General features: G+C 73.6%; 50 protein-coding genes. 31 read left to right on the top strand and 19 right to left on the bottom strand.

What is annotated here, in order from left to right:
* The first annotated feature begins 712 nt into the window (after positions 1-712).
* On the top strand, positions 713-1,663 hold the full coding sequence (locus GTY84_RS28650) for a phytanoyl-CoA dioxygenase family protein (RefSeq protein WP_161229314.1): 951 nt from the start codon (positions 713-715) through the stop codon (positions 1,661-1,663).
* A 222-nt stretch (positions 1,664-1,885) separates the two neighbouring features.
* On the opposite strand, the gene GTY84_RS28645 is transcribed toward GTY84_RS28650, so the two are convergent.
* The gene (locus tag GTY84_RS28645) at positions 1,886-2,296 is read right to left on the bottom strand and encodes a type II toxin-antitoxin system VapC family toxin (protein ID WP_161229313.1); all 411 of its coding nucleotides are present in this window, start codon (positions 2,294-2,296) and stop codon (positions 1,886-1,888) included.
* Positions 2,293-2,565, bottom strand: a complete 273-nt coding sequence (locus GTY84_RS28640) for a hypothetical protein (RefSeq protein ID WP_161229312.1) — start codon at positions 2,563-2,565, stop codon at positions 2,293-2,295. The genes GTY84_RS28645 and GTY84_RS28640 overlap by 4 nt, the downstream gene beginning before the upstream one ends.
* Before the next feature lie 350 nt (positions 2,566-2,915).
* Between GTY84_RS28640 and GTY84_RS28635 the strand changes: the two genes are divergently transcribed.
* The 3 genes from GTY84_RS28635 (at position 2,916) to GTY84_RS28625 (ending at position 7,473) form a co-directional block, all read left to right on the top strand.
* The gene (locus GTY84_RS28635) at positions 2,916-4,964 is read left to right on the top strand and encodes an N-6 DNA methylase (RefSeq protein WP_161229311.1); all 2,049 of its coding nucleotides are present in this window, start codon (positions 2,916-2,918) and stop codon (positions 4,962-4,964) included.
* A gap of 144 nt (positions 4,965-5,108) precedes the next feature.
* Entirely contained in the window at positions 5,109-5,378 is a 270-nt protein-coding gene (locus GTY84_RS28630; protein WP_161229310.1) for a hypothetical protein, read from the top strand.
* Between the two features lie 67 nt (positions 5,379-5,445).
* Positions 5,446-7,473, top strand: coding sequence for a thioredoxin domain-containing protein (locus GTY84_RS28625; RefSeq protein ID WP_161229309.1), 2,028 nt, complete (start codon positions 5,446-5,448; stop codon positions 7,471-7,473).
* On the opposite strand, the gene GTY84_RS34255 is transcribed toward GTY84_RS28625, so the two are convergent.
* The gene (locus tag GTY84_RS34255; RefSeq protein ID WP_345943552.1) at positions 7,470-8,159 is read right to left on the bottom strand and encodes an isochorismatase family protein; all 690 of its coding nucleotides are present in this window, start codon (positions 8,157-8,159) and stop codon (positions 7,470-7,472) included. The genes GTY84_RS28625 and GTY84_RS34255 overlap by 4 nt on opposite strands.
* Before the next feature lie 464 nt (positions 8,160-8,623).
* Here GTY84_RS34255 and GTY84_RS28615 point away from each other — a divergent pair, with 464 nt between their 5' ends.
* From GTY84_RS28615 to GTY84_RS28605, 3 genes are all read left to right on the top strand, one after another.
* Positions 8,624-9,886 (top strand): glycosyltransferase, encoded by a 1,263-nt coding sequence (locus tag GTY84_RS28615; RefSeq protein WP_161229308.1) that lies wholly within the window; start codon positions 8,624-8,626, stop codon positions 9,884-9,886.
* Positions 9,883-11,544, top strand: coding sequence for a phospholipid carrier-dependent glycosyltransferase (locus GTY84_RS28610; protein WP_161229307.1), 1,662 nt, complete (start codon positions 9,883-9,885; stop codon positions 11,542-11,544). Before GTY84_RS28615 ends, GTY84_RS28610 begins: the two co-directional genes overlap by 4 nt.
* 202 nt (positions 11,545-11,746) lie before the next feature.
* A complete protein-coding gene (locus GTY84_RS28605) occupies positions 11,747-14,188 on the top strand; it encodes a galactose oxidase-like domain-containing protein (protein WP_161229306.1) in 2,442 nt (813 codons plus the stop codon).
* Positions 14,189-14,292: 104 nt separating this feature from the next.
* On the opposite strand, the gene GTY84_RS28600 is transcribed toward GTY84_RS28605, so the two are convergent.
* The 3 genes from GTY84_RS28600 to GTY84_RS28590 all read right to left on the bottom strand — a co-directional run bounded on the left by GTY84_RS28600 (position 14,293) and on the right by GTY84_RS28590 (position 16,613).
* Positions 14,293-15,033, bottom strand: a complete 741-nt coding sequence (locus GTY84_RS28600; protein WP_161229305.1) for a Mut7-C RNAse domain-containing protein — start codon at positions 15,031-15,033, stop codon at positions 14,293-14,295.
* 85 nt (positions 15,034-15,118) lie between these two features.
* The gene (locus GTY84_RS28595; RefSeq protein ID WP_161229304.1) at positions 15,119-15,760 is read right to left on the bottom strand and encodes a TetR family transcriptional regulator; all 642 of its coding nucleotides are present in this window, start codon (positions 15,758-15,760) and stop codon (positions 15,119-15,121) included.
* A gap of 148 nt (positions 15,761-15,908) precedes the next feature.
* Complete coding sequence (locus GTY84_RS28590) at positions 15,909-16,613, bottom strand: hemolysin III family protein (RefSeq protein ID WP_161229303.1); 705 nt, start codon at positions 16,611-16,613, stop codon at positions 15,909-15,911.
* Between the two features lie 385 nt (positions 16,614-16,998).
* Here GTY84_RS28590 and GTY84_RS28585 point away from each other — a divergent pair, with 385 nt between their 5' ends.
* Positions 16,999-18,822, top strand: a complete 1,824-nt coding sequence (locus GTY84_RS28585; RefSeq protein ID WP_161229302.1) for a phosphoenolpyruvate carboxykinase (GTP) — start codon at positions 16,999-17,001, stop codon at positions 18,820-18,822.
* A 210-nt stretch (positions 18,823-19,032) separates the two neighbouring features.
* On the opposite strand, the gene GTY84_RS28580 is transcribed toward GTY84_RS28585, so the two are convergent.
* Both GTY84_RS28580 and GTY84_RS28575 read right to left on the bottom strand, forming a co-directional pair.
* Positions 19,033-19,449 carry a hypothetical protein gene (locus tag GTY84_RS28580; protein ID WP_161229301.1) on the bottom strand — a complete coding sequence of 139 codons (417 nt, stop codon included), beginning with the start codon at positions 19,447-19,449 and terminating at the stop codon, positions 19,033-19,035.
* A gap of 182 nt (positions 19,450-19,631) precedes the next feature.
* Positions 19,632-20,843 carry a pyridoxal phosphate-dependent aminotransferase gene (locus GTY84_RS28575; RefSeq protein WP_161229300.1) on the bottom strand — a complete coding sequence of 404 codons (1,212 nt, stop codon included), beginning with the start codon at positions 20,841-20,843 and terminating at the stop codon, positions 19,632-19,634.
* Positions 20,844-21,079: 236 nt separating this feature from the next.
* On the opposite strand from GTY84_RS28575, the gene GTY84_RS28570 reads away from it, so the two are divergent.
* Positions 21,080-21,988, top strand: coding sequence for a serine protease (locus GTY84_RS28570; RefSeq protein WP_161229299.1), 909 nt, complete (start codon positions 21,080-21,082; stop codon positions 21,986-21,988).
* A 185-nt stretch (positions 21,989-22,173) separates the two neighbouring features.
* Here the strand turns inward: GTY84_RS28570 and GTY84_RS28565 are convergent, their stop codons facing one another.
* Together GTY84_RS28565 and GTY84_RS28560 are read right to left on the bottom strand one after the other, a co-directional pair.
* Positions 22,174-23,784: a D-aminoacylase gene (locus GTY84_RS28565; protein ID WP_161229298.1), complete on the bottom strand. Its 1,611-nt coding sequence runs from the start codon at positions 23,782-23,784 to the stop codon at positions 22,174-22,176.
* A 17-nt stretch (positions 23,785-23,801) separates the two neighbouring features.
* Positions 23,802-25,277 carry an alanine racemase gene (locus tag GTY84_RS28560; protein WP_237532742.1) on the bottom strand — a complete coding sequence of 492 codons (1,476 nt, stop codon included), beginning with the start codon at positions 25,275-25,277 and terminating at the stop codon, positions 23,802-23,804.
* A 140-nt stretch (positions 25,278-25,417) separates the two neighbouring features.
* On the opposite strand from GTY84_RS28560, the gene GTY84_RS28555 reads away from it, so the two are divergent.
* The 4 genes from GTY84_RS28555 to GTY84_RS28540 all read left to right on the top strand — a co-directional run bounded on the left by GTY84_RS28555 (position 25,418) and on the right by GTY84_RS28540 (position 28,449).
* A complete protein-coding gene (locus tag GTY84_RS28555) occupies positions 25,418-26,467 on the top strand; it encodes a sugar kinase (RefSeq protein ID WP_161229297.1) in 1,050 nt (349 codons plus the stop codon).
* Complete coding sequence (locus GTY84_RS28550) at positions 26,464-27,249, top strand: IclR family transcriptional regulator (protein ID WP_161229296.1); 786 nt, start codon at positions 26,464-26,466, stop codon at positions 27,247-27,249. The genes GTY84_RS28555 and GTY84_RS28550 overlap by 4 nt, the downstream gene beginning before the upstream one ends.
* Positions 27,246-27,656 (top strand): RidA family protein, encoded by a 411-nt coding sequence (locus GTY84_RS28545; protein WP_161229295.1) that lies wholly within the window; start codon positions 27,246-27,248, stop codon positions 27,654-27,656. Before GTY84_RS28550 ends, GTY84_RS28545 begins: the two co-directional genes overlap by 4 nt.
* Positions 27,657-27,747: 91 nt before the next feature.
* Positions 27,748-28,449: a hypothetical protein gene (locus GTY84_RS28540; protein ID WP_161229294.1), complete on the top strand. Its 702-nt coding sequence runs from the start codon at positions 27,748-27,750 to the stop codon at positions 28,447-28,449.
* 191 nt (positions 28,450-28,640) lie between these two features.
* Here GTY84_RS28540 and GTY84_RS28535 read toward each other — a convergent pair whose 3' ends face one another.
* The 3 genes from GTY84_RS28535 to GTY84_RS28525 all read right to left on the bottom strand — a co-directional run bounded on the left by GTY84_RS28535 (position 28,641) and on the right by GTY84_RS28525 (position 32,590).
* Positions 28,641-29,885, bottom strand: coding sequence for a hypothetical protein (locus GTY84_RS28535; RefSeq protein ID WP_161229293.1), 1,245 nt, complete (start codon positions 29,883-29,885; stop codon positions 28,641-28,643).
* Between the two features lie 172 nt (positions 29,886-30,057).
* Entirely contained in the window at positions 30,058-30,567 is a 510-nt protein-coding gene (locus GTY84_RS28530; RefSeq protein WP_161229292.1) for a SigE family RNA polymerase sigma factor, read from the bottom strand.
* A 301-nt stretch (positions 30,568-30,868) separates the two neighbouring features.
* Entirely contained in the window at positions 30,869-32,590 is a 1,722-nt protein-coding gene (locus GTY84_RS28525; RefSeq protein ID WP_161229291.1) for a glycoside hydrolase family 18 protein, read from the bottom strand.
* Positions 32,591-33,005: 415 nt separating this feature from the next.
* Between GTY84_RS28525 and GTY84_RS28520 the strand changes: the two genes are divergently transcribed.
* The 14 genes from GTY84_RS28520 to GTY84_RS28455 all read left to right on the top strand — a co-directional run bounded on the left by GTY84_RS28520 (position 33,006) and on the right by GTY84_RS28455 (position 45,384).
* Complete coding sequence (locus GTY84_RS28520) at positions 33,006-33,890, top strand: hypothetical protein (RefSeq protein ID WP_345943551.1); 885 nt, start codon at positions 33,006-33,008, stop codon at positions 33,888-33,890.
* A 74-nt stretch (positions 33,891-33,964) separates the two neighbouring features.
* Entirely contained in the window at positions 33,965-34,672 is a 708-nt protein-coding gene (gene cpaB, locus GTY84_RS28515; protein ID WP_161229290.1) for a Flp pilus assembly protein CpaB, read from the top strand.
* Positions 34,673-34,680: 8 nt separating this feature from the next.
* On the top strand, positions 34,681-35,952 hold the full coding sequence (locus tag GTY84_RS28510; protein WP_161229289.1) for a P-loop NTPase: 1,272 nt from the start codon (positions 34,681-34,683) through the stop codon (positions 35,950-35,952).
* A gap of 308 nt (positions 35,953-36,260) precedes the next feature.
* Complete coding sequence (locus GTY84_RS34250; protein WP_237532741.1) at positions 36,261-36,587, top strand: pilus assembly protein; 327 nt, start codon at positions 36,261-36,263, stop codon at positions 36,585-36,587.
* A gap of 1 nt (position 36,588) precedes the next feature.
* Positions 36,589-36,981, top strand: a complete 393-nt coding sequence (locus tag GTY84_RS28500) for a TadE/TadG family type IV pilus assembly protein (protein WP_161229287.1) — start codon at positions 36,589-36,591, stop codon at positions 36,979-36,981.
* A 39-nt stretch (positions 36,982-37,020) separates the two neighbouring features.
* Positions 37,021-38,358 carry a CpaF family protein gene (locus GTY84_RS28495; RefSeq protein WP_161229286.1) on the top strand — a complete coding sequence of 446 codons (1,338 nt, stop codon included), beginning with the start codon at positions 37,021-37,023 and terminating at the stop codon, positions 38,356-38,358.
* A 9-nt stretch (positions 38,359-38,367) separates the two neighbouring features.
* Positions 38,368-39,312, top strand: coding sequence for a type II secretion system F family protein (locus tag GTY84_RS28490; protein ID WP_161229285.1), 945 nt, complete (start codon positions 38,368-38,370; stop codon positions 39,310-39,312).
* A gap of 11 nt (positions 39,313-39,323) precedes the next feature.
* Entirely contained in the window at positions 39,324-40,211 is an 888-nt protein-coding gene (locus GTY84_RS28485; RefSeq protein ID WP_161229284.1) for a DUF5936 domain-containing protein, read from the top strand.
* 729 nt (positions 40,212-40,940) lie between these two features.
* Complete coding sequence (locus tag GTY84_RS28480) at positions 40,941-42,290, top strand: histidine kinase (protein ID WP_161229283.1); 1,350 nt, start codon at positions 40,941-40,943, stop codon at positions 42,288-42,290.
* A 26-nt stretch (positions 42,291-42,316) separates the two neighbouring features.
* Entirely contained in the window at positions 42,317-43,183 is an 867-nt protein-coding gene (locus tag GTY84_RS28475) for a response regulator transcription factor (RefSeq protein WP_345943550.1), read from the top strand.
* A 101-nt stretch (positions 43,184-43,284) separates the two neighbouring features.
* Complete coding sequence (locus GTY84_RS28470; RefSeq protein ID WP_161229281.1) at positions 43,285-43,482, top strand: hypothetical protein; 198 nt, start codon at positions 43,285-43,287, stop codon at positions 43,480-43,482.
* Positions 43,482-44,135, top strand: coding sequence for a pilus assembly protein TadG-related protein (locus GTY84_RS28465; RefSeq protein WP_161229363.1), 654 nt, complete (start codon positions 43,482-43,484; stop codon positions 44,133-44,135). Before GTY84_RS28470 ends, GTY84_RS28465 begins: the two co-directional genes overlap by 1 nt.
* Positions 44,136-44,167: 32 nt before the next feature.
* Positions 44,168-44,749, top strand: coding sequence for a hypothetical protein (locus tag GTY84_RS28460; protein ID WP_161229280.1), 582 nt, complete (start codon positions 44,168-44,170; stop codon positions 44,747-44,749).
* 8 nt (positions 44,750-44,757) lie between these two features.
* The gene (locus GTY84_RS28455) at positions 44,758-45,384 is read left to right on the top strand and encodes an OmpA family protein (RefSeq protein WP_161229279.1); all 627 of its coding nucleotides are present in this window, start codon (positions 44,758-44,760) and stop codon (positions 45,382-45,384) included.
* Positions 45,385-45,483: 99 nt separating this feature from the next.
* Here GTY84_RS28455 and GTY84_RS28450 read toward each other — a convergent pair whose 3' ends face one another.
* Complete coding sequence (locus tag GTY84_RS28450; protein ID WP_161229278.1) at positions 45,484-45,933, bottom strand: DUF192 domain-containing protein; 450 nt, start codon at positions 45,931-45,933, stop codon at positions 45,484-45,486.
* A gap of 1,316 nt (positions 45,934-47,249) precedes the next feature.
* Between GTY84_RS28450 and GTY84_RS28445 the strand changes: the two genes are divergently transcribed.
* The 3 genes from GTY84_RS28445 (at position 47,250) to GTY84_RS28435 (ending at position 51,307) form a co-directional block, all read left to right on the top strand.
* A complete protein-coding gene (locus GTY84_RS28445) occupies positions 47,250-48,575 on the top strand; it encodes a PhoH family protein (protein ID WP_161229277.1) in 1,326 nt (441 codons plus the stop codon).
* Between the two features lie 460 nt (positions 48,576-49,035).
* Entirely contained in the window at positions 49,036-49,758 is a 723-nt protein-coding gene (locus tag GTY84_RS28440) for a transglycosylase SLT domain-containing protein (protein WP_161229276.1), read from the top strand.
* Between the two features lie 157 nt (positions 49,759-49,915).
* The gene (locus GTY84_RS28435) at positions 49,916-51,307 is read left to right on the top strand and encodes an AI-2E family transporter (protein ID WP_161229275.1); all 1,392 of its coding nucleotides are present in this window, start codon (positions 49,916-49,918) and stop codon (positions 51,305-51,307) included.
* Positions 51,308-51,488: 181 nt separating this feature from the next.
* On the opposite strand, the gene GTY84_RS28430 is transcribed toward GTY84_RS28435, so the two are convergent.
* On the bottom strand, positions 51,489-52,025 hold the full coding sequence (locus GTY84_RS28430) for an alkyl hydroperoxide reductase (RefSeq protein WP_161229274.1): 537 nt from the start codon (positions 52,023-52,025) through the stop codon (positions 51,489-51,491).
* 6 nt (positions 52,026-52,031) lie between these two features.
* Positions 52,032-52,586 carry a peroxiredoxin gene (locus GTY84_RS28425; RefSeq protein WP_161229273.1) on the bottom strand — a complete coding sequence of 185 codons (555 nt, stop codon included), beginning with the start codon at positions 52,584-52,586 and terminating at the stop codon, positions 52,032-52,034.
* 132 nt (positions 52,587-52,718) lie between these two features.
* Between GTY84_RS28425 and GTY84_RS28420 the strand changes: the two genes are divergently transcribed.
* A complete protein-coding gene (locus GTY84_RS28420; protein ID WP_161229272.1) occupies positions 52,719-53,657 on the top strand; it encodes a LysR substrate-binding domain-containing protein in 939 nt (312 codons plus the stop codon).
* A gap of 71 nt (positions 53,658-53,728) precedes the next feature.
* On the opposite strand, the gene GTY84_RS28415 is transcribed toward GTY84_RS28420, so the two are convergent.
* From GTY84_RS28415 to GTY84_RS28405, 3 genes are read right to left on the bottom strand one after another with little or no spacing between them, the layout of a single operon-like run.
* Positions 53,729-56,071 carry an ABC transporter permease gene (locus tag GTY84_RS28415; protein ID WP_161229271.1) on the bottom strand — a complete coding sequence of 781 codons (2,343 nt, stop codon included), beginning with the start codon at positions 56,069-56,071 and terminating at the stop codon, positions 53,729-53,731.
* Entirely contained in the window at positions 56,068-56,757 is a 690-nt protein-coding gene (locus GTY84_RS28410; protein WP_161229270.1) for an ABC transporter ATP-binding protein, read from the bottom strand. Before GTY84_RS28410 ends, GTY84_RS28415 begins: the two co-directional genes overlap by 4 nt.
* A complete protein-coding gene (locus tag GTY84_RS28405; RefSeq protein WP_161229269.1) occupies positions 56,754-57,278 on the bottom strand; it encodes a PadR family transcriptional regulator in 525 nt (174 codons plus the stop codon). The genes GTY84_RS28410 and GTY84_RS28405 overlap by 4 nt, the downstream gene beginning before the upstream one ends.
* Positions 57,279-57,671 lie beyond the last annotated feature (393 nt).

Here is a 57,671-nt window from a genome sequence, read left to right as displayed (position 1 = left end):
TCGGCGCCCCCACGTCCACCGGCCCCGGCTCGCTCCCCAAGGGCCCACGCCCCCATGGCGCGGGTGTCCGGGGAGTCGGCCCGGTGGGCGTCCATCAATCTTTTGTTGACGGGCGGCGACTAGCTTGGGCCCGGTGAGCAGGCCCGCCGGGCCCGGCGGCGCGGGAGCCCCCTGTGCCGCCCGGACCGGGGGAAGGGACGAGGGCGTCCGGGCCGGGGAGGGGACGACGGCGTCCCGCGCGGCCGATGCCCGCGACCGGCGTCGGAGGGGCGGGTGCCACCGCCCCGGGACGGCGCCCGGCCGCCGGGCGAGACGAAAGGAACCCAGCAGCGTGCCGCAGTACGCCGAGGACACCCGCGCGACCCACGGGACGGTGACGGTCCGCCGGCCCGGCCGGACGGCCCCCCGGGCCGGGAGCACGGTACCGGCCGGGCGTGCGGTAGCCGGGCGGCGGGGACGGTCCCGTTCCGCCCCGGAACATGCACCCGCACCGGCGCCCGCGCCCGAGTGCCCTTCCCTTCCGGCCCGGCGGACACCCGCCGCCGGGCGGTCCGGAGGCCGGGCCCCGCGCCCGCCGGCCCCCTCCCCGGGGGAACCCGTGCTGCGGACCGGGGCGCTGTTCGCCGTCGGCACGGAGGAGGCGGGCGGGGACGCGGTCCCCCGTGCCTCCCACCAACCGGCGGCGGCCGAACGCGACTGATGGAGGTCCGACATGCACGAGTTCGAGGATGCGTCACCGCTGGCGTCCGACCGGACGGCCCTGCGCAGAAGGCTCCACCGGGACGGATACCTGTTCTTCCGCGGTCTCCTGGACCCCGGGGCCGTCCGCGGCCTGGCGGACCGGACCGTCTCGGCCCTCGGTGAGCACGGCTGGTTCGTCCCCGGCACCCGGCGGCCCGCCCTGCCCCCGCGCGAGGGACCGGCGGGCAGGCCGCCCCACGGCGACCCGGGATACGAGGCGGCGCTGGCGTCGGACGCCTTCCAGGGGCTGGGGTACGGCGCGGAACTGAGGCGGCTGATGAGGACCCTGATCGGCGACGACGCCTTCCCGCTGCCGTCATGGGCCCCGCACACCCGCCGCGGCGGCCACCCGGCCCGGGGAGGCCAACTCCGCGCCGTGTACCCGCGCTCGATCGTGCCGGTCCACGAGGGCATGTACGAGCAGCAGGACTACCGGGTCTTCGGCGTGGTGGACATGTTCACCGCCTGGGTGCCGCTGGTCCCGGTGGACCGGAGCATGGGCGGGCTCGCCGTGCGGGTGGGCGCGCACGCCAACGGGCTGCTGACCGACCGCCGTCTGCTGGACCACGGCAGCGGGTGGGCCACGACCGACTACGAGGTCGGCGACGTGCTGGTGTTCCACGCGCTGACGCCGCACGCGGCACTGCCCAACGAAAGCGACCGCCTCCGCCTCTCGGCCGACCTCCGCTTCCAGTCGACGAGGGCGCCGCTGGCCGGGGCCTTCGCCTACGGCATGCGCGGCAGCCCGGAGTTCGTCGACGCCCCGTTCATGCGCCACGCCTGGTGGGAGCCGGTCCCCGACACGGTGCGGCTGGTCGACCGGGACCTCTTCGACTTCGAACCGCCGCTGACGCCCTCCGACTTCGTCCCGGTGCCGGGATACCCGGACGCCGCGCCCCTCGACCGGGTCCCCGCGCTCTGACCACCACGGCCCACGGGCCCCGCCGTCCCGGCCCCGGTTCCCACCTCGCCCCCCGGTTCCCGCCCCGGCCTCGGCTCCCGCCTCGGCCCGGTTCCCGCCCCGTGCCCGGGACGGCTCCGGGGTGGGTCCCGGGGGACCCGGGACGTGTCCGGGGCGGGGACGCGGCCACCGCGCGGCCTCTCGGCCCGGGGAGGCGCGAACTCGTCACCCCAGTAGTCGGCGCTACTGCACCTCTCTGATGATCACGCGCTTCCCGCAAAGCTTCGACCAGTCGTCCCGGTCGGAGGTCAGAACGATCACGGGGGCCGGAACGCGGAGCGCGAGCGCGGCAACGAGGGCATCGATCGCGTACTTGTGCCCGTGCAGCCCTCCTGCGTCCTGAAGCAACGCCACTGCGGTCAGGGAGTCCTCCTGGCTGACCGATTCCACCCGCAGCCGGGAGAGCACCCACTTCAAGCGCGCCAGATCGGTCTTCCCGTGTACGGCTTCGACGATGGTCAGGGCGGACACGAGGACGGGAACCCCGGCCTGCCGAGATGCCTCAATGCGAGCCGCCATACCGCGGTCGTTGCGCAGGAGCAGAGAGAGCGCCTCGGAGTCGAGTACCAGCGAGCGGGCCGGCTGCTCCTTCACGCGGCGCCCCGCTCGACGCCCTCGGCGTGCACGTCTCCGAACAGCTCGCGGCGAGCGGCTTCGATCTCCTGCTCCGTGAGCGCGCCGTGCTCCTCCTCATGGGCCGCGACGATCTCGGCGAGCCCGTCCATGGCGAGCTGGTGCCTGACAGCCTCGGTGATGTAGCTGGACAGCCCGCGACGGCCGGTGCGAGAGCGGAGCTCGCTGACCAGCTCGGCGGGCATGGACACGGAGATGTTCTCGGTGGTTCCAGCGCGGGGCGGCTTCATGAGCACAGTGTAAGACGAGTTCTATTACATGGAGGGCGGCCTCCGTCGTCGCCGGCTTGATGTGATGTGCGTCATGCGTTGACCGCCCGTCGGCGCGGCGCTGCCGGGACATGCCGAGGGTGTCGGCGCCCGGAGCTGCGGTGCGCTCTGAGGATTGACGCGCAGCAATGCTGCGCACTACCTCCTCGGCCTCCCATGAGGTGTGCCGCACCCACCGTTCTGTAGGGCCGCCTGCCGATATGTTGGGGTCAACATCCACCAGTCGACCACCACAGGCTTGTGGCTGACTGGGTCAGGGGCAAGCGCAGCATTGCTGCGCACTCGGAAGAGTTTTGAAGGAGAGGGACTCGATGATCACAGCGGCAGACCGGGCGGCAGAGCTCGCCGAGCGGTTGTGGCAGGCGTATGTGCCGTACCGTCGCGGCCGTGGTACCGCCGGTGACCTCGAAGCGATGCTGGAGATTCTGGTGCTGGCCACTTTCGCGCGGGCGGAAGGCCGGTCCGAGGACGATTTCGCGAAGTGGTGGAGGCGCGCCTCGGTGGAGGCCGCCTATGGCTACTCCGGCTTCTCCCTGGTGGCCGACCTGCGGAGGGCTCTGCAGGATGCGGCCCGGCATCCTGGCTTCCCGCTGGCCTGGTCCGCTGATCTCGACATCGGAAGTGCGCGGGATGATGCCTCTTGGATGCCGGCCTTCGTAGCGGCGCTTGACCGGGGCCCCGGCCTTGCAGGAGTTTCGGTGGCCGATGTCTGCGAGCTGCTGCTCCAGCGGCATGCGGCAGAAGGGGCGCTGCCGGGAGGGGAGTTCTACACGCCGCGCGGAGTCGCTGATCTACTCGTGGATCTGGTCGACCCTCGTCCGGGGGACAGGATCATGGATCCGGCCTGTGGCGCCGGCAGTGTGCTCGCGGCTGCTGCTCGGTATCTGGCCGAGCGGGGGCCGGTCGGCGACAACTCGTTCGAGGCGTACGCGGTGGACCGGAGCAACGTGAGCCTGGCGATGTTGGACCTGGCCCTGCACGGAGTGAGCGCGCCGCGGGTGGAGGTGGCCAATCCGGCGATGCTGTTGCAGGACCGGAACCTGGGCCGTGCCGACCGGGTGGTGAGCAACCCGCCGTTCAATCAGCGGATCGATGGGTGGGAGCGGGGCCGGTTCATCGTGCCACCGGAGTCGAGTGCCAACTTCGCTTGGTTGCAGCTCGTGTGGTCCCAGCTCAGGGAGGGCGGGATCGCGGCGGTCGTCATGCCGGCCCGGGCGGCTTGGGCCGGAGGATCGGAGGCGCTGGTTCGCCGTCAGATGGTTGCCGAAGGTGCTGTCCTCGGGGTGATCGCCCTGCCGGCGCACCTCTTCGTCGGTACCAACATCGCCGTGCACGTCTGGGTGCTCGGCCGAGGCCGACAGTCCCGTCCGGCGCACCGAAGCGACTCCGTGATCCTCATTGATGCGCGTAGCGCGGGCAGCCGATCGTCGGATCGACCTCGTGTGCTGTCGGGCGAGGACGTCGGCCGAATCGCCGAGCGCTTCCGACGCTGGTCCGTAACATCGGAGGAGGTCGACGAGCCGGGTTTCTCCCGGTCGGTCGCCTTCGCCGAACTCATCGAGAACGCCGGGAGCCTGGATCCGCGGACCTACGTCCAGGTGAAGAGCGTGGTGGGCGGGGCTGCGGATCTGAACGCCGCGCTGGGCGATTTCGAGGTGTGCAACCGCGAGACTTCGGAACTCGGAGTGGAACTGGCACAGGTCGTCAGCGCGCAGGATCAGCTCGCGCGGGACGGCGTCCAATGCCGGGACCTGCTGCTGAAGGACGTGGTGAGCACCGGGGCGAGGGCCGACGGTCGTCCCGTGAGGCTGCTCGCAGGGCCCTCGGGAAGCCTGGTCCGGGCACAGGACTACGTGGGGGCCGACGGGGTTCCGGTCGTGATGCCGAAGGACATCTCGGACGCCGGCTTCAACGTGGACGACATCAGGTACATCTCCGAGCAGCACGCCGAACGGCTTGGCCGTTTTCGGTTGAACCGGGGCGACGTGGTGATCGCCCGCCGGGGCGACCTCGGGCGATGCGCGGTGGTGGGTGAGGAACAACTGGGCTGGGTCTGCGGCACCGGCTGTTTCGTGGTGAGTCCTCCCGATAGTGTCGACTCCCACTATCTGGCGGCGTTCCTGCGCAGCCCTGGAGCCAGGGAGTGGCTCGCCACCCACTCCACCGGAAGTCTGGCGCTGCAGACCATCTCGCTCAAAGCGCTCGGCGCTCTGCCTGTCGCCCTTCCCGATCTCGACATCCAGCAGTCCATCGGCGAAGCCATGGCCGGCTTCGACACCTATGAGCGGCGGTTGCGCGACCAACTGGCAACGGTGCGGGACATCCGCAGCAAGGCGCTGAACAGCTTTCTGGCGCGATGAGGCGGCCGGCCCCGTCCGCAGACCCCGGCGGTCGGCGAATCCTGACCGAGGAAATGTCGCATCCGCTCGTGAGCGAGACCGTTGGCCCGCATGTGCCGTTGAGGCGTCCCGCTTCGATGGCCGGCTCCGAATCCGAGGGACCTCTTGTACATCACCTATGACCTGACCACTGCCCTTGTCGTCGCCGGCGCTCTCGCGATCGGCGTGCTGGTCTACCGCCGGACCGAACCTTCCGAAGGTGCGAGCGCGCTGTCGCGAGGTGAACGTCTGGTGCTCGCCCTCGGCGCGGCAGCGACCGTTGTTGCGATCGGGGGCTACCTTGGGAACGGGCTCCGGGGGATCGAGCGAAGCGCGGACCCGAAGTCGGCGGTGACTGTGGGAGTGCTGGGCCCCGGGACCGGGGTCGGCCAGTAGGAGGCGCATCGGAGCATCAGGCCGTTTCGGCACCTGCCCCTCCACCCACCCTGAGTAGGGTGGCGTCGTGAATCGTCTCGCCGGCGCGACGTCGCCCTATCTGCAGCAGCACGCGGACAACCCCGTGGACTGGTGGCCCTGGGGACCCGAGGCGTTCGAGGAAGCGAAGCGGCGCGATGTACCCGTCCTGCTGTCCGTCGGATACTCGGCGTGCCACTGGTGCCACGTCATGGCGCACGAGTCGTTCGAGGACGGGCCCACCGCCGAGTTCCTCAACGCGCACTTCGTCAGTGTCAAGGTGGACCGCGAGGAGCGGCCCGATGTGGACGCCGTCTACATGGAGGCCGTGCAGGCGGCCACCGGGCAGGGCGGCTGGCCCATGACGGTGTTCCTCACGCCGGACGCCGAGCCCTTCTACTTCGGTACCTACTTCCCGCCCGAGCCCCGGCACGGCATGCCCTCCTTCCGGCAGGTGCTCCAGGGCGTCCGGCAGGCGTGGGCCGACCGGCGCGGCGAGGTCGCCGAGGTCGCCGGGAGGATCGTGCGCGACCTGGCCGGGCGGGAGATCGCCCACGGCGGCGGCGGGGTCCCCGGGCCGGCCGAGCTGGGCCAGGCGCTGCTCGGGCTGACCCGCGAGTACGACCCGCAGCGCGGCGGGTTCGGCGGGGCGCCCAAGTTCCCGCCGTCCATGGCGCTGGAGTTCCTGCTCCGCCACCACGCCCGCACCGGTGCCGAGGGCGCGCTGCAGATGGCCCGGGACACCTGCGAGCGGATGGCCCGCGGCGGGATCTACGACCAGCTCGGCGGCGGCTTCGCCCGGTATTCCGTGGACCGGGACTGGGTGGTGCCGCACTTCGAGAAGATGCTCTACGACAACGCCCTGCTCTGCCGGGTCTACGCCCATCTGTGGCGCTCCACGGGCTCCGAGCGGGCCCGCCGCGTGGCGCTGGAGACCGCCGACTTCATGGTCCGCGAACTGCGCACCGCCGAGGGTGGGTTCGCCTCCGCCCTGGACGCGGACAGCGACGACGGCATGGGCCGGCACACCGAGGGCGCCTACTACGTGTGGACGCCCGTGCAACTGGCCGAGGTGCTCGGTCCCGAGGACGCCGGACTGGCCGCCCGCTACTTCGGCGTCACCGAGGAGGGCACCTTCGAGCACGGCGCATCCGTCCTCCAACTGCCCCAGCGGGAAGAGGTGTTCGACGCCGAGCGGATCGCCTCCGTGAAGGAGCGGCTGCTGGCCGCCCGCGCCGGACGCCCCGCGCCCGGCCGGGACGACAAGGTCGTCGCCGCCTGGAACGGCCTGGCCGTCGCCGCGCTCGCCGAGACCGGCGCCTACTTCGAGCGGCCCGACCTGGTGGAGGCCGCCGTGGCCGCGGCGGACCTGCTGGTCCGGCTGCACCTCGACGAGCAGGCCCGGCTCACCCGCACCAGCCGGGACGGCAGGGCCGGTGCCAACGCCGGGGTGCTGGAGGACTACGCCGATGTCGCCGAGGGGTTCCTCGCGCTGGCCTCGGTCACCGGCGAGGGCGTCTGGCTGGACTTCGCCGGGCTGCTCCTCGACCACGTCCTCACCCGCTTCGCCGACGCCTCCGGCGCGCTGTACGACACCGCCGCCGACGCCGAGCGGCTGATCCGCCGCCCCCAGGACCCGACCGACAACGCGGCGCCCTCCGGCTGGACGGCCGCCGCGGGCGCCCTGCTCTCCTACGCGGCCCACACCGGCTCCGAGGCCCACCACACCGCCGCCGAACGGGCGCTCGGCGTGGTCAAGGCGCTGGGGCCGAGGGTGCCGCGCTTCATCGGCTGGGGGCTCGCCTCGGCGGAGGCGCTGCTCGACGGGCCGCGCGAGGTGGCCGTGGTGGGGCCCGCGCTGGACGACCCCGCCACCCGGGGGCTGCACCGCACGGCCCTGCTGGGCACCGCGCCGGGCGCGGTGGTGGCCGCCGGTGCCGTCGGCGGGGACGAGTTCCCGCTGCTGGCCGACCGCCCGCTGGTGGGCGGGGCGGCGACGGCCTACGTCTGCCGGAACTTCACCTGCGACGCCCCGACCACCGACCCGGAGCGGCTGCGGGCCGCGCTGGGAGGCTAGGGGGCGACCGGTCCGGGCGTCCGGGGTTCCCCGGGCGCCCGGCTACCGCCGTCGGCGGGAGCCCGGGGCCGTGAAGTCGATCTCCGCGGCGGGCAGGACCCGGACGGCCCGTCCGAGGAGTCGATGTGCCGGTAGATCCCGTTGTGGTGGGCGAGCGCGACCCCGGGCGGGGCGAAGCCCGTCGGACCGGAGCGGACGGAGGTGGTGTGCCCGTCGGCGACCAGCACCAGGTCGTGGCCCAGGCCGAGGGCCCGGCGGGCGGTCGTCTCCGCGCAGTTCTCCGTGGCGAAGCCGGGGACCATGACCTCGGTCACGCCGAGGCGCCCCGGCGTCCCGTCGAGACCGGTGTCCAGGAAGGCGTCGGCGGAGGTCTTCTTCACCACCGGTTCGCCGTCCGGGGGCGCCAGTTGGGCCAGTACCTCGCCGCACCCCCGCTGCCGCACCGTGACGACGGGGACCCGCGCGGCGCGGGCGCGGGCGGCGAGGCCCGCGATGACGGCCACCGTCGGGCCGGGGCGGTGCATGACCGGCAGCGTCGCCCGCTGCACGTCGATGACCAGGAGCGCGGCGCGGTGGGCGGGGGAGGGCACCGGCCCGCCGAGCCGCCGCCGCCCGAGCACCGCGCCGGCCGCCAGGAAGGTGCGGGAGAACAGCCCGGGGGAGGGGAGGGAGCCGGGCCGGTTCACGGGGGCGCACGTCACCGACAGTAGGCCGGGGTCCGGGCCCGGTCCGCACCGACGGGTCTTCCCGCGGGCCCCGGCGGCCCGTCGGCGGCGCCGGTCGCGGTGCGGGCGCATCCCGGGAGCGGTCCGCGGCGCGCGGCTGCGCAGCTTCCCGGCCATGTTCGTCAACGCGCATGCGTCGCAAGGGCGTTGGTCAAACGGACGTGTGTACTCGAACGCCCGATTCGAACCCCGCTGATGGGGGCGGTGAAGGGCCGCAACCGTTCATGTCCGGTGGGCGAATTGTTCAGGCGCGGTCGTGATCGCCGGGAAACGCGCTCTTCATCCGAACACCTTATGTGTTTCACAGCTTCCCCCTAGTCTCGTCACCGTGACACGGCGGAGCCCCCGGTGCGGGCGCCCCCCATCGGCCCCCGCACCGGGCGCTCCGCCGTGTCCGGGGGAGTTCCGGGATCTGGGGGGATCTGTTGCTGACGTCCGTCTTCATCGCGGCCACCTCGCTCGCCCTCTTCTGGATGGCGGCGTTCACGCTCTGGTGGCAGATGCACGCCTGGCGCACTCCGGAGGTGCTCGCCTCCACCCGCTTCAGCAGACCGGACGGCGCCCCGCACGTGGCGTTCTCGCTGCTGCTGCCCGCGCGCCACGAGCAGGCCGTCCTCGACCACACCATCCAGCGGCTGCTGACCTCGACCCACACCCACTTCGAGATCATCGTCATCGTCGGGCACGACGACCCGGAGACCGCCGCCGTCGCCGAGCGGGCCGCCCGGCGCGACCCCCGGGTGCGGGTCGTGGTCGACACCCACGTGGAGAAGAACAAGCCGAGGGCGATGAACACGGCCCTGCCGCACTGCCGGGGCGACGTCGTCGGGGTCTTCGACGCCGAGGACCAGGTGCACCCCGCCCTGCTCGCCCACGTCGACCACGCCTTCCGCACCACCGGCGCCGACGTCGTCCAGGGCGGCGTGCAGCTGATCAACTTCCATTCGAGCTGGTACAGCCTGCGCAACTGCCTGGAGTACTTCTTCTGGTTCCGCTCCCGGCTCCACCTGCACGCCCAGAAGGGGTTCATCCCGCTCGGCGGCAACACCGTCTTCGTCCGCACCGGGGTACTGCGCGAGGCCGGCGGCTGGGACCCGGACTGCCTCGCCGAGGACTGCGACCTGGGCGTGCGGCTGTCCAGCACGGGCCGCAAGGTCGTCGTCGCCTACGACTCGGACATGGTCACCCGGGAGGAGACCCCGGGCAGCCTGGTCTCCCTGCTCAAGCAGCGCACCCGCTGGAACCAGGGCTTCCTCCAGGTGTACCGGAAGAAGGACTGGAAGCAACTGCCCACCTTCACCCAGCGGTTACTCGCCCGGTACACGCTGATGACGCCCTTCCTCCAGGCCTTCACCGGACTGGTCATCCCGCTCAACATCGCCGTCGCCGTCCTCCTGGACGTGCCCGTCGGCATCGCCTTCGTCACCTTCCTGCCCGCCGTGACCGCGCTGGTGACCTTCGTCTTCGAGGTCGTCGGACTGCACGACTTCGGCCGCCAGTACGGGCTCGCGGTCCGCTTCCCGCACTACGTCAAGCTGATCGCCGGCGGCCCCTTCTACCAGGTGCTCCTCGCCGGGGCCGCCGTCCGCGCCGTCTGGCGCGAGCAGCGGGGCCGCGACGACTGGGAGCTGACCAGCCACGTCGGGGCCCATCTGGCGCCCGCGGACCGAGAGGACGTTCCCGCGTGACCTCCGCCCCGACCGCCCCGACCGCGGCGACCCGGGTCAAGGTCCCCGCACAGCGCCCGCCCGTCCACGACTCCGGCGCCGCCCGGCCCGGCGGTGCCCCGCCCCCGGCCCGGCCCCGCCGCTCCCGGGCCGACCTGCTGCTGTGCGGGGCGGTGCTGGCCGCCGTCCTGGTCGTGCAGGGCTGGAACATCGCCGCCTACCCCGCCTTCAGCGACGACGAGGGCACCTACCTCGCCCAGGCGTGGGCCGTCCAGCAGGGTGAGGGCCTCGCCCACTACACCTACTGGTACGACCATCCGCCGCTCGGCTGGCTCCAGCTCGCGGTGCTCACCTGGATCCCCGCCCTGTTCAGCCCGGGCTCCATGACCGTGGGCGGGATGCGGGTGGTGATGCTGCTGGTCTCCGCGGTGTCCGCGGTCCTCGTCTACGCCGTCGCCCGCCGGCTGTCCCTGCCCCGCTGGGCCGCTGGGCTCGCCATGGCCCTGTTCGGGCTCTCCCCGCTGTCGGTGGTGCTCCAGCGGGAGATCTTCCTCGACAACCTCGCCGTCCTCTGGATCCTCGTCGCCTTCGTGCTGGCCGCCTCCCCGAGCCGGCACCTCTGGCACCACTTCGGCGCGGGCGTCGCCGCCGCTACAGCCGTGCTCACCAAGGAGACGATGCTCCTCGTCCTGCCCGCCCTGCTGGTCACCATGTGGCGGCACGGCCACCGCGACACCCGCAAGTTCGCCCTGACCGGCGCCGTCACCGCGTGCGCCCTGATCGGCCTCGCCTACCCCCTCTTCGCCCTGCTCAAGGGCGAGTTGCTGCCCGGGAGCGGGCATGTCTCGCTGTGGGACGGCATCAGCTACCAGATGACCCGTCCCGGCTCCGGCTTCCTCCTCGACCCCGGCTCCGGCTCCCACGCGGTCCTGCGCTCCTGGCTGTACTACGACAGGGTGCTGCCGCTCGGCGGCCTCGCCGGGGCCCTGCTGCTGCTCGCCACCCGGCGCTGGTCGGTCACCGCCCGGGCGCTGGCCGGGCCGGCGCTCGCGGTGGCGGTCCTCGCCGCCCTCGCCCTGCGGCCCAACGGCTATCTGCCCGCCATGTACGTCGTCCAGGCGCTGCCGTTCCTCGCCCTGGTGCTGGCCGGCGGCGCCGCGAGCGTCGTCCACGCCGTGCTGCGCCGGTGGCGCGGCCCGGCCGAGCGCCGGGTGCCGGTCCTCGCCCGGTACGCCCTGGTCACCGTCCTGGTGCTGGCCGCCGCCGGGCACGTCCTGCCGCGCTGGTACGACGGCGCCCGTACCGCGCTCACCACCGACGCCAACGCCCCCTACGAGGCCGCCGCCGACTGGCTGGCGACCGAGGTGGCCGACCCGGCGGGCACCCGGGTCCTCGTCGACGACGCCCTGTGGCTGGATCTGGTGCACGCCGGATACCGGCCCGGCCTCGGCGTCATCTGGTTCTACAAGGCCGACCTCGACCCGGCCGTCACCCGGACCCTGCCGCGCGGCTGGCGCGACCTCGACTACGTGGTCGCCTCCCCGACGGTGCGGCGCGACGCCGCCGACCTGCCCAACGTCCGCGCGGCGATGGAGCATTCGGCCCCGGTGGCGGTCTTCGGCAGCGGCGCGGACCGCATCGAGATCCGCCGTGTGGAGAACCCCGGGTCCGCCCGGTGAGCCACCGGCCCACCGCCACCGCCACCGCCGCCGCGCCCGGTCCCGCCCCGGCCACCGAGCCCGGCCCCACCCCGGCAGCCCCCGATGCCCCCGTCGCCTCCGAAGCCACTGTCGCCACCGCCGTCACCCGCGCCCCGCGTCCCGCCGGGACCGCGGCGCGGGCCCGCCTCCCGCGCAGCCGCCGAAGCCCCTGGAGGACCGCATGAGACACCGACACCGAACCGGCCGCCGCCCCCGCCGGGGCCCCGGACGCCGGAGCGCCGCCCTGCTCGGGGTGGGCGCGCTCACCACCGGACTGCTGCTCACCGCCCCCCAGCCCGCCGCCGCGGCCAACCTGATCAGCAACCCGGGCTTCGAGACGCCCGGGCCCGACGGCATGCCGTACTGCTGGGAGAAGTCCGGCTGGGGCGACAACGACTTCACCTTCACCACCACCTCCGACGCCCGCACCGGTACCGCCGCGATGAAGGTCGAGCTGACCCGCCGCGCCGACGGCGACCGCAAGGCCCTGATCACCGAGTCCGCCGCCTGCGCGCCGGTGGTCGCCGCCGGGCGCCAGTACGACCTGTCGCTCTGGTACAGGTCGACCACCCCGGACGCCTCCCTGACCCTCTTCCGGCACGACGCCACCGGCGGCTGGCAGTACTGGACCGACCTCAAGACCCTGGCCCCGGCGGCCGACTGGACCGAGGCGGGCGTGCGCACCTCCGAGGTCCCCGCCGGCACCGACCGCATCAGCTGGGGCGTCTCCGTCCACGGCACCGGCTCGGTCACCACCGACGACTACGCCATGGAGCAGGTCCCCCTGCCCGAACCCGACCCCGGCTGCACCGCCCTCGCCGAGGACTGCGCCGACGGCCGCTGGGAGGTGCTGCCCACCGAGAACCCGGTCCGCTCCATGCACTCCGTGGTCCTCCACAACGGCAAGGTGCTGCTGATCGCCGGCAGCGGCAACGACCCGGAGATGTTCAGGGCGGGCACCTTCACCTCCGCCGTCTACGACCCGGACACCGGCGCGTACCGGACCGTGCCGACGCCCAAGGACATGTTCTGCGCCGGGCACGTCCAGCTCCAGGACGGCCGCGTCCTCGTGATGAGCGGCAACGCCGGATACCCCTCCGCCGACGGCACCATCGGCTACCAGGGCTTCAAGGACTCCTACGTCTTCGACCCCGCGACGGAGACGTACACGAGGACCAACGACATGAACGACGGCCACTGGTACCCGTCGGCGACCGTCCTCGGCAACGGCGACGTCCTCTCCTTCGGCGGGCTGCGCGAGGACTCCACCGGCTCGGTCACCGCCGAGCGCTGGTCCGACCGGGACCAGAAGTGGCTGCCCACCTGGCAGGTCAACCAGACCTGGTCCTACTGGGGCCTCTACCCGTCGATGATCCTCATGCAGGACGGCCGCCTCTTCTACTCCGGCAGCCATGTCTTCGGCAACAACATCCCCGGCACCGGCGCCGCCGTCTACGACTACGACGCCAACACCGTCACCCAGGTCCCCGGACTCCAGGACAAGGACGAGCGGGACCAGTCCGCCAGCGTGCTGCTGCCCCCGGCGCAGGACCAGCGGGTGCTGACCATCGGCGGCGGCAACATCGACTCCAACCCGGACGCCAACCGGCTCACCGACATCATCGACCTCAAGCGCCCCGACCCCGCCTACACCCCCGGGCCCCCGCTCCCGCAGGGCACCGTCGACCTCGGCAACGGCCCCGTCCCGCAGACCGGCGCCCAGGGCAAGATGTACGTCTCCGCCGTGCTGCTGCCCGACGGCAGCGTCCTGGAGACCGGCGGCGCCCTGCACAACCGGGCCGACCCCGTCTTCGAGTCCTCCCTCTTCGACCCGGCCACCGGGACCTTCGACCCGGTGGCCGCCGACCCCCAGGCCCGCGGCTACCACTCGTCGTCGTTCCTGCTGCCCGACGGCCGGGTCATGTCCACCGGCGACAACCCGGGCAACGGCTCCTGGAACCACAACGTGTCCGTCTACAGCCCGCCCTACCTCTTCCGGGGCGAACGGCCCGTCATCACCTCGCTGATCGACACCGAGTGGACCTACGGTGACACCCAGCGCATCACCGTCGACCGGCCCATCGCCAAGGCCGAGCTGATCCGCCCGGCCGCCGTCACCCACTCCTCCGACCCCAACCAGCGGTTCGTGGACCTGCCGCTCTCGGTGGACGGCACCACCGTCGACCTCAACGTCACCGGCAACCCCAACCTGGCCCCGCCCGGCTGGTACATGCTCTTCGCGGTCGACGCCAACGGCGTGCCCTCGGTGGCCAAGTGGGTCCACCTCCAGGGCCCGCCCGCGCTGGCCGCCGCGCAGCCCTCCGGGCACGCCCACGACTTCGCCGGGGCGCTCTCCGGCAAGGTGACCGGGCCCGGCCGCGAGCGCGCCTCCCAGCCCGTCCGCCCCACGGTCTCCGGCTGCGACCGGCACTACGGCTCCGCCAACGTCTGCGTGCCGACCGCCTTCCCCGACGAGGTGGCGCCGACCACCACCGCCCGCTGCGACTGGCTGCGGCGCAACGACTACGGCGTCCTGAAGGTCAACGGCGACGATCCGCTGCGGCTGGACCCGGACCGCGACGGCACCGCCTGCGGTCCGGGGGACGCGCGCGGCCGGAGGTAGGCCCGGGACCTCTCGTCTGGATCATGCCGGGCTCGCGGGGTCCGGCCCGGTCCAAACGAAAGGCCCCAGGGCCGCCCGCGCTCCCCAGGGGGCGCGGGCGGCCCTCAGCCCCGGCCGCCCTCCGGCGCGAAGGCCGTGACGGCGCGCTCCACGATGGCCTCCAACTGCTCGTGGTGCGCGCCCTTCCAGTACGCCCGCCCGCAGTCGCCGCACCGGGCGAACACGTCGTACGAGCGCCGGGTGCCGCCCTTGAGCTGGCCGGCCACCTCCTCCGGGGTGGCCCGCCGCAGCAGGCCGTTGCAGGCGGTGCAGCGGGTCCACGGGCGCAGCTCGGGCCGGAACCGGTCCAGCACCTCGTCGAGCTGCTCCTCGGGGCGGGTGCTGTAGACGAAGGCGCCCGCCCACGGCTCGCGGCGGCGCAGCAGCCCCCGGTCGCGGCTGAGCAGGACCCGCTTCTCCGCCGCCGACAGCGAGGCGAGCGCCGGGTCGCCCAGGTCCGTCGACTCGTACGCGGTGTCCACGCCGAGCAGGCGGAGCCGCCGGGCGAGGGTGCCCAGGTGCACGTCGAGGAGGAAGCGCAGCGGAGCACCCGGCACCCGCTGGGGGCGCGGCACGGTGTCGACCTCCACCGACTCGCCGCCCAGGGGCACGTGGCGGCGCGGGACCTCCCGACCGTCGCACCGGATCGCGCCGACCTCGGTCAGCGGGACGCCGAGGGACTCGACGACGTGACCGAGGGTGGAGACCCCGTCGGCGGCGACGGACGCGGTGCCGTCCCGCCGGGCCGCGGGGGAGAACACGAGCAGTCCGGGGGCGAGGGCGACACGGATCTCGGAAGGCTTCACCCGGCCCAGGATGCCATGGGGGCGGGCGGCGGCACCCGGGGCCGCACGGGTGGCGGTCGGTCCCCGGGGCCGCACGGGCGGGCGGTCAGCCCCCGGGGGTGGCCAGCCCCTCCTCCAGGACGGTCAGCGCGCGGTCGACCAGGCCGCCGAGGTCGTCCTCGTGGCCGTGCTCGGCCCAGTACTGGGAGACCTCCAGCAGGCCGCCGACCAGGGACATCGACAGCACCCGCACCTCCAGGCCGTCCGGGTCCAGCCCGGTGCGGTCCCCGACGGCGCGGGCCAGCAGCCGCCCGGTGACGGACACGCTCTGGAGCATCCGGGAGCGCACCGCCGGGACCTCGGCCATCAGCCGGGTGCGCATCCGGGTCAGCTCCGGCTCCTCCTCGACGCCGCGGACGACGGCGCTGCGCAGCACGTGCCGCAGCGAGGCCCGCCACGGCTCACCGGCCGGGCGGGCGGTCAGCTCGGCCACCAGCAGCGGGTCGCGCTCGTCGGTGAGGACGATGTCCTCCCTGGTCGGGAAGTAGCGCAGGACCGTCGACGGCGACACCTCGGCGCGCTCGGCGATCCGCTCCACCGTGGCGGCGTCGTACCCCTGCTCCCGGATCAGCGCGTAGGCCGCGGCGCGGATGGCCCGGCGGGTCTTGAGCTTCTTCCGTTCCCGCAGACCGGGCTGCGGACGGTCGGCGGGGGAGAGCGGGGAGCGGGCGGCCGTCATGCGCATCATTGTCGGGCATCGGGCGCGGGCGGGGCCACGGCCGGACCGGCCGGAGGCGCACCGGCCCGCGAGGGGGCGCGGGCGCACCAGGGGCCACGGCGGGGAGGCCGTGGCCCGGGGAGGGAAGGAGGAGAGGGACGGGGCGAGCACCGCCGGATCAGTAGGCGACGAGGGAGATGCCCACGTAGTGCGCGATGAAGGCGGCCAGGGTGAAGGAGTGGAAGACCTCGTGGAAGCCGAACCAGCGCGGTGACGGGTTGGGGCGCTTGATGCCGTAGACGACACCGCCCGCGCTGTAGAGCAGACCGCCGACGATCACCAGGACCAGGACGGCGATGCCGCCGGTCCGCATGAAGTCGGGCAGGTAGAAGACGGAGGCCCAGCCCATGGCGAGGTAGCAGGGGGTGTAGAGCCAGCGCGGGGCGCCGACCCAGAGGACGCGGAAGGCGATGCCGGCGGCCGCCGCCGCCCAGATGCCCCAGAGCAGCCACTGCCCCTGGGCCTCCGGAAGGAGAAGGATCGTCAGCGGGGTGTAGGTGCCGGCGATGATCAGGAAGATGTTGGCGTGGTCCAGCCGCCGCAGGACGCCGTCCATGCGCGGGGTCCAGTCGCCCCGGTGGTACAGCGCGCTCACGCCGAACAGCAGACAGGCCGTCAGGACGTAGATCCCGCAGGCGACGCGCCCTCTGGTCGTCTCCGCGAGCGCGGTGAGCACCAGGCCGGCGACGAGGACGGCCGGGAACATCCCGAGATGGAGCCAGCCGCGCAGCTTCGGCTTCACCGGATGCGGCGGGGGGAGCGGAACGGGGGCGGGGCCGGCGGCCGGCCTGTCCCCGGGGACGTCGTGGGCGGGCGCAGTCATGGCCGCATCGTACCTACGCCACCGTAGGTTACGCGTCAGTACGGCGGTGTGATCCGTGCCGGGCGGTGTGCGGTGCCGCGCCATTCTCCCACGGGCCGCCCCGGTGCCCGCTGGGCAGGGGGTCTTCGCCGCCGTGGGTAAAAGGAGTTTCAGCCGAAGGCCGGGTGAACGCAAAAAACCACGGAGAAGTGCCCAGGTCCGTGGCGATCGTCACGCCGCTCAAGTGTGAGGCCCTCTGGACATATGGGCGCGGACGTCGGATGATCAAATGAGTGCGGTCGGCACCGGATGAGCGGCATGGGGTCTCGGCGGGAACCCATGGGACGCATCCGGGTCGCAGCCCCCACGGGGCCTCCCACCCGAAATCCCTCATCAAGGAGCAATCGTGGCGCCCGACATCGCGGCTCCCCCCGTCCTCCCCACCCGGCACCGGGAACTGGCCTCATGGGTCGACGAGATCGCCCAGCTCACCCAGCCGGACCGCGTGGTCTGGTGCGACGGTTCCGAGGCCGAGTACGAGCGACTGTGCGAGGAGCTGGTGGAGAAGGGCACCTTCGTCCGGCTCGACCCGGTCAAGCGCCCCAACTCCTTCTACGCCGCCTCCGACCCCTCCGACGTCGCGCGCGTCGAGGACCGCACCTTCATCTGCTCCGCCGAGGAGGAGGACGCGGGCCCGACCAACCACTGGAAGGACCCCGCCGAGATGCGGGAGATCTTCACCGGCGCCGACGGGCTGTTCCGGGGCGCCATGCGCGGCCGGACCATGTACGTCGTCCCCTTCTGCATGGGCCCGCTCGGCTCCCCCCTCTCCGCGCTCGGCGTCGAGATCACCGACTCCGCCTACGTCGCCGCCTCCATGCGCACCATGACCCGCATGGGACAGCCGGTCCTGGACGAGCTGGGCGAGGACGGCTTCTTCGTCCGGGCGGTGCACACCGTCGGCGCCCCGCTGGAGCCCGGCGGGCAGGACGTGCCCTGGCCGTGCAGCACCACCAAGTACATCTCCCACTTCCCCGAGGACCGCGAGATCTGGTCCTACGGCTCCGGCTACGGCGGCAACGCCCTGCTCGGCAAGAAGTGCTACGCCCTGCGCATCGCCTCCGTCATGGCCCGTGACGAGGGCTGGCTCGCGGAGCACATGCTGGTGCTGAAGCTCACCCCGCCCACCGGCGAGGCCAGGTACGTCGCCGCCGCCTTCCCCTCCGCCTGCGGCAAGACCAACCTCGCCATGCTGGAGCCCTCCGTCCCCGGCTGGACGGTGGAGACCATCGGTGACGACATCGCCTGGATGCGCTTCGGCGAGGACGGCCGCCTCTACGCGATCAACCCCGAGGCCGGCTTCTTCGGCGTCGCGCCCGGCACCGGTGAGCACACCAACGCCAACGCGATGAGGACGCTGTGGGGCAACTCCGTCTTCACCAACGTCGCCCTCACCGACGACGGCGACGTGTGGTGGGAGGGGATGACCGAGGAGACCCCGGCCCATCTCACCGACTGGAAGGGCCAGGACTGGACCCCGGCGTCCGGCACCCCGGCCGCCCACCCCAACGCCCGCTTCACCACCCCCGCCGCGCAGTGCCCGATCATCGCGCCGGAGTGGGAGGACCCCCGGGGCGTGCCGATCTCCGCGATCCTCTTCGGCGGACGCCGCGCCTCCGCCGTCCCGCTGGTCACCGAGTCCTTCGACTGGAACCACGGCGTCTTCCTCGGGGCCAACGTGGCCTCCGAGAAGACCGCCGCCGCCGAGGGCAAGGTGGGCGAGCTGCGCCGCGACCCGTTCGCCATGCTGCCGTTCTGCGGCTACAACATGGGCGACTACATGGGCCACTGGATCGACGTCGCCAAGGACAAGGACCCGGCCAAGCTGCCCCGGATCTACTACGTCAACTGGTTCCGCAAGGACGACGGAGGACGGTTCGTCTGGCCCGGCTTCGGCGAGAACAGCCGGGTGCTGAAGTGGATCGTCGAGCGGCTGGAGGGCCGGGCCGAGGGCGTCCGGACGCCGATCGGCGTGCTGCCGACCAAGGAGTCCCTGGACACCGAGGGGCTCGACCTGCCCGAGGCCGACCTGGACTTCCTGCTCAGCGTCGACAAGGAGGTCTGGCGCGAGGAGGCGGCGCTCGTCCCCGGCCACCTGAACACCTTCGGCGACCACACCCCCGCCGAGCTGTGGGAGCAGTACCGGGCGCTGGTGGAGCGCCTGGGCTGACCTCCCGCCACCCGCTCCGCGGCCGGTCCGACTAGCCCTGACCCGCGAAGTCGTCACGAAGGCCGGCCGCGAGGGGGGCGCCCCCCGCTCCAGTAGCTCGAACTTCCCCGGAGCGGAGGCGGCCCCGCACACGGCCCGGGGCCCCGCACAACGGCGTGCGGGGCCCCGGGCCGAGAACGTTCACGGGCCCGCCGCGGCGGGCCCCGGTCCTCAGAGCGCCGGCTCCCGGCGCTCCCCGGCGGCGGCGTGGGCGTCCATCCGCTCGGCGGCCAGGATCGCGGCGGCGGTGTCGGCGCGCGAGGCGGCCACCACCAGGGCGCGGCCGGCCAGGGTGTGCGCCCTGCGGTGCAGGGCGGCCGGGCGCCGCGCGGCGGGCGCGCACGGCAGGGACGCTCGGACCGGCGAGCGGCCTCCCCGCAACCGGGCGACCTGCTCGGCGAGCCGGTCGGCGGCGGTGTCCAGATCACCGGAGGGCGCCATCGCGCGCAGCTCGTCCGTGGCGGCGAGCAGCGCGGAGAGATGGCCCGCGAGCTGGATGTCCAGCTCGTCCTCACGGGACCGGCCGGGGAAGTCCGCGGGGGTGCCGGCCGTGCTGTGGACCGATGTGCTGCGGATCGGTTCGTACATGGAACGGCCTCCTGACTGCTTTCAGGAAACCATCCTACATTGGATCGAGTCTAAAGTGAGGGCCGCGAGGGGGCGGGCCCGGGGCGGCGGCGGACCCGGCGTCCGGCGGTGCCGAGCGGATGTGCGGCGGCGCGGCCCGGGTCCCGGGCGGCGTGCGCCGGGTGCATGGCCGGGCGGAGGGCTCAGACCTGGGCGTAGCCGTCCAGGAAGGTGCCGATGCGCTCCACCGCGTCCCTCAGGTCCCCGGCCGTCGGCAGGGTCACCACCCGGAAGTGGTCGGGGTCGGGCCAGTTGAAGCCGGTGCCGTGGACGACCATGATCTTCTCCTGCCGCAGCAGGTCCAGGACCATCCGCCGATCGTCCTTGATCTTGTACACCGCGGGGTCCAGGCGCGGGAACAGGTACAGCGCGCCCTTCGGCTTGACGCAGCTCACCCCGGGGATCCGGGTCAGCGCCTCGTAGGCCGCGTCCCGCTGCTCGCGCAGCCGGCCGCCGGGCAGGACGAGGTCGTCGATGGTCTGCCGGCCGCCGAGCGCGGCCACCACCCCGTGCTGGCCCGGCATGTTGGCGCACAGCCGCATGTTGGCCAGGATCGTCAGGCCCTCGATGTAGGACTCCGCGTGCGCGCGGGGACCCGAGATCGCCATCCAGCCCACCCGGTACCCGGCCACCCGGTACGCCTTCGACATGCCGTTGAAGGTCAGGGTGAGCAGGTCGGGGGCGACGGAGGCGGTCGGGATGTGGACGGCGTCGTCGTACAGGATGCGGTCGTAGATCTCGTCGGAGCAGACCAGCAGGTTGTGGCGGCGGGCCAGGTCGGTCAGCCCGCGCAGCACGGTCTCGTCGTAGACGGCGCCGGTGGGGTTGTTCGGGTTGATGATCACCAGGGCCTTGGTGCGGTCGGTGATCTTCCGCTCCAGATCGGCCAGGTCGGGCATCCAGTCGGACTGCTCGTCGCAGCGGTAGTGCACCGCGGTGCCGCCGGACAGGGAGACGGCGGCCGTCCACAGGGGGTAGTCCGGGGCCGGTACGAGCACCTCGTCGCCGTCGTCGAGCAGGGCCTGCATGGCCATCACGATCAGCTCGGAGACGCCGTTGCCGATGAAGACGTGCTCGACGTCGGTCTCGATGCCGAGGGTCTGGTTGTGCATCACCACGGCGCGGCGCGCGGCCAGCAGGCCCTTGGCGTCGCCGTAGCCGTGCGCGGACGAGACGTTGCGGAGGATGTCCTCCAGGATCTCGGGCGGGCACTCGAAGCCGAAGGCCGCCGGGTTGCCCGTGTTGAGCTTCAGGATGCGGTGACCGGCAGCTTCCAGCCGCATCGCCTCCTCGAGCACCGGGCCCCGGATCTCGTAACAGACGTTGGCGAGCTTGGTCGACTGGATCACCTGCATGTCCGTGAGCTTACGGCCCGGCCGCGGCGCGCGGGCCGTGTTCTCCGCCACGTGGAACCGGACGTTTCACCGGATTCCCCGCCCGGCCGTGCCGCGGGGGAGGGGGAGCGGGGGCGGGGACGGCTCCGGAAGTGACCCGTTCGCCTTCTTGTGGGGTGCGCGGGTCATGTCAAAAATGTGCATGACAAAAAGGCCGCCGGAAGATCTCCGGTGTCCGCCTCAGAGGGGACCCCCACATGAAGAAGCCTCTCCTGGCCGTGCTCGCCACCCTGGCCCTCACCGGCCTCGGCGCGGCACCGGCGATCGCGTCGTCCGCCTCCTCCGCACCCGCCTCCTCCGCACCCGCCCCGGCCGAGGCCGCCGCGCCCCGGGCCCAGGCGACCTCCACCACCGTGCGGCCCGCCGGGGCGCAGGCCGTCTCCTTCGCCGGGACCGTCGCGCTCAGCAACTGCTCGGGCGCCCTCGTCCGCCTGCCCTCCTCCGGCGACAACGACCCCGGGCTGGTGATGTCCAACGGCCACTGCCTGGAGACCGGCTTCCCGGCCGCCGGCCAGGTCCTCGTCGACCGGGCCTCCAGCCGCACCTTCAGCCTCCTCAACGCCGCCGGGACGCGCGTCGCCACCTTGCGCGCCGCCAAGCTCGCCTACGGCACGATGACCGACACGGACGTCTCCCTCTACCAGCTCACCAGCACCTACGCGCAGATCCGCGCCTCCTCGGGGATCTCCCCGCTCACCCTCTCCGACACCCGCCCGGCCGCCGGGACCGCGATCACCGTCGTCTCCGGCTACTGGACGCGGACCTACTCCTGCTCGGTCGACGGCTTCGCCTACCGGCTGAAGGAGGGGCAGTGGACCTGGAAGGACTCCATCCGCTACACCTCCGCCTGCCAGACCATCGGCGGCACCTCCGGATCGCCGGTCGTCGACAACGCCACCGGCAAGGTCGTCGCCGTCAACAACACCGGCAACGAGGACGGGGCCCGCTGCACCGACAACAACCCCTGCGAGGTCGCCGCCGACGGCACCGTCACCGTCCGCCGGGGCATCAACTACGCCCAGCAGAGCTACCAGATCCCCGGCTGCTTCGGCACCGGCAACAAGCTGGACCTCACCCGCGCCGGATGCGCCTTGCCCAAGCCGTAGCGGGAGCGGCCGGGCCCCGCGCCGGACGCGGAGCCCGGCACCCGGCACCCGGCACCCGGGGCCTGGAGCCCGGGGCCCGGACCCGGGGCCCCGGCGCACGCGCGCCGCCGCACCGGGGTGCCGGGGGGCCCGTCTCATCGGGGCGCCCGCTCCACCGGCGCGTCCGCCTCACCGGGGTGCCCCTCTCACCGGGGCGTCCGGCGGACCGAGCGGCCCGCCAGGACGTCGGTGCGGCGGCCGTCCTCCACGGCGAACCGCCCGTCGACCAGGACGTGCGGGATGCCGGCCGGCGGGCGGCGCGGCTCCTCGTAGGTGCTGCCCGCCGCGACCGTCGCCGGGTCGAACAGGACCAGGTCGGCGCGGTACCCCTCGCGGACCAGGCCCCGGTCCGGCAGCCGCAGCCGGGCCGCGGGCCGGGAGGTGAGGTGGGCGACGCACTCCTCCAGCGAGAGCACGCCCAGCTCGCGCACGTAACGCCCCAGGTAGTGCGGGAAGGTGCCGTACGCCCGCGGATGGGGCCGGGTGCCCCGCAGGATGCCGTCCGAGCCGCCGGTGTGGACCCGGTGGCGCATGATCGCCCGGACGTTCTCCTCGTGGCCGACGTGCTGGAGGATCGTCGGCCCGAGCCGGTCGGCGAGGAGCAGCCGGCGGGCGACCGTCCAGGGGCTCTCCCCGAGCCGTCGCGCCGACTCCAGCACGGTGCGGCCGGTGTACCCGGTGAGCGCCGGGTCGGTGACGCCGGAGACCTCGATCGTGTCCCAGTCCACCGGCACCCCGTGGCAGCCGTCGGAGCCGCTCACCTCCAGGTCGTGCCGGATCCGCGCGGCGGTCGCGTCGTCGGCCAGCCGCCGCAGTGTCTCGGCGGGCCCGCCCTCGCCCGCCCAGCTCGGCAGCAGCGCCGCCAGCGTGGTGCAGCCGGGGGTGTAGGGGTAGGTGTCCAGGGTGATGTCGGCACCGGCGTCCAGGGCCCCGTCCAGCAGGGCCAGCAGCTCGGGGGCGCGGCCCTCGTTCTCGCCGAAGTTCATGGTCGCGTGGGCCAGGTGCAGCGGGCAGTCCGCCCGCCGGGCCAGCCGCACCATCTCCTCGTACGCCGCCAGCGCCCCGGCCCCGTAGGAGCGGTGGTGCGGGCAGTAGTAGCCGCCGTACCCGGCGACCACCCGGCACAGCTCGGTCAGCTCGGCGTCCTCGGCGTACATGCCCGGCGTGTAGGTCAGCCCGGAGGACATGCCGACCGCGCCCTCCTCCATGCCCCGCGCCACCAGCCGCCGCATCCGGTCCAGCTCGGCCGCGGTCGCCGGCCGGTCCTCCCAGCCGACGACGAGGGCGCGGACGGTGCCCTGCGGGATCAGGTACGCGGCGTTCACGGCGATGCCCCGGTCCAGCCGGTCCAGGTACTCGCCGACCGACCGCCAGTCGAAGTCGATGTCGTCGCCGGGGCCGTTCCACCCGGCGATGGCGCTGCGCACCTCCCCGAGGGTCCGGTCGTCGACGGGTGCGTAGGACAGCCCGTCCTGGCCGATGACCTCCAGGGTGACGCCCTGGGCGACCTTGGCCCAGTGGTCGGGGTCGCGCAGCAGCGCCAGATCGCTGTGGGCGTGCATGTCGACGAAGCCGGGTGCCAGGACCAGGCCCTCGGCGTCCAGTTCGCGGCGGGCCCGGGGGCGCATGCAGCCCGCGGCCGCCGCCTCCTTGACGATGCCCGTGATGCGGCCGCGGTCGACGACGACGTCGGCGCGGTAGGAGTCCGCGCCCGAGCCGTCCACGACGTCGGCGTCCCGGATGACCAGCTCTTCCACCGGAACCTTCCCTCTCCCTAGAAGAACGTGCGGATGTAGTCCACGACGGTCCCGTCCGCGCGGACGACCGGGATCAGCGGCCACTTGTCGAAGGCCGTGCAGGGGTGCGACAGGCCCATGCCGAGCCAGTCCCCGGGCGCCAGGACGGCACCGGGTCCGGTGCGCAGCCAGGTGTGCTGGTCGGACAGCCCGCTCACCGCGATCCCGTCCGCCGGGCGCTCCGCGCCGTCGTCCCCGCGGACCACCTGGGCAAACGGCAGGTCGAGGTCGTACGCGGCGTCCCGCTTGCCCGCGTTGGCGAACGCCTGTTCCGGGGAGGGCCGGGAGACCACCTGCGCCCAGAGGCGCAGCGCGGGCAGGAGCGCGCCCTCGTCGGGGACGCGGTTGAAGGGGGTCAGCTCCTTGTAGTGGCCGTCGTCGTGGGAGACGTACGCGCCCGAGCGGAGCAGCTTCAGCACCGGCCGGGACAGCTCGGGCACCTCGGCGAAGACCTCGGCCACCGCGTCGAACCAGGCGCTGCCGCCCGCGCTCAGCACCACCTCGTCGACCCCGGCGAACCGGCCCGCCGCGTCCAGCTCCGCCGCCAGCTCCACCAGCCGCCGCAGCCAGGCGCGCACCCGCTCCGGGTCGGCCGCGGGCACCTCGCCCTCGTACCCGGCGACCCCGGCCAGCCGCAGCGTCCGCGTCGCGGCCACCGCGTCGGCCACCGCGGCGCACTCCGCCGCGGTGCGCGCCCCGGTGCGGGCGCCCTCCCCGGCGGCCAGCTCGACCACCACGTCCAGCGGGCGGACGGCCCCGGCCCCGGTCAGCGCGGCGTCCATCAGCTCGACGCCGCGCACCGAGTCGACGTAGCACAGGAAGCGGAAGTCGGGGTCGGCGTCCAGCTCGGCGGAGATCCGGCGCAGCGCGGCGGCGTCCACCAGTTCGTTGGCGAGGAGGATCCGGCCGACGCCGAAGGCCCGCGCCACCCACACCTGGTGCGGCACGGCCAGGGTGACGCCCCAGGCGCCGTGCCCGATCTGGCGGTGGAAGAGCTGGGGGGCCATGGAGGTCTTGCCGTGCGGCGCGAAGGCCAGTCCGTGCCGGGCCGCGTAGGTCTCCATCAGCGCCAGGTTGTGCTCCAGGCGCTCGGCGGACAGCGTCAGGACGGGGGTGGTGAAACCGCCGGTGAACAGGTTGCGGCGCTGTTCGGCCAGCTCCCCGACGGTCAGCCCGTCGGCGTCCGGCGGCAGCCCCTTGAAGCGGTGGTCGACGCGCTCCTCGGCCAGCCGGGCCAGCAGGGCGGGAGCCTCCGGGCGGGTGGCGGGGGGACTCGGGTGGGTGGCGGGAGGATTGGGCCGGGTGGCGGGAGGATTGGGCCGGGCGGCGGAAGAACTCGGCCGGTCGGCGGGGGAGTCCGCACGGTCCGCCGGGCCGGGGCCCGTCCCGGGCGGTGCGCCCGTGCCGGGGTGTGCGCCGGTGTCCGTGCCGGTGGCGTCGGCGTCGCGGCCCATGGGCCTGCCCTCCTGAAGTGAGGCGTTGCAGTGTCCGCAACAGTCATTGCGTATGTCGCTCACTGCTGTCTAACATCTCGCCCGATGCGTGGTCAACGGATTCGCCGGGCCCCGCGAGAGGACAAGGAGCCCACACCATCGTGACCGCCGACGGCCCCCGTGACACCACCCCGGACGTCGCCGACGTCGTCGCGCTCGGCGAGTCCATGGTCACCTTCCTGCCCACCCGGCCCGGCCGCCTCGCCGACGTGCCCTCCTTCGACCGGGCCATCGGCGGGGCCGAGTCCAACGTGGCCTGCGTGCTGGCCGCCGCCGGACACCGCGTCCGCTGGGTCGGCCGGGTCGGCGCCGACGGCTTCGGCGACCACCTGGTGCGGTCCATCGCCTCCTACGGCGTCGACGTCTCCGCCGTGCGCCGCGACCCCGAGCGGCCCACCGGCATCTACTTCCGCACCGCCGGGGACCGCGCCACCGCAGCCCACGAGGTCGCCTACTACCGGGCCGGCTCCGCCGCCTCCGCCATGTCCCCGGACACCCTGGACCTGGCCGCCGTCCACTCCGGGCGCGTCCTGCACCTGTCCGGCATCACCGCCGCCCTCTCCCCCGGCTGCCTCGCCCTGATGCGCGAGCTGACCACCCGCCGCCCCGGCCGCCCCCTGGTCTCCTTCGACGTCAACCACCGGCCCCGGCTGTGGCGCGGCGGCGACGGCCCCCGGATCCTGCTGGAACTGGCCCGCGGCGCCGACATCGTCTTCGTCGGCGAGGACGAGGCGTGGGGCGCCGGCGGTCCCCACGCGGTCCGGGCCGCTCTGCCCGAACCGGAGGTCCTGGTCGTCAAGCAGGGCGCCACCGGCGCCACCGCCTTCCACGGCCCCCACGTCACCACCGTCCCCGCCCTGTGCGTCGACGTCGTCGCCGCCGTCGGCGCGGGGGACGCCTTCGCCGCCGGGTTCCTCTCCGCCACCCTGCGCGGCCTGCCGGTACGGGACCGGCTGCGCCACGGCCACCTGATGGCCGCCGCCGCGCTCACCGTCCCCGGCGACCTCGCCGAGCCGCCCGCCCGCGACCACGCGGACCGCCTGGCCGCCCTCGCCGACGACGCGTGGGGCAGACTGCGACTGGGCCCCGGCTGGACCCGGACCGGCGAGGGAGCCGGCCAGGGGGCCGACGAGGAGGTACGCACACCATGAGCCAGACCGTCGACCGCGCGCTCAGCATCCTGCCGCTGCTCGCGGAGGGCCCCGCCGACCTGGGCCGGGTCGCCGCCCGCCTCGGCGTCCACAAGTCCACCGCCCTGCGCCTGCTGCGCACCCTCCACGACCACGGCCTCGTCTACCGCCAGTCCGACCAGCGCTACCGCCTCGGCGCCCGGCTGATCGCCCTCGCCCAGGAGGCGATGGAGAACCTGGACGTCCGCGAGATCGCCCACCCCCACCTCGTCCGCCTCAACGAGCAGTGCGGGCACACCGTCCACCTCGCGGTCCAGGAGGACGGCGAGGTCCTCTACATCGACAAGGTCGAGAGCCGCTACCCGGTCCGCATGTACTCCCGGATCGGCAAGCCCGTCGCCATCACCGTCGCCGCCGTCGCCAAGCTGCTCCTCGCCGACCTCCCCGAGAGCGAGCGCCGGGCGATCGCCGACGACCTCGACTACCCCCTCTACACGGCCCGTTCGACGCCCCACGCCGACGCCTTCCTCAAGGAGTTGGCGGCGGTGCGCGACCAGGGCTGGGCCACCGACCTCGGCGGCCACGAGGAGTCCATCAACTGCATCGCCGCGCCCATCCGGGGCGCCGACGACCGGGTGGTCGCCGCGATGTCGGTCTCCGCGCCGAACGTCGTCGTCACCGCGGAGGAACTCCTCACCCTGCTCCCGCTGGTGCGCCGCACCGCGGACGCCATCAGCGGCGAGTACTCCGGCAGGACTCCCGTGCAACACCCCGAACACCGCTTCGAGAAGGACAGGGCATGACCGAAAAGACCGCTCTCACCCCGGCCACCCACACCACGCCCCCGGCGAAGTTCTCCCACGGCGTCCGCAAGGGCAACATCCTCCAGGTCGCCGGGCAGGTCGGCTTCCTGCCCCACGAGGAGGGCAAGGCCCCCACCCCGGCCGGCCCCACCCTGCGCGAGCAGACCCTCCAGACCCTGGCGAACGTCAAGTCCATCCTGGAGGAGGGCGGCGCGGGCTGGGACGACGTGATGATGATCCGCGTCTACCTGACCGACGTCGACCACTTCGCCGAGATGAACGCCCTCTACAACGCGTACTTCGAGGAGCAGGGCCTCACCCAGCCGCCCGCCGCCCGCACCACCGTCTACGTCGGTCTGCCCGCCGGGCTGCTCATCGAGATCGACGCGCTCGCCGTCCTCGGCTGACCGGGGGCGCGGGGCGGGCCGCGGGTAGGGGTCTGATAACGATGACGGGCCCGACTGTCTCCGGCACAGGATCGTCGACCATACTGCCCGCGTGGAGCAGCGCATAGAGTCGAGCAGCCAGCCCCTGAACGGCGCCGGGTCCGACCCGGCCTTCATCCCCGGGCTCACCGCGCCCGGGGTGTCCGGCGCCCCGGAGGCCGCGCGTCCCGGGACGGCGGAGGTGACCGGGGAGGACGCCGCCCCCGGCGGACCGGAGGCCGGTGCGGCCGAGCCCGACGGCGGTGTCGCCGAGCCGGAGTCCGAAGCGGTGGAGGGCCCGGCCTTCGAGGCGGCCGACCGCCGCGCGCGGATCGTCGCGGACCACCGGGGCGTCCGGCTCGCCCTGGACGACCAGGAGTGCGAGTTCCGCTGGGACGAGATCGGCGCCGTGGAGACCGAGACGGCCCGCTTCGGCAAGCGGTACACCGTCACCGTGCACACCCCCGACCGCCGTTGGTACCCCATCGAGGTCGAGGCGCCGTCCCGGAGCCGCTTCAAGGACTGGGACGCGGCCCTGGACGAGGTCCTGGACGCCTACTTCGAGGACGGCGGGGCGGACACGGACGGAAAGGCCGACGGGACCGCCCAGGGGACCGCGGACGCGGCCAAGGACGGGGGCTCCGGCAAGACCGACGCCTCCGTGACGGACAAGGAGTCGGACAAGGCGTCGGACAAGGCCGGGACGTCCGCGAAGGCCGGGACGTCCGCCGAGGACGGCGCCTCCGGCCGGACCGGGGACGCTGCGGAGAAGTAGGCCGACGCCGCGTCGACACGGCTTCTGAGTAAGGCACTTCGGCAGCGGCGGCCGGTGGGCCGGACCCGGACGGGTCCGGCCCACCGGCCGCCGGTGAGGGGGCGGGGCACATGCCCCGCCCCCTCACCACGCCCTGCGGGGCCCGCGGTGAACGCCGGGCCCCGCAGGGAGCCGCTCCCGCCCGTGCCGCGCTACAGCAGCGCGTCCCACTCCGGGCTGAGCGTGATCGCCTCCAGCTGGGCCATGGTCAGGGCCGGGGTGTCCCGGGTCGCGGCCCCGTGCTGCGTACCGGAGTTGAAGGCGCTGACGACCACGCGCAGTCCGCCGGGCCGCAGCGTGTCGGCCGTCCACTGCACGACCCCGGGGCCTCCCTTCTCGCCGGGAGCCCGCGAGGCGAGGACGAGCGAGCCGTCGGGAAGGGGCTCGGCGGCGCCCTCCTCCCACCGGTCGCCCGGCGTGCGCGGCTGCACATTGACCTGGACGAGGCTCCGGCCCCGCCCGTCGTCCACCACGACATGGGCGAACTCGGTCTCCTGGGCGCCCTGCGCGACCACCTTCGCCGAGCGGGGCAGCAGCCGGGCGAGCGTGGCGCGGACCGCCTCGCCCGGGACCGACGGGGGCGCCGGCGGACGGGTGCCCTGCTTCGCCGGGTCCGGCAGGGTGTCCGCCACGCGGCGCCACACCCCGGCGGTGACGGCCTTCCTCAACTGCGCCGTGCTCAGCGGGGGTTCGGGCCGACTGACGGGGGCGCCCTTCTCGGCGGGGGAGTTCCACTCGCTCAGGGAGATGTGCAGGCCCCGGGCCGTGACCAGATCGGCGCTCCACCACTTGGTGTCCCCCCGGCGGTCGGGGTACTCGTACCCCTGGAACACGGTGAGCACCGAGCCGTCGGGCAGCCGTTCGGTGACGCAGGAGTCGTGGGGGGTGAGCGCCCGGTCCGGGCACCGGGTCGCCTCGCGGACCGCGGCGCTGCCGGGCTCCAGCCGGGCGAAGCCGATGCCGACGGCCGCCGCCCCGCGCCCGTCGTCCAGCACGAGCCGCGCGTGCGGGGGCGTCCGCGCGCCGGTGCCCTGCGCCTCCTCCCCGCTGAACCGCGCCCGCGGCAGCACGGCCTTGAACTCCCGCAGGAGTTCGCCGGACGTGAAGGAGGCGGGGGCCCGCTCGGGACGGGCGGCGGGCCCGGCGGCGGACGCCCGGTGCGCCGCGCCGTCGTCCGGGCCCGTGCCGGGCAGCACCAGCGCGCCGCCCACCCCGATCAGGGCGATCCCGGCCGCCCCGCCGAGGATTCCGGCCCGGCGGCGCAGCGCGGCCCGGCGGCCGAGGCTCCGCCCGGCGGAGACCAGGGCCGCGCGATCGGTGTCGAAGCCGTCCCCGGCTTCGCGCAGCGCGCCGGAGAGCCGTTCCTCGAACGGGTCCTTCGGCGGAGTTCCGGACATGGTGAACCACCCTTTCCACACGGTGCGGGACACGGGTTCCGCACGGAACCCGGAGATACGGACGGACGGGCGCGGACGAGGACGGGCGGACGGCGGCCGGACGGGGAGGGCCGGGCGGCGGCGGGGGCCCGGCGGGCGGGCGCGGCGCGGGCGGCGGGGCGGCCCCCGGTGTTCAGGGCCGGACGTACTCCGCCAGGTCCTCGCCCAGCAGGTGCCGCAGCCGGCCCAGCGCGCGCACGCACCGGGTGCGGACGGCCGCCGAGCTGACGCCGAGGACGTCTGCGGCCTGCTCCACCGAGCGGTCCTCCCAGTACCGCAGGACGATCACCGCCCGGTCCTTGGGCGGCAGCCGCGAGAGGGCGTCCAGCAGGGTCAGCCGCAGCGGCGCGTCCCCGCCCTGGGCGCCCGGCAGGTCCGGAAGCACGTCGGTCACCCGCTCCCCGCTGCTGCGCCGCCGCTGATGGGCGAGGAAGACCCGGGTGAGGACGGTCTGCGTGTAGGCCGCCGGGTTCCCGACCCGGGAGACCCGCCCCCAGCGCACGTAGAGCCGTCCGAGGGTCTCCTGGACGAGGTCCTCGGCGAGATGGGTGTCCCCGGCGGTGAGCAGGCACGCGGAGCGGTACAGGTGTCCGGCCCGCGCCGCCGCGAACTCGGCGTACTCGTCCGCCCGTGCCTGCCTCATCCGCCGCGCCCCCCATGAGCCGTTCCCCGGTCCGCCGTGCCACTGCCTTCACTTCACTGATGCGGTGGGGCGCGGGAAATGTTTCACATCCGCCGGAGGACCGTGCGCGGGGCCCGGCGGCGGGCGCGGTTCCGAGTCCGGCCCCGGCTGGCGGTCACGGGGCGGACGGGCGGCGGGCGGCCGAGGGGCGGGCCGGGACCGGGGGAGCGGTCGCCGGGCGAGCGGGGCGCCGGGAGAACGGACCGGCCCCCGGTCCGCCGTGGGGGCGGGCCGGGGGCCGGGGGAAGGTGCCGTGCCGGAGTTACGGCAGCGCGTGGACGTGCGCGCCGACGCTGTTCGACCAGGCGTTGCCGGAGGTGGCGTCCCAGTTGGTGGACCAGGTCATCGCGCCCCGGAGGTCGGGGTAGGTCTTCGAGGGCTTGAAGTTGCCGCAGCTGGTGCCCTTGGTCAGGCAGTCCAGGGCGGCGTTGACCACCGACGGGGAGACGTAGCCGCCGCCCGCGGCGCGGGTGGAGGCGGGCAGGCCCAGGCCGACCTGGGAGGCGTCCAGACCGTTCTCGAGCTGGATGCAGGCCAGCGCGGTCAGGAAGTCGACCGTGCCCTGGGAGTAGACCTTGCCGTCACAGCCCAGCATCGCGCCGCTGTTGTAGTACTGCATGTTGACGACCGTCAGGATGTCCTTGACGTTCAGCGCGGTCTGGAAGTAGCCGCCCTGCTTCGACTGCATGTCGATCGTCTGCGGGGCCATGGTCAGGATCATGTCCGGGCCGGCCTTGGCGGACAGCGCGCGCAGACCCTGCGACATGTACGTGGGGTTGATGCCGTTCTCGAGGTCGATGTCGACGCCGTCGAAGCCGTACTCCTGCATCAGGGCGTACGTCGAGTTGGCGAAGTTGGTCGCGGAGGCGGCGCTGTTGACCGAGATGGTCCCCTTCTCGCCGCCGACCGAGATGATGACCTTCTTGCCGGCCTTCTGCTTGGCGCGGATGTCGGCCTTGAACTGGTCGACGGTGTAGCCCTTGAGGCCGACGGTGTCGAGGTTGAAGGTGATCCCCCCCGGCGTGGTGGTGGCGTCCGCGAAGGAGACGGCGATGATGTCGTACTGGTTCGACACGTCCGAGATCTTCTGGACGGCGGCGCCGTTGTCGAAGTTCTGCCAGTAGCCGGTCACGATGTGCTTGGGCAGCTTCGAGTTGCCGGTGCCGCCGCCGTCGTCCGGGTCCTTCGTGCGGGCCGAGACGGCCGCCGACTTGGCCGACTCGCCGACCGAGTTGGTGGCGGAGACCTGGAAGGAGTAGGTCTTCGAGGCGTCCAGGCCGGTCACGACCGTCGAGGTGCCGGAGACCGAGGTGACCTTGGTCCCGTCCCGGTAGACGTTGTAGCCGGTGGCGCCGGTGGCCGCGGTCCAGGCCAGGGAGACCGACGACGAGGTGGTCGCCGAGGCGTTCAGGCCGGCCGGGACGGACGGGACGACCGGGTCGGTGTCACCGCCGCCGCCCCCGTCGGGGCCGTACACGGAGAAGTCGTCGACGTAGTAGGCGGACTGGCCGTACCAGCCGTGGGTGTAGACCGTCACGGAGGTGGTCGACGCGCCGGTCTTGAAGCTGGTGGTGAGCTGCTTCCAGGAGGTGGAGCCCGGGTCCCAGGTCGAGACGTCCGTCGTGCCCGTCCCCGTGACGCCCAGGTAGGCGTAGCTGCCCTGGTACCAGGCGCTCAGGGAGTACGTGGAGTTGGGCTTCACCGCGACGGTCTGGCTGCAGCGGGCGTTGTCCTGGCCGCTCGGCGTGGCCTTGAGGGCGCCGGTGCCGGTGCGGGCCGGGGTGGAGACTGCGGCGCCGCTGTTGGCGGAGCAGGTCCAGCCGCTCAGACCGGTCTCGAAGCCGGCGTTCTTCGCGTTGTTGACGTCCGCCGCCGACGCCTGGCCGACGGCCGTGACCGTGAGAGCGAGAGCGGCGGTGATGGCTCCGGCTCCGTACCGGATCCGGTTCCGTCGTCGTCCATGCCGTCTGAGTACGGGCTCCACTGAGGCCTCCGGGGGGAAAGGAGTTGGTGGGGAGAGATATGGGGACGGTGGCCACCGCTGACGTACAAGGTGGTCCAGACCAATTGAAGTGTCAAGAGGTTGGTCCGGACCAACATGACGGAACTTTCCCGGACTTGGCGGAAGCCGGGCGGGATGTGCCCGGACCGGGTCGGCGGGCGGACCGCGACCCGCACCGCGCGGCGGCCGGGTCCGGTGCGGCGGCGGACCGGCGGTGCTCAACCTGTCCCGGTTTGACGCACCTTGTACATCACAAGTTGTTCTTCTGCTGGAGAAACGGTGTTCTCGCGCCAGAGCGGCGTGGATACAGTGCTCACGTAGTCACGCAGTGAAGTCGTCCGGGTGTGCCGGAGCAGCACCGGTGGACCGGCGGGCATGGGGAGACGGGGAGCCGCGCGTGCCACCTGCGATTGCCGTGACCAGTGCCGACCTGGCACTGCCGCCACTGGACGAACGGACGCTGCCCGCGGTCGTGCTCCAGGATGCCGGGAAGCGCCCGCTGGAGGCGGTCCTGGAGGAGGTCCAGGGCCTCGTCGACCAGCACGGGCACCTGGTCGTGCTCTGCCCGCCCGGCGCGCCCGTCGCCCTGGAGCGGCGCCTGCACACCGTCCGGTCGCTGCTGGAGAGCGACCGGATCGCCCTGTTCCGTCCGCCCCTGCCACCGCTCGGACTGGCCGTCCTGGCCCGTCAGTTACGCCAGCTCGCCTCCTGCGACCTCGGCCCCGGCGTCCTCGCCTCCGCGGGCCGCCTGCTCACCCACTACATCCACTCCGGCGCCCTGCTCGGCTCCGTCGCCCGGCTCGACCACGTCCCCGTCGGCCTCAAGGCGCACGCCAAGTCCTGGATGCCGGGCAGCCAGTTCGCCGTCGTCGCCCACCCCGAGCCGCAACTGGTGCGCGTCGGGCCCGGCGCGGCCCTCACCGGCCCCGAGTACGCCACCTCCCTGCTGGTGGCCGAGGGCCCGCTCCCCTCCGACTGGGTCACTGGCACCCTCGCCCCGTCCTGGAAGGTCCAGGGGGTCCTGGAGACCCCGCTGCCGGACACCTCGCCGCGCTGGTGGGGCACCGGACGGATGACCGAGTTCTGCGCCTTCCTGCCCGACCTCTCCGTCCTCTACCAACTGGTCACCTCCGTACGGCGCGGCACCTGCCACTGGTGCGGCATCGACGTCATCGGCGACCGCTGCGTGTTCTGTTCCGCGACCCCGCCGCCCCCCGACGACCCGGGCCCCGCGTCACGGCACGCGCCCGGCGGCCGGACGAGACGCGCGCTCACCGGCTGACCCCGCGGCCCCGAGGCACCGTCCCCCGTTCTCCGTCCCGGCTCGACCGATCCCCCAATGAGGTTGCACGGCCCATGAACTCCCGTCAGCGCCGCGGCGTCATCCTGCTGATCCTGTCGGTCCTCTGCGCCCTCGGTGCCTTCGCCGGCGTGCTCTCCGTGATCGACGAGGTGCGGTCCGAGGTGGGCCCCGAGGTCACCGCGTACCGGCTGAAGACCGATGTCAAGCCCTACACGGCGCTGAACGCCGGTCAGTTCGAGAAGATCCGGATGCCCGAGCGGTGGCTGTCGCGGAACGCGGTCACCGACCTCGCCGAGATACGCGGCAGGATCGCGGTGACGACGCTGCGCGAGGGCTCACTGCTGCAGAGCGACATGATCGTCGACCAGCCCGCCCTGCGCCCCGGCCAGCAGGAGGTCGCCATCATGATCGACGCGGCGACCGGAGTGGCCGGCAAGATCACCCCCGGCTCCTCGGTGAACGTGTACGCCACCTTCGAGGGCAGGCGGGAGGGCGACCCCGCCCAGTCGAAGATCATCGTGACCAACGCCCAGGTGCTCGACGTCGGCGAGATCACCGCTCTCGACCCCGACGAGGACAGCCGCGGACGGGGGCCCGCCGACGCGGTCCCCATCACCTTCGCCCTCTCCGCCCTCGACGCCCAGCGCCTCACGTACGCCGAGTCGTTCGCGAAGCGCGTCCGGCTCGCGCTGGTGGCGCCCGGCGGCGACACCACGGTTCCCGAGAAGGACCGTACGTACGAACTCGCGAAGGACAGGTGACGGGCCGCATGCCCACGAGAATCCTCCCGGCGGCCGGGGACGCGGACGCGGCGCGGTCCCTCTCCGCGCTGCTCGCCCGGCTCCCGGACGCCGAACCGGTCGCCCCGGTGGCCGACTCCACCCGGCTCGTCGACACCCTCGCCCGGCTCGCCGCCGAGTCCGTCGACGAACTGCCCGAGGTGGTCGTCGTCCACGAACGGATCGGCCCCGTCCCGGCGCTGGAGCTGATCCGCGAGGTCGCCCTGCGCTTCCCGGCCGTCGGCGTCGTCCTCGTCACCTCCGACACCGGGCCCGGGCTCCTCCAGGCCGCCATGGACCACGGCGCCCGCGGCCTGGTCACCCTGCCCCTCGTCCACGAGGAACTCGCCGCCCGGGTCCACGCGGTGGCCCAGTGGTCGGCCGGGGTCCGGCGGCACCTCGGCGGCGGCGGTGACGGCCCGCCCGGCGCCGGCGGGACCGTCGTCACGGTCAGCGGAGCCAAGGGCGGTGTCGGCACCACGCTCGTCGCCATCCAGCTCGCCCTGGCCGCCCAGGAGTCGGGACGGTCCACGGCCCTGGTCGACATGGACCTCCAGACCGGGGACGTCGCCGCCTACCTCGACGTGCAGTTCCGGCGCTCCGTCGCCGACCTGGCGGCCATCACCGACATCTCCCCCCGGGTCCTGGCCGACGCCGTCTTCCGGCACGACAGCGGGCTCGCCCTGCTGCTCGCCCCCGGCGAGGGCGAACGCGGCGAGGAGGTCACCGACCGCGCCGCCCGCCAGATCGTCGCCACCCTGCGCTCCCGCTACGAGGTGGTCGTCGTCGACTGCGGCGCCCAGATGGGCGGGGCGGGCGCCGCCGCCGTGGAGAGCGCGGACCGGGCGCTGCTGGTCACCACGCCGGACGTGCTCGCCGTGCGCGGGGCCAAGCGGGCGGTGCGGATGTGGGACCGGCTCCAGATCCGCAAGGCCGAGGAGACCACCGTGGTCGTCAACCGCCACACGCGCGGGACGGAGATCCAGCCCGCCCTCATCCAGCGGATCACCGGCACCGGCGTCGCGGACACCACCGTCCCCGCCCACTTCAAGGAACTCCAGGGCGCGGTCGACGCCGGGCGCGTCCACGAACTCGACAACCGGGGCACGGTCAAGCAGGCCCTCTGGACCCTCGCCGCCGAACTGGGACTCACCAGGGGCGCCCCCACGGGCCACCGCACCCCCGGCCGGGCCCCGGCCGCGCGGCGCCGCCGCAAGGAGGGCCGCAAGGAGACCAAGGCGACCAAGGAGAAGCGGACATGAGCGGGCCGGGGGGACGGGAGGACGGCGGCGCTTCCCGCCGGGCCACCGGTGCCCCGCCGCCCGTCCGGGGCGCCGCGACGGCCGCGACGGCCGCCCCGTCCGGTCCGGGGGCCTGGAGCCGCCTTGCGCGGGGCCGGTGGGCCCGGCGGGCCGGGCGCGTCCGGCCCGGCCCGGTGACCGCTCCTCACGCGGGCCCGGACGCCGCCCCGGCGACCGTCCCCGGCCGTGCCCCGGCGGCCGTCCCCGGCCGTGCCTCGGCGCGGCGGCCGGGACGGGACGCCGGGCAGGTCGCCGTGGAGTTCGTGGGGATGCTGCCCGTGATCCTGCTGACCCTGGCCGTGCTCTGGCAGCTCGTGCTCGTCGGGTACACCTACACGCTCGCGGGCAACGCCGCCGACGAGGCGGTCCGGGCCGGCACCGCGGCCTCCCGGGAAGCGCGCGAGGGCGCCTGCGGCGACGCCGGCCGGGACAAGCTGCCGAGTGCGTGGCGGGGCGGCTCGGACGTGAAGTGCGCCACCGGGGGCGGCCGGGTCACCGCCAGGGTCGAGCTGAGGGTGCCGGTCCTCTTCCCCGGCGCCGGGGGCCCGCTGACCGTCCGGGGGCACGCCGGTGCCGTCGAGGAGGTGGACGACTGACATGCCGTACCTCCCCACCCCCCGCGCGGGGGAGAAGAGGGGCCGGGGCGACCGGGGCCAGGCAGCCCTGGAGTACCTCGGGTTCCTCCCCGTCCTGATCATCGTCGCCCTGGCCGCCGTACAGCTCGGCCTCATCGCCTACACCGCCCAGCAGGCCGGCACCGCCGCCCGGGCCGGTGCGCGCGGCGCCTCCCTCCAGCGCGGCGCCCAGGCCGAGTGCGCCGCCGCCGTCAGCGACTGGCTGGCCGACGGCACCCGCTGCGGGGCGAGCGAGGGCGGCGGCGAGGTCACCGTGACGGCCACCGTCGCCATCCCCTCCGTCGTCCCCGGCTGGGACTTCGGCCCCGCCCGCAGGACCGCCACCATGCCCCTGGACCACCGGGCGGGGGAGTGACGTGGGGCACGAGGAACAAGAGCGAGGAGCACCGGACGCATGAGCCTGCGCGCGCGCATCCACACGCCCGAGGAGCACGGCGGCCAGGGCGGCGACGGACATCTGGTCGCCTCCTACCGGTCCAAGCTCATGGAGGAGATCGACCTCGCCGAGATGGGCTCCCTCGCCCTGGCCGATCGCCGGTCCCGGCTGGAGCGCGTCCTCGGACACATCATCAGCCGTGAGGGACCCGTCCTCTCCACCGCCGAACGCGCCCAGCTCATCCGCCGGGTCGTCGACGAGGCGCTCGGGCTCGGCATCCTGGAACCGCTGCTGGAGGACCCCTCCATCACCGAGATCATGGTCAACGGCCCGGACGCCATCTTCGTCGAGCGCGGCGGCCGGGTCGAGCAGCTCCCGCTGCGCTTCGCCTCGGCCGACCAGCTCATGCAGACGATCGAGCGTATCGTCTCCACCGTCAACCGCCGCGTCGACGAGTCCAACCCCATGGTCGACGCCCGGCTCCCCTCCGGCGAGCGCGTCAACGTCATCATCCCGCCGCTCTCCCTGACCGGTGCCACCCTCACCATCCGCCGCTTCCCGCGCTCCTTCACCCTCCGCGAACTCATCGGCCTGGGCTCGCTCGACGAGCACATGCTCCACCTGCTGGCCGGGCTGGTGCAGGCGCGCTTCAACATCATCGTCTCCGGCGCCACCGGCACCGGGAAGACCACCCTGCTCAACGCCCTGTCCGGCCTGATCCCCGAGTCCGAGCGCATCATCACCATCGAGGACTCCGCCGAACTCCAGCTCCAGCAGGCCCATGTGATCCGGCTGGAGTCCCGGCCGCCCAACGTCGAGGGCAAGGGCCACGTCACCATCCGCGACCTGGTGCGCAACTCGCTGCGGATGCGCCCCGACCGCATCGTCGTCGGCGAGGTCCGCGGCGGCGAGTCCCTGGACATGCTCCAGGCCATGTCGACCGGCCACGACGGCTCCCTCGCCACCGTCCACGCCAACAGTGCCGAGGACGCTCTGATGCGGCTGCAGACACTGGCCTCCATGTCCGACGTGGAGATCCCCTTCGCCGCCCTGCACGACCAGATCAACAGCAGCCTCGACGTCCTCGTCCAGCTCACCCGCTTCGCCGACGGCGCCCGCCGCGTCACCGAGATCGCCCTCCTCGACAGCCACGGCGGCGAGCCGTACCGGATCACCACCGTCTCCCGCTTCCACGCCCGGCCCATGGCCCCCGACGGCCGCGTCCACGGCGGCTACCGGCACCATCCGCTGCCGCGCCGCACCGCCGACCGCCTCCACATGGCGGGCCAGCCCGTCCCGCAGGCCTTCGGAGTGGCCCACACCCCGGACCAGCTCGCCACCAGAGAGGCCAGGTAGGCACCGCCGATGGAACTGGACACCCTCGTCGGCCTCACCACCGGCGTCACTCTGCTCGCCTGCCTCCTCGGCGTCGTCGGGCTGCACGTCCACGCCTCCGGCCGGGCCCGGCGCGCCGCGCTGGTCGACCGCCTCTCCGCCACCGGGCAGGTCGCCGGGGGCGGGCGGCGGCGCCGCTTCCGCGCCCTGGACCGCCGGCTGCGCCGCACCCGGTCCGGACGACGGCTCGAACGGCGGCTCGCGGCGACCGGACTCGACATCACCCCCGGCGAGTTCACCGTCTGGATGCTCGCCGCCGTCACCGGCCTGTGGCTGGTGGGGCAGGCCGCCCTCGCCCCCTTCTTCGGCCCCATCGCCGGACTCCTCGGCATCTGGGCCGCCCTCCAGTTCCTCAACTGGCAGCGCCAGAAGCGCATCGAGAAGTTCATCAACCAGCTTCCCGAACTGGCCCGCATCCTCGCCAACGCCACCCAGGCGGGCCTCGCCCTGCGCACCGCCATCGGCATGGCGGCGGAGGAGCTGGAGGCCCCGGCCGCCGAGGAACTGGGCAAGGTCGCCTCCCAACTGGCCGTCGGCGCCTCCCTGGACGACGCCCTCGGTGAACTCGCCGACCGCCTCCCCTCCCGTGAACTCGTCGTCCTCGTCACCACCCTCGTCCTGTCCAACCGGGCGGGCGGCCAGGTCGTGGGCGCGCTGCGCAACCTCACGGAGACGCTGGAGGAGCGCAAGGAGACCCGGCGCGAGATCCGCACCCAGCTCTCCCAGGTGACGATGACGTCCTACGCCGTCCCCGTCCTGGGGGTCGGCTCGTTGCTCCTGATGAACGGGGTGAAGGACGGGGCCCTGGAGCGCATGACGGGTTCGGCGGCCGGGCAGGCCGCCGTCGTCATCGCCTTCGGGCTCTACGCCGTCGGCTTCGTCCTGATCCGCCGCCTGTCCCGCATCGACGTCTGAGGGGAGACACCATGGCGTACCTGCTCGCCCTGCTGATGGGGCTGGCCGTCTGGGGCGCCTTCGCGGGCGTCCGCATGTACCGCGCCGACGCGAAACTCCCGGACGACCTCGCCCTGGCCCTGGAGGTCGGCGCCACCCGCACCGGTGCCGTCGGCTCCGTCATCGACCGCATGGGCATGCGCTACGCGCCCGCCGTGCTGCGGCTGATGGGTCCGGCCCGGGTCGCCCGCTACCGCCGCCGCATCGACCTGGCCGGCAACCCCGGCGGCCTCACCATCGACCGCTACGCCGCCCGCCGCGCCGTCTACGGCTTCCTCGGCGGGATCGGCTTCCTGGTCTTCCTGCTGCGCGGCCAGTACGTGGTCGCCCTCCTGCTGCTGGCCTTCGGCGCGTTCTGGACGGAGGTGGGCATCTGGTCGGCCATCCGCGTCCGCAAGGACGTCATCGAGCGGACCCTCCCCGACTTCCTCGACGTGCTGGCCGTCGTGGTCGGCGCCGGGCTCGGCTTCCGCCAGGCGCTGGAACGGGTGTCCACCCGCTACGAGGGGCCCTGGGCGGACGAACTGCGCATCACCCTGCGCCAGATGGACCTCGGCATGAGCCGCCGCCAGGCCTTCGCCGAGCTGCGCCGCCGCAACGACTCCGAGCAGGTCGCCATGTTCGTCACGGCGCTCCAGCAGGGCGAGGAGCTGGGCGCCCCCATCGTCGACACGCTGGTGTCCCTGGCCCGTGACATGCGCCGCACGGACGCGCAGAACGCCCGCCGCAAGGCGGCCCGCGCGGTGCCCAAGGCCACGATGATGATCACGACGTTCATGGTCCCGGCCACGATGATCCTCCTCGGTGCGGGCCTGATCCTGGGCTCGGGCACGGACTTCGGGACGATCACGGGGGAGTAGAGCGGGAGCGCGGGCCCTCCCAGGAAGGGGGGAACGGGCGCGGGGGCCTTCGGCGGGCCGGGGTGGGGGTACCCGGGGGTGTGGGGAGAACCCGGGAGGGGTCCGGGGGGTGCGGGGCCGGTCCCCGGCGGACGGGACGGGAGCGGGAGCGCTTCGGGAGGTGAGCGGGGTGTCCGGCCCGGCGGCCGGACGGGAACGGCGTCCGGCCGGGCGCTGGAGGCGAACGGCTTCCGGCACGGGTGCCGGGGCGAGCGGCTTCCGGTACCCGTGCCGGGAGGGGCCGGCGACGGGCGGCCCGGGCGGGACCTCGGCGGGCCGCCGGGGAACGGCAGGCGCGGCGCCGGGACGGGAACCACCGGCCCGGTGCCGGAGGGAAGGGGGAGCGTCGTGCCGGAAGGGAGCGGGACCACCGGCGCGCTGCCGGGGACCGGGGGACGAAGCGGAACGGACGGAGCAGGAGAGGACGGACGGATGGCGACCACGAACCCGCCGGCGCGGCCACGGACGGCCCAGGAGCCGCCGCGCCGGCCCCTCCGCTTACCGCGCCGCCGCCACCGCGACCCCCACCCGGCCCCCGGGGCCCCGGGGGCCGGGGCCTGCGGTCCTGCCCCGGCCGCACCCCCCGCGCCCTCACCCGCTCCGACGGCACCCCCTCCCGCCCCCGCTCCGACGCCCGGGGCATCCCATGACCTCGCGTCGGCGGAGCAGCCGACCCCGGCCCCCGTACCGGTGGGGCAAGGGGACCCCGGCCCCTCCGCAGCAGCGGGCGACGCGGCCCCCGCCCCGGCCGCCCCCGCCATCCCCCTCCAGGTCAACGCCCTTCAAGCGCTGTGCCGCCAGGTCTTCGGCTTCCGGCTGGCCATGATCGCCCTCGCGGCCCCCTCCGCCCTGCTCAACGCGAGCCCGGGGCTGAGCACCCGCCTGGTCGGCGCCGCCGTCGTCCTCACCTTCATGGGCTCCTACGTCCTCTTCCGCGACTGGGAGCGCTTCGGCCCCCTGCTGCTGCGCCACCCGCCCCTGCTGGCCGCCGACACCGCCTTCGGGTCCCTGCTCCTCGTCTCGGCGGGCCCCGGCAGCACACTGGCCTACGTCGGGATCTGCACCCCGCTCCTCGCGGGCCTGGTCTACGGCTGGCGCGGGGCCGCCGTCTTCGCCTCGCTCCAGTCCCTGGTCCTGTTCCTCGTCCAGGTCGCGCTGCGGGACCCCCGCCCCTCCCCGGCGGAGTCGCTGCTGCTGCCCGGCCTCTGCGTCATCGCCGGGATGGTCGGCTCCAGCCTGCGGGGCCTGCTCCTCCGGTTCGGCGCCGCCACCGAGGCGCTGACCGCCGTACGGGCCCGGCTCGCCGCCGCCGAGGCGGTCGCCGCCGAACGCGCCCGGCTGGCCCGGGAACTGCACGACTCGGTCGCCAAGACCCTGCACGGCGTGGCCCTGGCCGCCGAGGGACTCGCCGCCACCGCGGCCCGCGACCCCCTGGACCCCGCCCTGGCCCGCCACCAGGCGGAGCTCGTCGCCCGCTGCGCCCGCCGCGCCGCCGCCGAGTCCCGCGAACTCCTCACCGACCTGCGCCACGAGTCGGACCCCGCCCGCGGCACCGACCTGGCGGCTGAACTGGCAGCCAGGACCGACGACTTCACCGCCCGCACCGGTCTGCCCGTCGTCCGCGGCCCCCTCGGCACCGCACCGCTCCCGGCGATGCCCCCGGCGGTGGCCCGCCAGCTCCTCCTGATCGCCGCGGAGGCCATGGAGAACGCCCACCGCCACGCCGGTCCCACCCGCGTCGTCGTCCGCGCCGGGGTCGACGCCGGCCAGGTGAGCGTCAGCGTCCACGACGACGGGCGCGGGCTGCCGCCGGGGACCACCCTCGGACAACTGCGCAGGACCGGCCACTTCGGCCTGGTCGGGATGGTCGAGCGGGCGGCCTCGGTGGGCGCGCGCATCCGCGTCGGCCGGGGCGGGCACCCGAGGGGCACGGAGGTCCGGGTGGACCTCCCCCTCGCGGCCCTGCCCCCGGCTCCGCCCGTGTCCGCCCCGCCGCCCGTACCGTCCGCCCCGCCGCCCGCGCCCCCGGCACGGCCATGACGCACCCGACAGGAGAGGAGGCCCCTGTGCCCCCCGACGACGGCACGGCCCGTGACGGGAATCCGCGCCACCCCTTCCCCGCCCCCGCTCCGGCGGCCCCGCTGAGGGTCGTCGTCGCCGACGACAACCCGGTGGTCCGCGCCGGTCTCACCGCGTTGCTCTCCGGCTGCCCCGGCCTCACGGTCGTCGCCGAGGCCGCCGACGGCCGCGAGGCGTGCGAGGCCGCCCACCGGCACCGCCCCGACGTCGTCCTGCTGGACGTCCGCATGCCCGACGTGGACGGCGTCTCCGCACTGCCGTACCTGGTGGGCATCGCCCCCGTCCTGATGCTGACGTACAGCGGGGAGGCGGAGACCGTCCGGGAGGCGCTGCGCCGGGGGGCGGGCGGCTATCTGGTCCACGGCGAGTTCACGGCCGAGGAACTGCTGACGGCGGTGCGGGACGTCACCCGGGGCCGCCCCCGCTTCACCCCCACGGCGGCGGGCGCCCTGCTCAGCCAGCTCCGCGGAACACCGGCACCCTCCTCGGAGGATGCGACTGCACACGCACAAGAATCACCAACACGGCCCAATCTGCCGACGTTTCGGTCAAGTGCACCTTCTGGTCTTTCGCAAGTGCAACCACCTGTGGGACAGTCGGCCCCTGATGCTCCCGACAGGGCGGCGTTCCAACTGAGCACGAGGGAGGCGGAGATCATGGACCTCATCGCGGCCGGCATGAGCAACCAGCAGATCGCCGCCGCGTGCTTCATCAGCGAGAAGACGGTCAAGAACCACATCAACCGCATCTTCGCCAAGCTCCACTGCGCCAGCCGCTCGGCCGCCGCCGCCACCTGGCTCGGCACGGCCCCGGCCCGTTCCCGCCGGGGGGTGAACGACGGTGAACCTCGCTGATTGGGCCCGGCGTTGGGCCCAGGGACCCTTACCCCGCACCCCCGCCCCGGCCTACCCTCCCCGTGACGAAGCGGGCACCGGCCACCCTGAAGGGGAACACCATGAGCAACTGGTTCCACACCACCGCCGCGTACCTGCGCACCCGCGCCGCCCGCGACGACAAGGGCCAGACGGCGGTGGAGTACCTGGGCATCATCGCGGTGGTGGTGGCGATCGTCCTGGCCATCACGGGGACGGACATCGGGCAGTCGATCTACAACGCGATCGTGGACCAGATCACCGAGGTCACCGGCGGCTGATCCCCGCCCGTCGGCACAACGACGCCGGGCAGGCCCTCCCCGTATACATCACCGTGGTGGGGGGCCTGCTCTTTCTCGCGCTCGTGTACTTCGCGGTCGGCCAGGCAGCAGCCAAACGCAGCGAGGCGCAGACCGCCGCGGACGCCGCGGCGCTCGCGGCGGCTCTGGAGACACGGGACAGGCTCACGGGCCAGTGGCTGCGGGATCTCCGCGCCCCGGACCAGTGGCAGGACATCTTCGACGGCAGGGTTCCCGTGGGCAACGCCTGTTGGCGGGCGGAGCAGTTGGCCGCGCGCAACGACGCGAGTGTCCGGTGCGCTCCGCACGGGCCGCTCGCCTACCGGGTCGAGGCCACGACGAACGGGACCGTGGGGGACACCGTCGTGCCGGGCACGGAGGGGCGGCGGGCCACGGAGCGGGCCACCGCGGTGATCGAATTCCGCTGCTCCTTCACGATGCCTCCGGAGGATGCCGACGCCGATGAGGACGCCGGGGATGCCGACGCCGATGAGGACGCCGAGGATGCCGACGACGCGGAGGACGTCGAGCTGCCCAGCCTCCTCTGTGACGGGAAGCGCTGGGACCTCGATCCGGACGACGTGTCGGACCTGCCCGAGCCCCAGGATCTTTTCGACGTCCATCTGGCCGACTGACAACGAACGACGAAGACGAAGGAAGCGGAATCATGAGCATGCGGTTCAGCACCGGGGCCCGCAGAGGATGGGTGGCCCTGGCTGTTTCGATCGGGCTGGCCCTCGGTGCTGCCGGCTGCGGAGGCGGGGGTGGCGACGACCAGAAGCCGAGAGCCACGTCGGCGCCGCCCCGGGACGCCGGTCCGGGGGTGAGCGCCCAGGAGGGCACGGCGGAGGAGACGCTGGCCGAGCTGAGAGGACCCAGCGGTCTCATGATGAGAATCACCGGTGCGCAGCGTGACGCGGGCGGATTCGTCACGGTGAGCGGTGAACTCAAGAACGACGGCGCGAGTACTGTCAACGTTCCCGCCCAGGTGAGCGGCAACGAGACCGAGATCGTCCGCAACGGGAAGTCGCTGGGCGGAGCCACACTGGTGGATTCCCGCGGGAAGAAGCGCTACTACGTACTCCGGGACACCGAGGGCCGCCCGCTCGCCACGACCAAGTTTCCGCCGCTGAAGGCCGGTGAGACCCTCCCCGTCTTCATGCAGTTCCCCGCCCCGCCCGCGGGCACGACCGAGGTGACGTTCCAACTTCCCATGTTCTCGGCCGCCGGCATCGAGATCTCCGGGTGAGGCTCCCCATGACCAGAGCCCGCCGCATCACCCCGGTCCTCGCCGCCGCCGGTCTGCTGCTCGCCGCCCACCTCGTCGGCGCCACCGCGGCGCAGGCCGACGACGACCCCGACGTGCCTCCCGGCGCCGTGGCCTCGCCCTCCGCCCCCGTGGACGTCGACCCCAACGACCCGGACCTGAAACTCTCCGAGGGGGCCACGCTCGCACGGGCGAAGGTGCTGGACATCAAGTCCGTCGTGGAGGAGCAGAGCGGTGACGAACGCCGTGAGGACACCAACACCCAGGTGACCCTCGCCCTCCAGGCCGAGGTGCTGTTCGGCAAGGACAGCGCGACCCTCGGCGCCGAGTCGCGGTCCCGCATCCGGGGCATCGCCGAGGAGATCCGGACGCAGAACGCGACCAAGGTCCGTGTCTTCGGCTTCACCGACGACCTCGGCTCCGCCGCCCACGGCGACGTCCTCTCCAGGCGGCGCGCCAACGCCGTCCAGGAGGTCCTGGCCCAGGTGCTCGACAACGCCGGTGTCACCTACGAGGTCCGCGGCTACGGCGAGCAGTACCCCATCGCGGACAACTCGACCGAGGCAGGCCGCAAGAAGAACCGCCGCGTGGAGGTCTCCTTCCCCCGCTCACGCTGACCGCCCGCTCACGCCGACTGCCCGCTCACGCTGACCGACCGCGCACGCCGATCGACCGCTCCGGCGGCCCGCCCCGAGCGCGGCGGCCCGCGCCGGACGTCACCGGTCCGCCTCGACCGCCACCCGCACCCCCTTCCGTACCCCCCACCGAGACATCGCCCCGGCCTCGGCCTCCAGCACATGACGTGCCCGGAGCCGGGGCAGCCCCATCCGGCCGGGCCGCATGGTGACCACGGCGAGGACCCGCATCCGCCGGTCCAGGAAGGCGACGTCGATGGGCATCCGCATCCGGAAGGTGTGCACCCCTCCGGCGGGCGTCAGCAGCATCGCCCCCTCCAGCGAGTCCCTCCCCAACAGGCCCCTGGTCCGGGCCCGGTACGAGGCGGCCACCTCCAACGGCACCCGCACACCCCCGCCGCTTCCACCGCCGCCGACCCCACCGCCCCCGCCGACCCCACCACATCCGACCCCGGTGTCCCCGGCGTCCGCCCCGCCGTCCCCGCCGGTCACCACCAGCGTCCCCGTCCCGTCGCGCCAACGTCGGCCCACGCCGGGCCCCTTCCCCTAGACGACCGTCCCACCGGGAACGTATCCCGCGAGGAAGGACCCCACCCCCGTGCGCGGACGGCCCCGGGTGGGGCGCGAACCCCGCCCCGGGGAGGGGCGTCACGGGGAGAAGGGCGTGAATCCGTCCCCGGGAGCCGTTCCCGGACCACCGGACGCCCGGATTGCCCCGTTCTGGAGGTGATTCCCCCTCCGGTTCTCCACATCGTTATGGCGTGATGGGCGGTACGGGTCGCGTGCGGGCGACCCGGTCGCGTAAGTTCGGACCAAGGTAATTCGCGCCAGCAAAGCTGCGCGGGCGGGTACCGCGCGGTGGAGGGGGCTGCGCGGTGCCCGGTCAACCTTCGGCCATATGGGGGATCACCCGGTCGGACGACGCGGAGGCGGGACCGCGCGGCCGCGGGCCGACGCCCCGCGCATGCGGGGGCGCACCCCGGCCGGGCGTCGGCGGGGGCACCCCCCGTCGGCCGCCGACACGCCCCGGGCCGCAGATCGCCCGTTCGGCCGCCCCGCCCCCGGAATCCGCCCCGCCACCGCTGTGACGTGCGGGGGAACGAGGGACTCCGGACCGCTCCCGGTGTCGCCGGACGGCTCCGGAGAGTAGTGGGGCACGTCGATGCGCGCGACGGCACTTACGAAGGGTTATGGTGGAAACCCCCCCTCGGGCCGGTCCGTATCCCCCCCCACGGACCGGCCCGTTTTTTCATGCCCCGGCGCACACCGGCCCTCGCCCGCCCCGGGGGGCCGCCCGCTCCCGCCCGCCCGTGCCCCCGTGCCCCGCCCCGCACCCGGCCACGAGCCCCGGCGTCGCCCCCCGGCAGCCGCCCTCCCCTGGACAGGCCCCCGCGCGCCCGCTCCCCAGGGCCCGCAGGACCGCCGCTCCGCAAGGACCGCCCCCTCGATTCCGGCCACCGCGCCACCCCCTCCCCCCGGCCACCCCCGCCCCGCCCCACCGCCCCGCGCCCCCGCGTCCTTCTCCGACGCCGCCTCCGTAACCAGGAGTTCACCGGTGCGCCCTCCCCCCCCGTGGCATGGCGGCGGTCGTTACAGGGAATAAGCCAAGCAGGTCGACGCCCGAACCACGGGTGTCGGATCCTCAGCGGGCGGCGCGGAGCCGTCCGCCCGGGAGGCCCTTTGCATCAGCCCGACCGTGCGGTCACGGCACGGAAGAAGACGCGGAGGGCCGGTCCTCGGCCCGCGCCGGTGCATCGCGGCCGCCGACCGGTCGACTCGTTCCGGTCATCCCGGCCCAGCGTCCACTCCGTCGCTCCCCGACCTCTTCCGAGGGGGTACGTCCTTCCGTGGTGACCAGCGCGAAGCGCCACATGCCAGATCGGCGCACCTATGTTCTCGACACCAGCGTCCTGCTGGCCGACCCCAACGCCCTGAGCCGCTTCGACGAGCACGAGGTCGTGCTCCCCATCGTCGTGGTGACGGAGCTGGAGGCCAAACGGCACCATCCCGAGCTCGGCTACTTCGCCCGGCAGGCGCTCCGCCTGCTCGACGAGTTCCGCGTCCGGCACGGCCGCCTCGACGCCCCCATCCCCATCGGGGACCTCGGCGGCACCCTGCGGGTCGAGCTGAACCACTCGGACCCCGGTGTGCTGCCCAGCGGCTACCGCCTGGGGGACAACGACTCCCGCATCCTCGCGGTCGCCCGCAACCTCCAGGCCGAGGGGTTCGACGTCACCGTCGTGTCGAAGGACCTCCCGCTCAGGATCAAGGCGTCCTCCGTCGGCCTCCTCGCCGAGGAGTACCGCGCCGAGCTGGCCATCACGGACTCCTCCGGCTGGACGGGCATGTCCGAGCTGACGCTGCCCGGCGAGCAGGTGGACATCCTCTTCGAGGAGGGCCACGTCTTCGTCCCCGAGGCGGCCGGGCTGCCCGTGCACACCGGGCTGACCATCCAGTCGGAGCGCGGCAAGGCCCTCGGCCGGGTCACGCCCGACGGCGGAGTGCGGCTGGTGCGCGGCGACCGGGACGCGTTCGGGATCAAGGGGCGCAGCGCCGAGCAGCGGATCGCCCTCGACCTGCTGCTCGACCCGGACGTCGGGATCGTCTCCCTGGGCGGCCGGGCCGGAACCGGCAAGTCCGCGCTGGCCCTGTGCGCCGGGCTGGAGGCCGTGCTGGAGCGCCGGCAGCACCGCAAGGTGATGGTCTTCCGCCCGCTGTACGCGGTGGGCGGGCAGGAGCTGGGCTATCTGCCGGGCTCCGAGGCGGAGAAGATGAGCCCCTGGGCGCAGGCGGTCTTCGACACCCTGTCCGCGGTCACCAGCCGCGAGGTCATCGAGGAGGTCACCGCCCGCGGGATGCTGGAGGTACTGCCGCTCACCCACATCCGCGGCCGTTCCCTGCACGACGCGTTCGTCATCGTCGACGAGGCCCAGTCCCTCGAACGCAACGTGCTGCTGACGGTGCTCTCCCGGATCGGCGCCAACTCCCGGGTGGTCCTCACCCACGACGTGGCGCAGCGGGACAACCTCCGGGTCGGGCGCTACGACGGTGTGGTCGCCGTCGTGGAGAAGCTGAAGGGGCATCCGCTCTTCGCCCATGTGACCCTGACCCGGTCCGAAAGGTCCCAGATCGCCGCACTGGTGACGGAAATGCTGGAGGACACCCACATCTGACGGGTACGGAGGGGTTCGTGGACTCCGGCCCGTCACGGGCCGGTCACCGAACCGGGGCGCCGTCCGGAAAGGCGAAGACCCTATCCGGGCGGCGCCGCCTTGCGCCGGGTTTCCGTCGAACGCACTGGGCCGAACGGGATGTGAGCTTTCCCACGCAACACGGAATTGCCTCGCCGCGCGGGTTGCGGCAGAGTCTCATTCCTGTCAGGCCCCGCATACGACACCCTTCGCCCCCAGGGGCGCCTCCCCGGTCCTCGGACGGCGGGAGACACGGCACCACCGCAGCACCGTCCAACTCCATAGCAGCGTCGTATGCCGCCCGGGCATCACGCGGCGCTCCCCGTCGGGGAGTTGTCCACCGGGCCCGCGCCTCCCGTGACCAGAGTGGGGGAGGCCAGTGCCAGGGGCACGAACGCGTCCGCGAGGGTCACCGGAGCGGGCGTCGCTGGAAGGAAACCGTGTGAGCCGGATCTCGGTCCGGGGATTCGCAGTGGCTTCGGCCACCGCGGTCACCGCTGTCGGAAGCGTCGTCGGTGTTGCCTCGGGCAGCACCGGGCAGAGCCACGACGCGGAAGCGACGGCAGCAGGCACGACGCTGCTCGCGGACCTCCCCGTGGGGCAGCAGGCCCAGGTGCAGACCGCGTCCCTGACGCAGCAGGCCAGTGTTCAGGCCATCGCCGCGGACGCCGGTGCCAAGAAGGACGCCGAGGAGGCCGCCCGCAAGGCCGCCGCCGAGACCGCCGTCGCCAAGAAGGAGCGCGCGGAGAAGGCGCAGAAGGCCGCCGAGGAGGCCAAGAAGCGGGCCGAGGAGGAAGCGGCGGCCAGTCGCGCCGCCCAGCGCGAGGCCGCCTCCGCCAGCGCCCCCGCCGTCGGCGCGGTCCAGGGCTCCTACAGCATCGGCCAGATCCAGTCGCTGGCCCGCGGCATGGTGCCCAGCGGCCAGTGGCAGTGCTTCAGCAACATCGTGAACCACGAGTCGAGCTGGAACTACCGCGCCGTCAACCCGTCCTCCGGCGCCTACGGCCTCTTCCAGGCCCTGCCCGGTTCCAAGATGTCCTCCGTGGGCTCGGACTGGCAGACCAACCCGGTCACCCAGATCAAGTGGGGCCTCAACTACATGAACGGCCGCTACGGCAGCCCCTGCGGGGCGTGGAGCTTCTGGCAGGCCAACCACTGGTACTGAGCCGTCGCCGACCGGCGGCTCCCCGCCCCCGGCGCCCGACCGCGCGCGGCCCCTCACCGTCCTTTCGGTGAGGGGCTTTCGCGTGCCCCCCGTGTACCGTCGGACCGGTACGGCTCCAGGGGGAGTGGTGGGGAGAGTCGGGGGAAGAGGACGGAACATGTCGCGAGTGCCAGGATGGCTGGGCCGAGTGGGTTCCGGACTGACCCGGCTCGGCAACCGGCTGGACCAGCGCCGGGCCGAGGCGGAGTGGGACGACGATCCGCACCGCCCCGTCGGCGGCCTCGCCGACGCCGGCCCGGAGCCCGCGCGCGACGCGGACGCCTCGCCGGAGCACGGGCGGCCCGGCGAACCGGGGCAGACCGGCACCGTCGCGGCACCCGCCCGTCCCGATCCGGCGCAGGCCGTGCCCTGGGGTGTGCGGGTCGCGGCCGAGGCCGGGTGGAGGCTGCTGGTCCTCGCCGGCACCGTGTGGGTGCTGATGCGGGTCATCAGCGCGGTGCGGCTGGTGGTGCTGGCCTTCGTGGTCGCCCTGCTGATCACGGCGCTGCTCCAGCCGACCGTGGCGCGGCTGCGGCGGCGCGGGGTCCCGCGCGCGCTCGCCACCGCGCTGACCGCGATCCTCGGGTTCGTGGTGATGGGGCTGATCGGCTGGTTCGTGACCTGGCAGGTCATGGAGAACATCGACGACCTCTCCTCGCAGATCCAGAGCGGCATCGACGAGTTGCGCAAGTGGCTGCTGAACAGCCCGCTGCACGTCACCGACAAGCAGATCAACGAGATCGCCAAGAGCCTGCGCGAAGCGGTCGGCGCCAACAGCGACCAGATAACGTCCGCCGGACTGGAGGGCGTCACGGTCGTCGTCGAGGCGCTGACCGGCATCCTGCTGGCGGTCTTCTCGACGCTCTTCCTGCTCTACGACGGCAAGCGCATCTGGGAGTGGACGCTGAAGCTGGTGCCGGCGGCGGCCCGGCCCGGTGTGGCCGGCGCCGGCCCGCGCGCCTGGCGGACGCTGACGGCCTATGTGCGCGGCACCGTGATCGTCGCGCTGATCGACGCCATCTTCATCGGTCTCGGCATCTACTTCCTGCATGTGCCGATGGCCGTGCCGCTGGCCGTGTTCATCTTCCTGTTCGCCTTCATCCCGCTGGTCGGCGCCGTGATGTCGGGGGCGCTGGCGGTCGTCGTGGCGCTGGTGACCCAGGGCGTCTTCGCGGCGGTGATGACGCTCGTCGTGGTCCTGCTGGTGCAGCAGATCGAGGGCCACATCCTGCAGCCGTTCATCCTGGGCCGCGCGGTGCGGGTCCATCCGCTGGCGGTGGTGCTGTCGGTGGCGGCCGGCGGCATGGTGGCCGGCATCGGCGGCGCGGTGGTCGCGGTCCCGCTGGTGGCGGTGGCCAACACGGTCGTCGGCTATCTGCGGGCGTACTCCCGGGAGTCGGCGGTGCGGCAGGCGCCGAGGCCTCTGGGCGCCACCGCGGCCGACGCCGCGCCCGAGGCGGGGCCGCGCCCGCCCGAGGACTCACCCCCGCCGGAACCGCCCGCCCGCTGAGGCCCGTCCGGCGTTCCCGTCCGCCGCGCGGCGCCGCGCACGCACTCCCGCCGCACCGACCCCGGCCTTCGAGTACGTCCCGTACGAAGGCCCGGGGCCCGCGCGCACACGAACGGGCCCCGCCCACCGGTTCGGTGGACGGGGCCCGTGCCGTGTTCCGCCTCGCGCGGGACCGGCGGTACTACTGGGCGGCGAGGACCGCCTCGGCGTCCAGCGTGGCGCCGACGGCCTCGATCACGGCGGCGATCTTGAACGCCTCCTGGATCGTGTCGCGGTCCATGCCGGCCTTGCGGAGCACCTGCTCGTGCGAGTCCAGGCACATGCCGCAGCCGTTGACGGCGGAGACCGCGAAGGACCACAGCTCGAAGTCGACCTTGTCGACGCCCGGGTTGCCGATCACGTTCATCCGCAGTCCGGCGCGCAGGGTGCCGTACTCGTGGTCCGACAGCAGGTGCCGGGTGCGGTAGAAGACGTTGTTCATCGCCATGATCGCGGCGGCGGCCTTGGCGGCCGTGTACGCCTCGGGCGACAGGTTCGCCTTCGCCTCCGGCTCCAGCTCGCGCAGCACGATCGGGGAGCGCGAGGCGATCGCGGTCGCCAGCACGGTGCCCCAGAGCTGCTGGGCCGGGAGGTCGGAGTTGCCGATGACCGAGCCCAGGTTGAGCTTCAGGTCCTTGGCGTAGTCCGGTATGGCGGACTTCAGGGAGTCGAGGGACATGTCAGTTCACTCCCCGGAGAGCAGCGCGACCGGGTCGAGGGTCTCGTCGCCCTTGCTCCAGTTGCACGGGCAGAGCTCGTCGGTCTGCAGGGCGTCCAGCACCCGCAGGACCTCCTTCGGGTTCCGGCCGACGGAACCGGCGGTCACCATGGTGAACTGGATCTCGTTGTTCTGGTCCACGATGAAGACGGCGCGCTGCGCGAAGCCGTCCTCGCCCTCGATGCCCAGCGCGCGCATCAGCTCGTGCTTGGAGTCGGCCATCATCGGGAAGGGCAGGTCGGTGAGGTCCGGGTGGTCCTTGCGCCAGGCGTGGTGGACGAACTCGGAGTCACCGGAGAAGCCGAGGACCTGGGCGTCGCGGTCGGCGAACTCGTCGTTCAGCTTGCCGAACGCCGCGATCTCGGTCGGGCACACGAAGGTGAAGTCCTTGGGCCAGGCGAAGACGACCTTCCACTTGCCCTCGTAGGTCTTGTGGTCGATCTGCTCGAACTCCTTGCCCTTCTCCAGCGAGACGCAGGCGGTCAGATCGAACTCGGGGAACTTGTCACCGACAGTGAGCACGCGCACTCCTTGCAGCAGGGAGACATCCGTTTTGCAGTGTTTCCCGTGGGTTGGACACCGTTGATGTTGGCACAGGGTGCATTGATTACGGAAATAGCTACACTCGGTCGTGTTGATCGGAGGTGGCTATCAATGTCCAGCAAGAAACGGCAGCCCAGTCTCTCCCAGCTGCGGGCCTTCGCGGCGGTCGCGGAACATCTGCACTTCCGCGACGCCGCCGCCGCGATCGGGATGAGCCAGCCGGCCCTCTCGGGCGCCGTCTCGGCGCTGGAGGAGACACTCGGTGTCACCCTGTTGGAGCGTACGACGCGCAAGGTGCTGCTCTCCCCGGCGGGGGCCCGGATCGCGGTGCGGGCCAAGGCGGTCCTCGCCGAGGTCGGCTCGCTGATGGAGGAGGCGGAGGCGGTGCGGGCGCCGTTCACCGGCCCGCTGCGGCTCGGGGTGATCCCCACGGTGGCGCCGTACCTGCTGCCCACCGTGCTGCGGCTGACGCACGACCGGTACCCGGACCTCGACCCCCAGGTGCACGAGGAGCAGACCGCGAGCCTGCTGGACGGACTGGCGACCGGCCGCCTCGACCTGCTGCTCCTCGCGGTGCCGCTCGGGGCGCCGGGGGTCACCGAACTGCCCCTGTTCGACGAGGACTTCGTGCTCGTCGCCCCGACGGGCCACCCGCTCGGCGGCCGGGACGGCATCGACCGCTCGGTGCTGCGCGAACTGCCGCTGCTGCTGCTCGACGAGGGGCACTGCCTGCGCGACCAGGCACTCGACATCTGCCGCGAGGCGGGCCGCGCGAACATCCCGGCCACGACCACCGCGGCCGGGCTGTCGACCCTGGTGCAACTGGTCGCCGGCGGCCTCGGGGTGACCCTGCTGCCGCGCACCGCGGTCCGGGTGGAGGTGTCCCACTCGGGCCGGCTCCGGACCGGCTCCTTCGCCGCCCCGGCCCCCACCCGCCGCATCGCCCTCGCCATGCGCACGGGCGCGGCCCGCTCCGCGGAGTACGAGCAGTTGGCCGACGCCCTGCGCGAGGCGATGCGGGACCTCCCCGTCCGCCTGGCCGACGTCTGACGCGGGACGCCGCCGCGGCCCGGGACACCACCCGGGCCGCGGCGGCGGCACCCCCCCCGTGCGCGTCGGCGCTACTCCGTGCGCAGCCCCTCCGGGCGCATCAGGCGCAGCAGCGGCGGCAGGCTGAGCAGGGTGACCAGCAGCACCACCCCGGCCCCGATCCCGGTCATGGCCCCGATCCCGGCCCAGTCGACGTGCACCGGGGTGCTCGTCATCTTCAGCAGGACCACCCCCAGCGTCATCCCCACGACGACCGCCAGCAGCAGGCCCAGCGCGATCGGGACGGCCGTCTGCCAGAGCACCGACAGGCTCAGGGTGCGGCGCCGGGTGCCGAAGGCGACCAGCGCCGACAGCAGCTTGCGGCGCTCGCGCAACTGCTCCAGTTGCGAGACCAGCAGGCTCGCCCCGATCAGACCCAGCACGCACGCCGCCCCGACGAACAGCCCCGTGCGGATGGCGTCGAACCGGTCGGTGCGCTCGGTGGCCGCCCAGACCGCGGGACGCGACAGCGGGCCGACCACCATGGCCGTGTTCCGCGCCCTGTCCCGCACGTCCGGCACGCTCTCGTCCAGCTTCAGGTAGAGGTGCCCGGTCAGTCCCGGCTCCAGCGCCTTCGGCGCGGCCTTCGGCGTGATCAGGAAGCCGCCCCGGTCGATGCCCATGAGCAGGCCGCTCTTCGGCATCGCCTCCTTGATGCCGGCGGGCACCGGCCAGGCGATCTCCCTGCCCTCGTCCCCCTCCGAGAACGACGGGTCCAGGTACATGGCGGGGGTCCTGCGGGCCAGCTCCATGACGTCGAGCTGCCCGTCGTACTGGGCCCCGCGCACGACGAACACATCGCCGTCGCGGCAGGAGGGGAGCCGCGCGACCTCGCGCAGCGCCGCGCACTCGCCCACGGTCAGGGACGTGCCCTCGTCCGGGTCGACGGCCTTGTCGCCGGCGTAGCCCTCGGAGAGGGCGACGGCGGCGTCGACGCCCGGGGTGTCCCGGAATTTCTGCCGGGCCCCGTCGAGGGCCGCGCTGTCCCGCACCGTCACCTCCATCTGGGCCAGGGAGGGGTCCCTCCCCGTGGACTTGGTGTAGAAGCTGTCGACCCCGGCGAAGAGCATCTGCAGCGCGATCGCCCCCGCGACGGCCACCGCGATGCCGTTGACCATCCGGGCCGCCGAGCCGCTGCTCAACTGGAGCCTGCGCACCGCGAGCTGCCAGGAGACCGGGCCCGCGCCCAGCCGGGCCACGACCGTCTCCACGATCCACGGCAGCAGCGCGGTCACGCCGACCAGCAGCAGCACCACCCCGCCGGTCACCATGAACTGGTTGAACTCCCCGTTGTCCCGGCCGTAGCCGATCATCGGGAAGAGCAGCCCCAGGCCGCCCAGCGGCAGCAGCAGCCGCCACCACAGCCGGCGCCGGGCGGGCCGGGCGGTGCGCACCACGCCGAGCGGTTCGATGGCCACCCCGCGCAGCGCGAACAGCGTCACCAGCACCGCGGTCGCCGGCACCGCCACCGCCACCGCCAGGGCGAGCAGCGGGGAGGGATTGAGATAGCTGGGGAACACGCTGATGTCGAACACCTCTGCGTGGCCCGCGAGTTGCCGTCCGATCAGGAAGAACACGGCACCGAGCAGCAGCCCGAGGACCGCGCCCGCCAGTGCCTCACCGGCGGCGATGCGCCGGGTCATGCGGCTGTCGGAGCCCACCAGGCGCAGTGCCGCGAGCCGCCGGTCGCGCCGCTCGCCGCCGAACCGCACGGCCGCCGCGATGAACACCGTCACCGGCATCAGCAGCACCACGAAGACGACCAGGATCAGCAGGAGGAGGACCGGGTCGGACCGCTCGGTGCTCGCGCCGGCGTCGCCGAAGCGGTCGATGCGGGTGATCCGCCCGCCGTCGATCTCCTGGGCGAGCCCGGTGGCGCCCCGGACGTAGGCGAGCTCCTGGGACCCGATCAGTCCGGATTCCCCGATGGTGCCGACGATCCGGTCCGGCAGCCGCTCGCGCAGCAGTGCGCCCTCGTCCGACTCCAGCAGCTTCCGCAGCGCCGGGGAGACCACCATCTCGCCCTTGGCCGGGAACTTCGCCACGCCCGGGGGCAGCGGGGCCTCGGGCCCCTCCACCTCCATGGCGCGGCCCCGGATACTGGAGTCGCGGAAGTCCGTGTCGACGTTGGCGACGACCAGGGTGTCCTTCCCGCGCGCCAGGTCGTTGGCCATGTAGGTGATGTCGGTGCGGGCGACCTCGCGCCGGTGCCGCGCGTCGAGCGCGGTCGGCAGGGCCGTGGTCAGCAGCAGCAGGGCCACGCCGAGCCCGACGCCGACGGCCGTCAGCAGCGCCCGGGTCCAGCCCTCGCGCCCTCCGGTGAGGGTGAAGCGGACGCCGAGGGCCAGGTCCGCGGCCCACTGGCGGAGCTTCATACGGCACGCTCCATGTCGCGGGAGCGGCCGTCCCGCACGACGATCTCGCGGTCCGAGTACGCGGCCACCCGGGCCTCGTGCGTGACCAGGACGACGGCGGCGTTGCTGGACCGGGCCGCGTCGGTGAGCAGCTCCATCACCCGCTCGCCGTTGAGGGAGTCCAGGGCGCCGGTGGGCTCGTCGGCGAAGAGCACCCGGGGGGAGGTGACCAGCGAGCGGGCCACGGCGACCCGCTGGCCCTGGCCGCCGGAGACCTCGCCGGGGCGCTTCCCGCGCAGGTCGTCGACCTCCAGGCGCTCCATCCAGCCGAGGGCGGTGCGCTCGGCCTGCTTGCGGGGGGTGCCGTTCAGCCGCAGCGGCAGGGCGACGTTCTCGACGCAGGTCAGCTCCGGCACGAGCTGGCCGAACTGGAAGACGAACCCGAACTCGCTGCGCCGCAGGGCGCTGCGCTCGGCGTCGCCCATGGCGGACAGCTCGCGCCCGTCGTACAGGATGGTGCCGGAGTCGGGCGGCACGATACCGGCGAGGCAGTGCAGCAGGGTCGACTTGCCGGAGCCCGAGGGCCCCATCACGGCGACGACCTCGCCGGGGTGGATGGAGAACTCGGCGCCGTCGAGGGCGAGGGTCGGGCCGTAGGCCTTGCGGAGCTGGTCGGCCGAGAGCAGGGAACCGGGCGGCGGAGTCACTTGGTCACCACCTCGCGGAGGCGGTCGAGACGGGCCGCGGTGAGCTCCAGCCAGCGCAGGTCGGCCTCCAGGTGGAAGAGGGCGTGGTCGCAGATGAGCTGGTCGGCGAGGTCGCCGCCGCGCTTGCGGTCGGTGAGGATGCGCATGCTCCGCAGGTGCTCCGAGCGCTGGGTGTCGAGGATGTCGGCGGCGTCGCGGCCGGTGAGGAGCGCGAGGACGACCTTGGTGTAGAGGACCGACTGGAGGTACGGCTCGGGCTTCTCGGGCGTGCCGAGCCACTGCTGGACGTCGGTGACCCCGGCGTCGGTGACGGCGTACCGCTTGCGCTCGGGACCGCCGCCCGCCTCTATGCCGTCGACCACGACGAGGCCGTTCTTCAGCAGGCGGGACATCGTCGAGTAGACCTGGCCGTAGTGCAGCGGCCGGTCGTGGCCGAACTTCTCGTCGAAGGCGCGCTTGAGGTCGTAGCCGTGGCGCGGACCGGACTCCAGGAGTCCCAGGAGGGTGTGACCGATGGACATGCGAGCACTCTACACAGCGGGTATACGCACGATGTATACGCACGGTGTGCAGTGCCTCGGCGATGGTGTGAGGGAGAGGTGAAAGGGCAGGTCAAGCGCGTTTGTCACGGTTCCGTGACGATGGAACGGCGACCTCCGGTAGCCGTCCCGCAGGCGGCAGGCGGCAGGCGGCAGGCGGCAGGCGGCAGGCGGCAGGCGGCAGGCGGCAGGCGGCAGGCGGCAGGCGGCAGGCGGCAGGCGGCAGGCGGGCGCCGGGCGCCGGGCGCGCGGAAGGCCGCCGCCCCGCCCCCGGTGCGAGCGGGGAGGCGGGGCGGCGGCGGAGTGGGGCAAGTGTCCGGTGGGCGGGCCGGGCCCGTCTCCCGGCGGGGGCCCGGGGGCGGGCTCCGGAGTGGC

The sequence above is a fragment of the Streptomyces sp. SID8352 genome (assembly GCF_009862265.1).
Taxonomy (GTDB): domain Bacteria; phylum Actinomycetota; class Actinomycetes; order Streptomycetales; family Streptomycetaceae; genus Streptomyces.
The sequence above is the reverse complement of the archived record's forward strand: the minus strand, read 5'-3'. Positions and strand labels throughout refer to the sequence as shown.

Bases quoted from the DNA above. Each gene is read 5' to 3' on its own strand.
- GTY84_RS28650 (WP_161229314.1), top strand. From the start codon at position 713: ATGCACGAGTTCGAGGATGCGTCACCGCTGGCGTCCGACCGGACGGCC.
- GTY84_RS28640 (WP_161229312.1), bottom strand. From the start codon at position 2,565: ATGAAGCCGCCCCGCGCTGGAACCACCGAGAACATCTCCGTGTCCATG.
- GTY84_RS28635 (WP_161229311.1), top strand. From the start codon at position 2,916: ATGATCACAGCGGCAGACCGGGCGGCAGAGCTCGCCGAGCGGTTGTGG.
- GTY84_RS28605 (WP_161229306.1), top strand. From the start codon at position 11,747: ATGAGACACCGACACCGAACCGGCCGCCGCCCCCGCCGGGGCCCCGGA.
- GTY84_RS28595 (WP_161229304.1), bottom strand. From the start codon at position 15,760: ATGATGCGCATGACGGCCGCCCGCTCCCCGCTCTCCCCCGCCGACCGT.
- GTY84_RS28590 (WP_161229303.1), bottom strand. From the start codon at position 16,613: ATGACTGCGCCCGCCCACGACGTCCCCGGGGACAGGCCGGCCGCCGGC.
- GTY84_RS28580 (WP_161229301.1), bottom strand. From the start codon at position 19,449: ATGTACGAACCGATCCGCAGCACATCGGTCCACAGCACGGCCGGCACC.
- GTY84_RS28575 (WP_161229300.1), bottom strand. From the start codon at position 20,843: ATGCAGGTGATCCAGTCGACCAAGCTCGCCAACGTCTGTTACGAGATC.
- GTY84_RS28570 (WP_161229299.1), top strand. From the start codon at position 21,080: ATGAAGAAGCCTCTCCTGGCCGTGCTCGCCACCCTGGCCCTCACCGGC.
- GTY84_RS28560 (WP_237532742.1), bottom strand. From the start codon at position 25,277: ATGGGCCGCGACGCCGACGCCACCGGCACGGACACCGGCGCACACCCC.
- GTY84_RS28550 (WP_161229296.1), top strand. From the start codon at position 26,464: ATGAGCCAGACCGTCGACCGCGCGCTCAGCATCCTGCCGCTGCTCGCG.
- GTY84_RS28545 (WP_161229295.1), top strand. From the start codon at position 27,246: ATGACCGAAAAGACCGCTCTCACCCCGGCCACCCACACCACGCCCCCG.
- GTY84_RS28535 (WP_161229293.1), bottom strand. From the start codon at position 29,885: ATGTCCGGAACTCCGCCGAAGGACCCGTTCGAGGAACGGCTCTCCGGC.
- GTY84_RS28530 (WP_161229292.1), bottom strand. From the start codon at position 30,567: ATGAGGCAGGCACGGGCGGACGAGTACGCCGAGTTCGCGGCGGCGCGG.
- cpaB (WP_161229290.1), top strand. From the start codon at position 33,965: ATGAACTCCCGTCAGCGCCGCGGCGTCATCCTGCTGATCCTGTCGGTC.
- GTY84_RS28510 (WP_161229289.1), top strand. From the start codon at position 34,681: ATGCCCACGAGAATCCTCCCGGCGGCCGGGGACGCGGACGCGGCGCGG.
- GTY84_RS34250 (WP_237532741.1), top strand. From the start codon at position 36,261: ATGCTGCCCGTGATCCTGCTGACCCTGGCCGTGCTCTGGCAGCTCGTG.
- GTY84_RS28500 (WP_161229287.1), top strand. From the start codon at position 36,589: ATGCCGTACCTCCCCACCCCCCGCGCGGGGGAGAAGAGGGGCCGGGGC.
- GTY84_RS28495 (WP_161229286.1), top strand. From the start codon at position 37,021: ATGAGCCTGCGCGCGCGCATCCACACGCCCGAGGAGCACGGCGGCCAG.
- GTY84_RS28490 (WP_161229285.1), top strand. From the start codon at position 38,368: ATGGAACTGGACACCCTCGTCGGCCTCACCACCGGCGTCACTCTGCTC.
- GTY84_RS28485 (WP_161229284.1), top strand. From the start codon at position 39,324: ATGGCGTACCTGCTCGCCCTGCTGATGGGGCTGGCCGTCTGGGGCGCC.
- GTY84_RS28470 (WP_161229281.1), top strand. From the start codon at position 43,285: ATGAGCAACTGGTTCCACACCACCGCCGCGTACCTGCGCACCCGCGCC.
- GTY84_RS28460 (WP_161229280.1), top strand. From the start codon at position 44,168: ATGAGCATGCGGTTCAGCACCGGGGCCCGCAGAGGATGGGTGGCCCTG.
- GTY84_RS28455 (WP_161229279.1), top strand. From the start codon at position 44,758: ATGACCAGAGCCCGCCGCATCACCCCGGTCCTCGCCGCCGCCGGTCTG.
- GTY84_RS28435 (WP_161229275.1), top strand. From the start codon at position 49,916: ATGTCGCGAGTGCCAGGATGGCTGGGCCGAGTGGGTTCCGGACTGACC.
- GTY84_RS28430 (WP_161229274.1), bottom strand. From the start codon at position 52,025: ATGTCCCTCGACTCCCTGAAGTCCGCCATACCGGACTACGCCAAGGAC.
- GTY84_RS28420 (WP_161229272.1), top strand. From the start codon at position 52,719: ATGTCCAGCAAGAAACGGCAGCCCAGTCTCTCCCAGCTGCGGGCCTTC.
- GTY84_RS28415 (WP_161229271.1), bottom strand. From the start codon at position 56,071: ATGAAGCTCCGCCAGTGGGCCGCGGACCTGGCCCTCGGCGTCCGCTTC.
- GTY84_RS28405 (WP_161229269.1), bottom strand. From the start codon at position 57,278: ATGTCCATCGGTCACACCCTCCTGGGACTCCTGGAGTCCGGTCCGCGC.